Here is a 57,671-nt window from a genome sequence, read left to right as displayed (position 1 = left end):
GTTCCACTTCTCGTCCGTCATCCGGACCAGCAAGGCGTCCCGGGTGATACCGGCGTTGCTGACCAGAATGTCCAGCGAACCCGTCAAAATGATACTCCGCGCAACCAGGCTGTCGGCCTGAGCGACGTCCCCGACGTCTGCCTGGACTGCTTCGCAGACCCGACCCATCGCGGTGACGGCTGCGACGACTTCTTCTGCCGCCACGCGGTTCTGGCGAAAATCGATGACAATATTGGCTCCCTGCATAGCCAGCTCAAGAGCAATGCCTCTGCCGATGCCTCGCGACCCACCCGTGACCAGGGCCGTCCTTCCTTCCAGCGTCATTGCCATTTCTCCTCCTCCACGGCCCTGACGTTTCCTCCAGGAACCGCCTTCCGACCAAGCGCCGTGAGCACACCCTTCGGCCCGACTTCCAGGTACTCGCTCGCCCCCATTCTCTGGAGTGTCTCCATCGTGCGCACCCACTGCACCGGGCTCCTGAACTGCGCAACAAGGCACTCCCTGATTGCCTCGGGGTCATCTTCCGATAGTCCTGCCACATTGTTCACAACGGGAAAATGAGGCCGGAAAAACGCGACATCATGCAGGACCGCCCCAAACTCGGTCGCACCGTCAGCCATGATGGACGAATGAAAGGGGGCACTCACACGTAGTTTGATCGCGCGTCCTCTACCGATCGCCTTCACGGCCCCTATGACGCGGTCCACAGCAGCCATCTCGCCAGACACGACCGTCTGGTCGGAAGCATTGTAGTTGGCGGCTTCCACGATTCCGGACCGACGCCCTTCGGCAAGAACGCTCTGCAAATCGTTGTCGTCCAATCCTACGATGGCGGCCATCGTACCCGGTGAACAAGATGCAGCTCTTGCCATGATCTCTCCACGACGTCGCACGAGTCGAATGCCGTCCTCAAACGTGAAAACGCCCGCACAACACAGTGCACTGAACTCTCCCAGGCTGTGACCGGCAGCAACATCGCAGAGCATACCCCTGCTCGCGAGTGCCTCGACCCATGCCATCTCAGTCGCAAAGAGGGCAGGCTGGGTGTTCTCGGTGCGAGTCAGCGCCGCCTCGTCACCTGCCTCGACGAGGTCCCATAGGTCAAGACCGAGCACGTCGCTTGCCCGTTCAAACAGCCTGCGAGCCGACATCGGGTCGACTACGTGGCCTGCCATTCCTACGTATTGCGAACCTTGCCCGGGAAACAGAAATGCTGTCATGACTGCATCCTCCTGTTGCCAGCGTTCATTGTATCGCCACCGCAGCCCTCAGACCAGTGCCAAGAAACAATCATCAGCAACTTCTGATCCCCGGACTAGAAAAAAGGACGGGGCACAGTTGCCCACGCATCTCTGTGTGGTACTGCCACCCCGTCAATCTGAACCTATCTGGAAGTGTTCTTCTGGAGAAGCACGCCAACAGGCATGATTCGCCAGTTAGGCCTCTGCAGGCCCTTCTGTCTCTTCGTGCTGGACAACCTCTTCGGTCGACACGGGTTCGGCTGCAGCGCTCTCGACGTTCTCAACGGCGGGGGCTGCAGTCTCGACGACTTCGGGCTCGACATCCTCAACGGTTGGAGCTTCAGTCGCCACGACTGTGGACTCGACAACTTCAGGCTCGACGTTCTCAACGGCGGGGGTTGCAGTGTCGACAGCCCTGGGCTCGACGACTTCGAACTCGACAGAGGTGCTATCGGTTGCATCCGTATCCGAACCGGGCTCCACCTGCGGCGTCTCCTGTCCGGGCTCACGTCCGAACACGCTCTCGTTGCCTTCCACACCCTTCATGCTCAGCTTGACCTTGCGTTCTTCCTTCAGGACCTCGAGCACACGAACCTTGACAACATCTCCCACATTCAGCACATCCTCGACCTTACGAATCTTGTCGTTGGAGATCTGTGATATGTGCAGGAGACCGGTAACACCTTCCGAGAGCTCGATGATTGCTCCAAAGGTCAGGATGCGAATCACTGCCCCCTCGAGGGTCATGCCGATTGGATAGTCTTCCTCGATGGTTTCCCAAGGATGTGGCTTCGTCTGCTTGATGCTCAAGGAGACCTTTCCGGTCTCCGGGTCGACCTTGAGAACCTTGACCTTGACCTTGTCTTTCTTCTGGACGACCTCCTCGACAGGACGGCGGCGACCATAAGTCAGCTCTGAGAGATGGACCAGGCCTTCAACCCCATACCCGATGTCCACGAACGCCCCAAACTCGGCGATACCGTTGACAGTGCCTTCATAGATATCTCCCGGCTGGATCTTTGTGAAGAATTCTTTCTTCTGCTTCTGGCGGATAACCTGCATCGCTGCACGATGAGAAGCGATGATCCGGCGAAGTTTCTTGTCGAACTCAGTGACCTTGACAGGAATGTCCTGGCCAACCAGTGAAGGCAAGTTGTTGCGGTAGTCGCTGGCGACCTGTGATTGAGGCAGAAAACAGGGCACACCGATGTCAACAAGCAGACCGCCCTTGATGGCCTTGGTGACTTTGGCAGTGACGATCGTCTGCTCCTCGAAGTACTTCTCGACATCGGTCCAGACCTCTTCCTGATCAGCCTTCAGCTTGGAGAGGACTGCCGTACCTTGTTCATCCTCTTCCTTGACGACGGCTACTTTCATCGTTTCGCCAACATGCGCGATTTCGCCGACAGCTACATCGGTACGCATAGTCAAGCGGTTGAGCGGGATATAGTAGTCTCCCTTTCCGCCAGCATTGACCATGACTCCGTCACGCTCAAGCTTGACGACGGAGACGTCAATGACGTCCCCACGCCGCAGCAGGCGTGGCGCGTATCCGGCCTTGGGCGACAAGTCTGCGACAAGGGCTGCCTCGAGCTCGGACGCCTTGGTCTCGTCACCTGCAGCCTTGACCTGTTCGGTCTCGGTTTCGGCCTTCTCTGGTGCGGCCACATTTTCTGGAGTCTTTTCCTCTGCCGCATCGACAGCCGGAACTATCGGTTGTTCGACTGTTTCAAGCAGGTTCTTCATGTCAAAGAGTCCGTCCGTTTCACCTGTGGTTTCTGTTCCAACGTGTTTATCCATGTCCACCATGTTGACTCCTCTGCATTAAGGATGAATGTAAATCAGTCTTTGAGTATAAAGCTAAAACGAATGCTTGTCAAACCCCCGAAAACCGCGTCACTACCTGCTGACGTTGGCTTTGCCAGCAGAAACGGTCGTGCCCGCAAACCGGGCAGTTCCGCCGCGATCGTCCTCGATCTCCAGCAGTCGATTGTACTTCTCAATACACTTCAACCTCAATAATGAACCAGCCATGATCTGATCGATGTTGACACTGACGACCGGGTAAGCAACGAATATGTCTGGCGGCCAACCGAAACACCTGACGGAAGTTGCATCGGCGACTAGGAAAGCGATACAGTTGCTGGAAAATGGCGGACTGGGTGCTTTATGACGTTGGTCGATAGAAAAACAGGATTCCTGGTTGGAAAGAAGTTTGATGATCACCGAGCAGAAACCCTGAAGGAATCAATGTGCAACGACTTAAGGGGGTCGCCCTGTCATACGTTGACGGCAGACAACGGCAAAGAATTTGCGCCCCATAAGGCCATAACAGCTGGAGAAAGTACCGGTATCCTTCGCTCACCCGCATAGTCCGTGGCAAGGGCCTGCCAATGAAACCACGAATGGGCTGTTACGTCAGTTTTTTCCGAACTACATGAGTTTCCTGACGGTGACGCAGGAACATCTGGATCATGCAATCCACCTGCTCACTAACCGCCCGCGGAAATGTCTCAACTGGAAAACGCCTTATCAGACCTTGGCAGAAGAATTGTTGCACCTGGTTTGACAAACCGCCAATCATCGCTCTGTACTGAGAACCTTGCCCTGGAAAAGCAAACGCTTTCATCTGGACCACTCCATAATAATGGCACCGGAAGTCATTCCAGCGCCAAAAGAAACCATAAGCACGTTGTCGCCATTTTTCAGCTTTCCTTCTTGATAGATCTTGTCAAGCGCAACAGGGATAGAAGCAGCAGAGGAATTGCCATACTTATCAATAGTGACCACGACCTTTTCCATAGGTATGCCCAGTTCTTGAGCTCCAGACTGAATGATTCTGAGGTTTGCCTGGTGAGGTATGAACCAATCGACACGCTCAAGGGGGACCTTTGCCTTGTCGAGAACCTTCTTTGCGATACGCGAGATCTCACGGACAGAAAATCTAAATACTGCCTGACCATCCATCTTAGTGAAGTAACTTCGTTCTTTCAGTACTTCTTTGCTAAACGGTTTCCTCGAACCGCCAGCAGGTAACGTGAGGTACTGCGCAAGAGAGCCATCAGCAAACAGTTCAAATGAAATGAAACCACCATGTTCGACGGTGCTCAGTACAGTAGCGCCTGCTCCGTCACCAAACAGAACATACGTTCCTCTATCTGTATTATCCATCATCCTGGTGATAACGTCAGCTCCGACGACAAGAACATTTTTGTACATGCCTGATTGAATGAATTGAGCTCCAGCAGTAACTGCATATATCCAGCCTGGACAACCTGCCTGAAGGTCAAAAGCAGCTGCATTTTTTGCTCCAATCATCTCTTGCAGCAGGCAAGCTGTAGCAGGATAATGCATGTCAGGAGAATTTGTTCCAACAATGATCAAATCAACGTCATTGGGAGACAGATGTGCATCTTCCAGCGCCCTTTCAGCAGCAATTTGTGCGAGGTCACTCGTTGCCTGGTCTTTTCTCGCAAAACGTCTTTCCGTAATTCCTGACCTGCTCCTTATCCATCCATCAGTCGTGTCGAGAAGTTTCTCAAGATCAGCATTGGTAACAACCTGTTCAGGAACATAACTACCCAGACCAACGATTCCTACCATCAAAAAACTCCTACACTAAAGAGTCCCATTGTCAACAAAAACCGCAGCAATAACACCTTGTGCTACGAGAGAATCACCAGAATAGATCTTGCACTCACTTCTTGCAACGTTATGCCTAAAAGAAATGAGCCTTGATTTTACAATGAGAGTCTGTTCAGGAACCACCTTCTTAAAAAACCTGAACTTGTCCACTCCGGCAAAAAAGCCAAATAGGCTTCTATACTTTGGAACAGTAAGTATCATAAATGCAGATACCTGCGCAGCAAGTTCCACCACAATAACGCCAGGAAGAATTGGCATCTGCGGAAAATGTCCCTTGAAAAAATCCTCCTTTCCAGTAAAAGTTTTCTTGCCTGTCACGCTTTCTCCGGGCACAACGTCAGTTATCTCATCGACAAAGAGGAATGGCTCTCTTTGAGGGAGTATTCTCTCTATGTCCTCTTTGCATAGCTTGCGTTCATTCGTGTTCATCTTCAAACACAACCCCCTTGCTCAATTCCATTTTCTTGTTCTCTTCATCAACCACTTCCCTGGAATTCCAGAGAGCGTGTAATTGCGGGGAATATCGATCATAGAACATCAAGAGGATTCATAGAATTCATCGCACGATACATCTCTATATTCTTTCTGTAAAGCTTCGATAAGTGCCTTCACGGAAATTATCTTCTTTACACGATAGGCGTTTGCACCAGCAAAAGCAAAACCATTCTCAAAATATCCTCTCTTGGCGTTAGTTAATGCAAGTGCAATGCAATAAGGGGAATTGGCATAATCACACGGCTTCAAACATTTCCAGGGACACTTGATTGGTCTCCTGATTCCTTGGTTTACGTCATCTAAGAACTTATTCCTGATCGCTCGTCCTGGCATTCCAACAGGACTATCTATTATGATAATATCTTCCTTTTTGCTTCTTACGTAAGCCTCCTTAAACTCCATTGAAGCATCGCACTCGTAAGTTCCTACAAACCTTGTTGCCATCTGAACTCCACTTGCTCCTAACTGAAGAAACCTGTAAATGTCGGCTCCAGTAAATATGCCACCTGCAGCAATTACAGGAATGCTTTCCCCGTAACGTTGTTCGTAGATTCTCATTACGGAAATAACATCGGGAATTATCCTTTCTAAGGCATAATCGGGGTCATCAATTCCTTCCTTCTTGAATCCAAGGTGCCCACCAGCCATCGGGCCTTCAACAACTACTGCATCTGGTACTAACCCATACTGCTTCGCCCAATATCTGAAGATAAGTTCTGCAGCCCTTCCTGAGGAAACGATAGGAACAAATTTCGTACTATTCTTTCCAATCTTACCCTGCAAGATTTTCTCCGGCATTTTTAGAGGAAGCCCCGCTCCTGAAATAATGAGATCAGCACCCTCCTCCACTGAAATATCCACGTGATCATCATAATCTGAAAGGGCCACCATTATGTTTACACCGATGATGCCTTTCGTCATCTCTTTTGCTTTTCTTATTTCTTTTCTAAGGGCTCTTGCGTTTGCTTCTCTGAAGTTTTTGGCAAAGTCCGACTCTGACATACCGATTCCTGCAGAAGAAATAACTCCAATAGCTCCCTCATTTGCAACGGCTGAAGCTAAACCCGATAAAGAAACGCCTACACCCATACCCCCCTGAATAATCGGTACACGAGCCTCCAAATCACCTATCTTTAGTCGTGGCATTTCGCTCACATATTGCCTCCCGAAAATAGCTTTTTACCTTGCTTGTAATCGATAGTGAAACATATGTTCACTTTCAAGGTACTCCTCTATGTAGGTATCTTACTGATATTCGTTACTTAACCCAACCACCAAATCAAATCTATAAGAAGCTGCATGAGAAATAGATTTCTTTCATACTTTTCTTCTCAAGAACTCGATATACAATCAACGTGAGAGTTCAGGCTTGGACGTCCGTCCTTTTCTCGAGCGCCTGCGTCAGCGTGAATATGTCAGCAAACTCCAGGTCACTTCCCTTGGGAATACCCGTGGCAATGCGAGTAACGCGCACTTCCGATGCGGCCAGCAACTTCGCGATGTACATCGCAGTGATGTCACCGTTGAAGTTGGGATTTGTCGCAATGATGACCTCGCGCACATCGTCTAACCCTATGCGTTCGACAAGGCGGTCGAGCTGCAGTTCTCCAGGTCCCACACGGGCCAGCGGGTCGATCCGGCCGTGCAGAACATGATAGAGACCCCTGTAGGCCCCTGTCTTCTCAATGGCAGACAGGTCCCGTATCTCCTCGACAATACACAGGAGTTTTGCGTCTCGCGACGAATCCCGGCACACTTCACAGAGGTCGCCCTGCGCGAAATTGCCGCACCGTCTGCAGAAGGTGATCTCGCGCTTCGCTGCCATGAGAGCTTCAGCCAGGGCACGTATTTCGTCCTCGGGCTGATCGAGCAGATAAAACACAAGCCTGTCAGCAGCCTTCGGTCCAATGCCGGGCAAATTCCCCAGCCTGGCGGAAACCTCGATGAAACGCCTGGGCAGGAACACCGCTTACCCGAGCCCGGGAATATGGGGCATGCCGGCCGTGACCTTCTTCATGATCTCGTCGGCCTGACGGTCTGCCTCCGCCTGGGCTTCGCGCACGGCCGCAACGACAAGATCTGCTGCCATCTCCGCGTCACCAAGATCGAAGTCCGCCTGAATGCTGATACCGATGAGGTCTTTCTTGCCATTGACCACGGCAGTGACCGCGCCTCCGCCTGAAGTCGCAGATATCCTGCGATCCAGCAGCTCCCGGTCGGCGCGTGCTGCATCTTCCTGCATCTTCTGGGCCTGCTTCATGAGATTGCTAACGTTGTACATATGGCTCCTCCCGTATCACCTCAGGAGCCAAACAGCGACTCCGTCGCATCGAACGTCTTCTTGAGCAATTCCAGCTTGTCGTCCACCGGAACCTCTGCCACGGTTTCCTGCTCCGCAGGCTCCTGGGATCCCTCCTCGACCAGCCTGACTTGGTCGACTGCATAGGCGGACCGCGCCGCTGGGACAAGAACTTCCTCCTGCCTCTGCTCGAGCATTGTACGGAACAGTTTGGTCTTAGGTCCGAGGACAATCCGCAGGACGCCCTGGTCGACCCTGACTTCACGGACATCGAGCGCCTGCAGCATCACCCCGATGGGCTTGCTGGCGTCAGAGACAAGTGCCTTGAAGTGCGCCCACTGGTCTGCAGGCTCATCTGCGAACGTGCTGCTGGATTCTGGAACTGTCTCGTCAAGACTACCGCGGGACACCTCAACGGTGTTCTGTACAGCCTCCACCTGCCGGACAGCAGGCCTGGGCGCCTCCTGACTACTTGTGAACTGCACTCCACGGGAGAACTCTTCATGCGAACGATCGAGACCCATGGGCAGGTCGAGTGCGATTGCGAGCAAGAACGTCTGGACAAGGGGGTACGGATCCGACAGGTAAGCCGACTGCTGCTGGATTCGTGCAAAGATCGCTGCCAAGCTCACCAGAGCCGCGTCCGGAAATGCCTTGAGCCGATCGGTCGGGACACCGTCTGGAATCGGAGGCCGCAGCGTCACTTTGTCAAGAATGTATCTGCTGATAAGAGCAATTGTCCTTTCAAGCAAGTCGGCAGGCTCTATTCCACTTCGTTCCAACTGGTCCAGAACCGAGGTGACTACCCTCGGATCGCGAGAGAGCAGAGCCTCGACAAGCAAGGAAATGCTCTCTTCAGTCGGCAGTCCCAACAGGTCCAGCACCGTCGCGCCAGACACCGATTCGGTTCCAAACACGGAGAACTGGTCGACCAGGCCTATAGCGCCTCTCATCGACCCCCCACTCAGCGCAACGATCTGGTGAAGGGCTTCGTCGGTTATGTTTGGAGCCTCAATGTCCCGAAGGCCCTGAAGGTATCGGAACATGGCGGCTTCCGAAATCCGCTTGAAGTCGAACCGCTGACACCGGGACAGGATCGTCTCGGGCAGTTTCTGAGGTTCTGTCGTTGCCAGGATGAACACGAGGTAGGCGGGCGGCTCCTCGAGCGTCTTCAGAAGTGCGTTAAACGCAAAGACGGTGAGCATATGGGCTTCATCGATGATGAAGACCTTCTTGCGACTGCGAGCGGGAACGAACCTGCTGGACTCACGCAAGTCCCTGATGTCCTCGATGGTCCGGTTGCTCGCAGCATCGATCTCGATGACATCGATATCCGTGCCAGACGTGATCGCTCTGCAATGCTCGCACTCCATGCACGGATGGCTGTTCGGTCCCCGGTCACAGTTCAGGGCTTTGGCCAGAATGCGGGCAACGGTCGTCTTCCCGGTCCCCTTGGGACCGGCAAACAGGTATGCATGGGAGGTCCTGCCAGTATCGACAGACCCTTTCAGAATGCGTACAACTGTCTCCTGACCAATGACGCCGTCGAACGTGGTGGGACGGTACTTTCGGTATAGTGAAACGTAGCGCTCAGTGGATTCCATGGTGTCTGCAGTATACTGCCCACACACGTCATTGCAAGAAAACCTCGGACCACGACTTCTTGAGGCCTCGAGGTGCCAGCCTATACTGTTTGCGTGAAACGATTCCTCCGGATACTCGTCATACTCATGTGTACGGCAGGCGCCGTTCTCGCTCTGACCTACGCGGGCATCGACTTGTATGGGTACAAACAGCAGTCTGAGCGGGCTGACGTGATTTGTCTGTTCGGGGCTGCGGTCTGGGGAGACAGTCCATCACCCGAGCTCGAAGCGCGCATCATGTGGGCAGTTCAGCTGTATCGCGAAGGGCGCGCTCCGTTGCTGTTCCTGTCCGGAGGTCCCACGGGGTCGAATCTGAGTGAAACGGACGTCATGGGGGCTGTCGCTCTAAAGCGGGGGGTCCCTCGCAGCGCCCTGGTATTCGACAACGCAGGTACCACGACGGCTCGCACGCTCACGAACCTCAAGCGCTACATGCAGGGGAACGGCCTGACTTCTTGCCTGATGGTCTCATCACCCTTTCACATGGCACGAATCATGGTGTTGGCCCGTCTGGACGGTCTGCAAGCATTCACCAGCCCACCAGCCGAGACACCTGTTTCGCTCAGCATCCCACAGAGAACAAGGGCAACTGCCCGCGAGGAGCTTGCATTGTTCAAGGACCTCCTTGTCTTCGCGGTGTCGCCTGACTAGCGGGAACGCCTTCTCAAGGCGATACGGACAAAACCCGGATGGGCAACCCCGGCAAGCAATACGCCACGGCTGAACCTCAGTGCTCCTCGCAGCTCCCGCGCCAGTCGGGAGGCGACGGTGATGTCGAGGCCCTCAAGGCGTCCTGCATACCGTCGAATGTCCTCGGGTGACAGAGACAGCTCCCGACCCACGATGGTGTCGATGAGAGAGGAGAGAGCAACAACCCGCACGCCCCCGACTGCCGTTTGAACGCGAACCTTCGCTCTGGTAAAGACGACCAGAGGCCGAACGTGGCACGGAACCTGTAATTTCAGGCGTCCCTTCACGTACATCGCTTCCGCTGTAGCCTGGCGCACGAAATCGTGATATAGAGGTTCGCCGTTCCTGCATAGACACCCGTCCCTCAGACTGATGGTGCCGGAATGGTTCTTCGTCTCGACGACGAAGACCCCAGTTGGACCGACGACGATGTGGTCGACGTCGCCAGCATAGAAACCGACGCCGTTGAACAGGTGGAACTCCTGTGGCAGTCGTGAGAGAACAACGCCGACATCGTACTCGCCGCCCGCCCCACCATAGTACCGGTCGGCAGCAGCTTCCAGGCTAAATACGTCGCACACACACCAGAACCCCAGAGCCACGACAGCACACCCTGCTCCAGCACCAACGAAGCCGGTGGTCTGGACTCCTGACCGGAAAAGGAAATATGTCAGAATACCCATCATCAGCATGGGAACAAGAGCCCGGAACATGAGCCGATCGCCCTTACGATATGTCGCTGCTCCAGCCTTGCCGTGAACGTGTGCCATCCACTCTCCCGTGAAGAGACTGCATCGAGTCACCAGGACCACCCCGAAGACGCCTCAAGCCTTTTAGTGTACGCTCCTGCCGTCCGCGTGCAACCCAATGCTTTCCACCCCGCCGTGGTTCGTCATGAGTTGCAGTCGGCGGCCGCTTCGAGCTGCCATTGCACAAACATGTCGGTTTTCTTTTCGCTCCCACCAAGTATACTGACTGACATATACGTTTGGAGGACCGTCATGATCAAGTCAGTCAAGGGGACCAGCGACATAGCATCACCCGAAGTCCTTCTATGGCAGCATGTGGAGAGAACCATGGCCACAACTGCCAAAGCTTATGGCTACGAGGAGATCCGCACTCCAACGATCGAGATGGAGGAGCTCTTCTCCACGTCGGTTGGGCAAGGCACCGATATCGTCGAGAAGGAAATGTATGCCTTTCCGGACAAGAAGGGGCGCCACCTCGTCCTGCGCCCTGAAGGAACGGCTGCAGCATGCCGGGCATACATAGAACACCAGATGAATCTACAGCCTTCTCCAGCCAAGTTCTACTATATGGGGTCATTCTTCCGATATGAGCAGCCTCAGAGTGGGCGCAAACGCGAGTTCCACAGCTTCGGCGTCGAGGCTATCGGCGAACAATCGCCAGTTCAGGATGCCGAGGTCATCGACATGGTCATGACGATGCTGTCAAGACTCGGTCTGTCACACCTGTCCGTCGATATCAACAGTATCGGCGACGACAACTGTCGACCCGCCTACAAGGATGCCCTCCGGGCTGCGCTGGCGGCGCATGAGAGCGAGCTGTGTGAAGACTGCAAGAGACGCATGAGCGACAACCCTCTCCGCGTGCTCGACTGCAAACGCGAAGATCCGTCACTCCTGGAGTCGCTGCCAAAGTCCGCAGACTATCTGTGCGCAGAATGCGAGGACCATTTTCACCGCCTCCTGTCTACGCTCGACGCTCTGAAGATTCCTTATCGTCTCAACCACAGACTGGTCCGAGGCCTTGACTACTACACCAAGACCGTATTTGAGGTCGTCTCTGAGGATCTCGGTGCGCAGAACGCTCTCCTGGGAGGGGGCCGCTACGACTATCTCGTTCGTCACCTGGGAGGACCGGCTACTCCTGCGGTGGGCTGGGGTCTTGGACTTGAACGCCTTACTTCCGTGCTGACAGCGCGCTACCCCGAGCTCACTGCTTCACTGGCAATCCCGCGAGCATACATTGTCCACTCGAACACAGCCACGGCTGTCGCCTTCGAGTTGAGGCACACCTTGGCCGACACGGGCTGGGCCCTGGATCTGGACATGCGCCAGGACGGGTTTGGAAAACAACTGGCACGAGCATCCAAGAGGGGAGCGCGCATGGCACTCATCCTCGGTGAAGACGAGATTGCGGCAGGCACCTGCACGGTGAAAGACCTGACGTCAGGTTCCCAGTTGACGGTGGCACTGGAGGACGTGGCCGCCTGCCTTGCCAGTGCCGTCCAGAAGTAGAGCTGGCGGCATTCAGGCGTGCGTAGAGGGCTTGCGTTGGTTTTCCTGTGTTTTCAGGTATAATAATGGTGTGTCACCCTGCGATGCCCGTGAACCACTTGACGGGTTTGAGCCAACACAAATCACTCGGAAGCAGATGCCCTGTGGATACGAGCGCTTCGCAGTGTTCTTGAAGCAGGGAACTTTATGCTCCCACCTGCTTAGGCAGGTTCAAAAGCTTCGTCAAGGCACGACCTTGTGGGGTGGCCTTTTGGCATTTGAACGAGAGTGGGATTCTTATGCAGACTGATCGAGGATTGGTTATCGCGCGTCATGGAGACGTCGTCATGGTTCGACTGCAGCCCCAGAACGGATGTGTGTCGTGCGCTCTAGCCCAGTTCTGTGTGGGCAGCAAAGAGAGTAGCCCGACCGTCAGGGCGACTGCTCCTTCTGATATTGCCCAAGGAGACTTGGTTGAAGTGTCGCTCGACGATTCGCTCATTCTCAAGGCCTCCGCGATCATGTATGGGGTTCCGCTGGTTGCCTTTCTGGCAGGAGTGCTTGGCGGTTATGGATTCTCATCTCTGGCAGGACTGAGCGCGAGTCTATCGATGGCACTTCCTGTCGCGACCGGATTTGTCATGCTGATCCCCGGCGCTATCCTTTCACACAGGGCTGCAACGCGATTGAACCCCACAGCCACTGTTGTACGCAAACTCGATCAGGAGGTGACCAGATGCCAGTGAACATGACTGCAATCTGGGTACTGGACATTGTTATCGCTCTCGGCATGATCTCCGCAGCCATAGCCGTCCTCGCCCTTGGACGCAAGCTTGGGGAGTTCTCAAAGAGCATTTCTGCTACGATGGTCGACGTGCGGAAACAGGCTGACGATCTGAAGTCGGAGGCAGTCAGGCTGATGCAGTCGACCCAGGTCTCAGAGCAACACTTCGACCGGCTGGCAAGACAGCTGACGAAGCTCACCGCATCTGCCGATACTGCTGTGAGAGCATTGCCCGCGGCAGCTTCCGGCCGAGACGGCGGGCTGCTGCCAAGAATGATGAGCACGGTTGTACGTGTCGTGTCGGCATACAAGTTTTTCAAGTTCATCTTCCTGAGGAGGAAATCATGAGTGAGCGCAATGACTGTGGATCGTTCATAGGCGGACTGCTGATCGGTGGCATTGTCGGAGCGTTGGTGGCGTTGGTTCTCGCCCCCCAGAGTGGAGAAGAAACGCGCAAGCTTCTGAAAGACAAGGCTTTCGAACTGGGCAAGGAAATCAGCGATCAGACCGAGACTCTCAAGGAGAAAGGTCGTGAACTCCTGACGCAGGACGGGATCGAGATCGGAGAGTCCACAGACACCAATCCCTGAGCTCCTCCGGGCGATTTCACGCCCAGGCATCTTGATTCAGGGCAAGTTCTTGGTATACTCTCCGTTGTGTTGGGGAATCGTCCAACGGTAGGACAGTAGCCTCTGGAGCTACCGATGATGGTTCGAATCCATCTTCCTCAGCCAAGTATGGCGCTGTAGAACAGTGGTTAGTTCGGGGGGCTCTCAATCCCCAAACAGGAGTTCAATTCTCCTCGGCGCTACCATTGTGTTTTCGCTCATTGAGATAACCGCCTTCTACTGTATGCGGAAGGCGGTCTTGCAGGCTCCAAAACCCGTCTCGCCAAACGGAATTCCTTCCGGGAATAAGAACCTTTGAAGTTGTTGCTTAGTCGTCAGGCCAACCTTCTGCCAGAATGCCGCCATGTCTTGAAGCACTGCGAATCCCTTCTTGACCACTTCCTTAGGCACTATCTCTGAGCTTTCGGCCGCAGCTATCTGGCTCTGGAGGTTATCGCTCTCCTGCTCAGCCTCAGAGAGGAGCTTCTTGGTGTCTGAATCAGAAAACACTCCCGAAAGGGACTTGTCCAGTATTTGCCGATGGCGTGTGCTCAGCTCCACGAGTCTGGCCTTGAGTCGTGCCATCTGCTTCGCACCCACGGACCTCTGAGATGCCAGGTTGGCCTCGATTGCCACGCACAGAAGCTCCGTCAAGTTCGGCAGAGACTTAGGTCAGACAGGAGCTGGGTGATCGAACGAGCCACGCGAGTAGGAATGATGCTATAGACACCCCCCATGGTCAGTCCCAGATACGTAGATAAGAGGTTCGGGTTAGTTCTCGGGCAATGTCAAGAAATGTGGAATGTCACCGCATCCAGTGTCGGCCTTCCTGGATCGGCATGTCTTCCGAACCAAAGCTACTCTGTGAGAGAATCCTACCGCCGCTATGCGGAGATAGCCAATCATGATTCAAGACGGAGACCACTTCGGGCCCCTCGCCCGGAAAACACGTGGAGCCACCCTGCTTTCGCACAATCTACTAACGTACGCGGGGTTGGAACCAAGAGGCTTCCTCACAAGTGGCAATACGCCCGCATCGGCATACAATGAATTAGTAGCATAGCAGCGGGAGAGGCAATGAATAGCGACAATGCAGCCAACTGGAGGAACACTCTCTACTTTGGCGACAACCTGGATGTACTCAAGAAGTACGTCCCAAATGACGTTGCCGCCCCATCTCGTGACATCAATAGGAGGAGACAGTGTCTGATTTCTCGGTAAATGGAAAGGCTCGATGCCCCCATTGCGGAGTGGTGGTTCAGTTCCCGGTGGGGGATTTGGATCGACTCTACGATCGTCCTGCTGGGTCGCCCACAGGCTATGCCATACGTTGGGTCCAGTGTCCGAGCTGTGGCAATGTCGTCATTAGCCTGATTCATGAGGCACAGGGAATCTCAAGAGACACAGTTATCTACCCCTTGGGCTCACTAAGGGACCCTGTTCCTCCAGAAGTCCCGCCCGCGATCAAGGAAGACTACGACGAGGCGGCTCAGATCCTGTCTCTGAGTCCAAAGGGCAGTGCCGCTCTCTCCCGACGATGCCTACAGGCGGTACTCGTTGACGAAGGAGGAGCGAAGAAGAAGAACTTGGGTGACCAGATTGACGAGGTCACGCCAAGCATACCAGCCTATTTGGGGGAGGTGCTGGATCAAGTCCGCGTCATTGGCAACTTCTCGGCGCATCCGCTCAAGGACACGAACTCGGGAGCCATAATCGAGGTCGAGCCTGGTGAGGCCGAATGGAATCTTGATGTCTTGGACGGGCTCTTCGACTTCTACTATGTGAAGCCGGCGACATCCAAGCGCATGAGAGCTCAACTGGACAAGAAGCTGACAGCCGCAGGGAAGCCAACAATCTGAAGATGTCGTGAAGAAGGGACTTCGACTGTACGGAACCTGCAATCAGGGCAATCAGGGCAATTCTGGGGACGAGTGCGGACAGGGGCAGATCGTGGATTTGCTGCTTCGCCTGAGTGCTATTCTGCAGCAGGTGCTTGAAGCTATGGACTTCGTGACGGAAGGCTGGCAAGGGATGACTGCATGTTCTAAAAGGGGGTCAGCGGCATGGAAATCACTTGGACAGATGGCATAGCTCTTTATGGCGCCGTGATGGCTACTTGGGTAGCCGTCGACCAGTTCAGGAAATCAAGGTCGCACGTCCTCGTGACCGTCCAGCGGGTTTGGATCTCAGATTCCAACGGATGCTTCAGTGACGAAGAACTGAGTGTCCAGGCTGCGAACACGGGGACTCTGACCGTGTCTTTCGGGAGTCTTCCCTCATTGTGTCACAAAGAGACGGCAATGGTCTTCCCCGTATCCCATCAGAACAGTGACAGGTTTCCGCGCGACCTGCAGCCAGGAGGAAGCTGCAGGGTCTTCATGAATCCCGTCTACATCGCGCAACACCTCAAGGAATCGGGTGTGCATGGAATCGTCAGTCTTCGAGCCAAGTACGTGGATGAGACCGGAAGGGTGTATTGGAGTCATTACTTCAGCCTTGATGTGGACCACCCTCTTGTGAAGGAGAACGATGTCCAGGATGGTCCAACTTCGGAACGATCATCTGGAAAGAGCTGATAATCTCGCTTGCGTCCAGACTCTCGCCGTCGGCAGACCGCGAGTCTGTCCAGTGCCTAGGTCGCAGGGTTACCGCTTCGAGAAGCACCGACTGTGTACTCCACTGAGATGATAGTACTAACATAGTGCTGGTTCTAGAGACTTGGGTAGTACACATCGGGAGGATATCCCCCTGATCGTGGAAGGTGCTATCTTTCCCCCAGTTCCGGTACTGCTGTACTTGAGGACCCATGGTCCCTGTCGTTCGCGGATTGCTCAACAATCCTGCTGAGTATCGACTACTTCGTGGGCAAAGAGGCTCCAACCGAAATCAGAAATCACCTAGGTCCGCATACCGGCGAAACGTGACTTCTATGTCTGTACAATGCTTCATAATCCACCCAAGAGCAGTTCAGCTCAACCCGCCGGCGACGCAAGATGCCCAGTGCGAAAGCCTCGGCACTATTCACACTCGTCTCGTTGCCGCGTCGCACCGCCAGATCCATGCCCTCGTTGAGTGTGCTGACCTTGGTGTGCACCATGGTGCTGCGCGCAGACCATTTGTCCACGCTAGTACGATACGCCAAGTCCCTTCCACAGTCCCTTGTGCAGCTGAATCTCGCCCTTTGCCAGATTCAATGAGGAGGTTGGGTTCCGGTACTTGTAGCGAATGTCGAAATACCCTGGTTTGTCCTCCCGCGGGAAACTGTTTCCGATAGCGCTGCATTCAAACAGGGTCTGCATGATGGATGCAAGGTCGAGGCTGTCGAGTTGTTCTCGTATCGCAAGATCCTTCAGTTCGGAGTATGTGAAATGCCAGTTCCGCAGTGACGAGAAGAGCCTGAAAACAGACTCTATTTGGGCAGGCTGGACATACCCTGCGAGTTCGTCGCGAATCTCGGGCATGAAGTAGCTCCGTGAGTACTCCCGAACCCCTGCTATTACCACATCTTCAGGCAGAAGGCCCTCTCGGTTGCCCGATTTGCCCTGAATGCACGTCAACAATTGTATGAAGTCACGAGGAGTGCATCGAGTCAGATCCAAGAGCCACTGAAGCATTGGTTTGCCACCCAAGGACTTTGGAAGGAAGCTCCTGAAAACGTCATCAACGCGCGGATCTGACATCCTTGTTCTAAGGTTTACGAGATCACCGAGACGGCAGCGCTCTCCCCTGGCAGGGTTATCGTACCAGTCAAGCACAACTGCATCATCCATCCTCATCTTGTTCTTGTTGGCACTAGGCAGTCTGTCAAAAAGCTCTGTGCGACATAGAAGTATGATCTTCGCAGGTGTCTCGGCCGTACGGAACGCGTAGTTGAGGTCACCTACAGCATAGAGTAATCCAGCAAGCGCGTCATATCTCACTTCTGGTTGAGAAAGGACATCATCTAGTCCGTCGAGTATCAGAAGATGGCGCGACTCACTCCGGAATCCCTTCGTAGCATTCTTCAGCATAGCCAAACGGAGCGTCGGCAATTCCGCACCTGGCTCCAGTGCGAACTCCAGAGCTGCCCCAATGCCCAGTGCAACGGTGCCGGCCAGTTTCAGACGCAACCCCCTTGGGCTCCCTGACTTCCGCCCGTCACTATTCTCCGCAAAGAGGCCGGTGCGTGCGAGAGCCCCGGTGACTTCCTGGAAAAGACCGTCATCGCTGTTCTGGCCGCCAGCGTCACGCGCAAATGAGCTAAGCATTGTCCCCAGCAGCAGCCAAGACCAGCCACCCGGATAGCGCTCCTGGGCTACTTCGCTCCCCAACTTGCTCCGAAAGTCCGAATACGGGAAATCCCCGAGGTTGCAGAGCGTCACAAATGTCGACGATGGATCCGAGTCTGCCACCAACCGAAGGTGTTCTGCGACGGCGGTCTTTCCCGAGCCCTTGGGTCCAAGAACCAAGAACCTGTGCCCCTCCAGCAGTTCCTTCCCCAGACCGTGTGAGTCAAGATACCCGTCCAGCAAGAGTTGCGGAAACTGGGTGGCCTCATTTGTGGCATTGGCACAACCGAGAGTAATCTGGTCAAACCTTCTGATCTCTGGCACAAGTCCCTCCATCTATGACGAGGCCAATGTGATTCTAGCCTCGACAGGTTGTAACTGCTACTTACTATGTTACACGCTAGACTACTTCCTGCAAGCATAGACGGTACAAGGTACGGCACGTCACGAATCGAGGCTCAGATCCAGGGTGACGAGCAGGAGTCAGCGACTCAAGGAATCGCAGATTGGATCCGGTTCTTCTAGCAGCTAGATTCGAAGCATGCCATGAACTTTCCGGGGGGGGTCACAATGTCCAACGGACGCACTTCCGACGTCTCTTTCGGTCACTACCAAGGACCCGACGCAGGCTTCGCCGTCCATCCTTGGCTTCCCGGCCATCAGAACAATCCTCGCCGGAGCGGGCGAGGACTCGGAAGTCCTTCTTCGAGAAGCCTAGATCATATACTCCGATGAGATGACTGTAGTAATCGAGTATTGGTTCTAGAGACTTGGGTAGTGAACATCGGGAGGATATCCCCCTGATTGTGGGTGTGGTCATCTCTCCCCAGGTTCTGGTGCCGTAGTATCTGAGGACTCACGGTTGTTGTCGTTCGCGGATTGTTCAACAATCTTGCTGAGTCTGGACAATTCTGCGAGTAGAAGGTTCCAGCCAGGATCCGCCGGGTCTACCATGTGCTTGTTGAACTCAACGATAAGGCGGATGGCTCACAAGCCATCCGCCTCTTTTCGTTAGCGGTTCTTTCTTCGCAGACTTACCTTCAGTGCGAGAGCCGCTGGATGAATTTCCAGGCGCTGTCGACAACGCCATCCCTGTCATAGTCCATGGTCACGACATGGGCTGATCTCTCGAAAACGACCATCTCCTTGTCTGTGGAAGCGGTGTGCTCCAGGATAAACGGGGCACACTCGTGGGGAACGACATGATCATGCATCGAGCGCATGACAAGTAGCGGCTGGACAATGAGTCCCAGGTCCCTGCGGGTGACTCCGAGCAGCTTCACCATCTCATGAGCACCAGTGGTCGGCGTTCTGTCGTATGCGGGTTCGACGACACCGGGCTCCATGACGTCAGACGCAATGGCCGGCGTCGATGCTATCAGGTGCTTGATAACAGGCAGAAAAGGCACACGCTTGTCGGTCATGAAGACAGGCGCGTTGACGGGGATAAGGCCCGCAATCTCTGGATGGTGCTCCGCAAGATACAGAATGAGTGTTCCACCCATCGAGAATCCGGTGACGAAGATCTTCTTGCACCGACTGGCCAGCGACTGATACGCCTGTTCCGCGTCGCGAATCCAGTCTGTGTACCGAACCTTGTTGGCGTCCTGCCACCTCGTCCCATGACCGCTCAGGCGCGGAGCCTCAACGGAGAGCCCTTTCACTGCAAGCTGCTCAGCATAGTAGCGAATGCCCCCGACGGTCCCCGTGAATCCCTGCATGACGAGACAACCAACGCCGTTCGTTCCTTTCGCGCTGAATGGTTTCCCTTCTTCGCGAATGTCCATTTTCCGCCTCCGTTTCGAACGTATGTCGTGCACTCCAAGTCCATTGTCTGCAACCTAGTCCCTGGCGCAATTGCGTGGACGCTGTGGCATCCGGCCCGGTATGCCGCTGCCTTCCGTCAGGTGTTCAGCGAACTGTCCTCTATTCCCAGCGAGGAGCATGCATCAAGATCGATGGCGGCCCGTTCGCCCACCATGACCCGCCGTATCCCGGCGTAGGCAATCATAGCGCCATTGTCGGTGCAATACTTCATGGGTGGAAAGTAGACCCGGAGGTCCCCAGCCTTGGCGAAGCTGTCCCTCAACCGCCTGTTTGCGGCAACACCGCCTACGACGGTGAGGGTACGCGGAGAGAGCTCACGGGCCGCCCGCAGCGACTTGCCTGCAAGATCACCGACAACTGCAGACTCAAAACTTGCCACGACGTCGGGGAGATGCGCTTCGAGTTCCTCTGATGTCAGCGACTTCACGTAGTTGATACCGGCAGTCTTCAGGCCGCTGAAACTGAACTCATACCCTGCCCGGCTGAACATCACTCTCGGAAAGGAATGGTAGGAGGGGTCCCCGGTTGCACCAATCTTCTGGATCGCGGGGCCACCGGGGTACCCGAGTCCCAGATACTTGGCGAACTTGTCCAGCGTCTCCCCTGCCGCATCGTCGCGCGTGGCTCCTAGAACTCGATACTGGAGCCAGCGGTCGGCATAGACCAACTCCGTGTGGCCTCCCGACACAATCAGTGCGAGCAACGGAAAATCGTCGCCCGACAGCGGCTGCAGATCACTTCCCGGATCATGAAGGAACGACGCCATCACGTGGCCCTCCAGATGATTCACCGGGATCAGAGGTTTTCCACTCGCATATGCAAGGCCCTTTGCCGTTTCCACGCCTACGAGAAGAGAACCGATCAACCCAGGCCCGTAGGTGACGGCAATCGCGTCCACGTCCCTGATCCGCATGCCTGCCTGAACAAGAGCCTCATCGACGGACGCGATAATCGTCGCCGTATGTCTGCGAGAGGCAATTTCCGGAACAATGCCGTCATACTTCCGATGGAACGAATCCTGACTCGAGATGACCGACGACAGGACCAGCCCGGTATCGTCTACAACAGCTGCAGCCGTATCGTCGCAGGACGTCTCAATCCCCAGTATGCGCACTGCGCAGCTCCTTTGTCATGAGCAGACCATCTTCCATGTTGTCGGGATAGTACATCGGTCGCAGGCCCGTCACTCCAAAACCCAGTCCCTCATAGAGCTTCTCAGCTGCAACATTGGACCTCCGGACTTCAAGGAATACGCTCTCCATCTTGAGATCCCGTGCCAGGGCAAGCAGAAACAGAACAAGCTGCTTGGCCACACCGCATCCGCGAGAGGAAGGGTGCGTGGCGACATTGACGATGTGCAGCTTTCCTTCCTTGAACCAGCCGCCGATGAATCCGACGATGCGTTTGTCGACCATGGCGACAAAGTATTTCGCATCTGCATTGAACGTAATGTCAACGAAAAAGGTCTCTTTGGGCCACGGCGCCGCATAAGACGCTTCCTCGATCTCCCAGATAGCCTTGAGATCCCGGACACTCGCCGCCCGGACCACGATTGATCGTGCGGGCGTCACAACGCCGCCTTCGGGTGATCGAACAATTCCTCCGTGCTACGGAGGTACAGCGGCTCAAGGGTGAATGGGTCTTCACTGTGTGCGCCCGCCGAAGCCGCAAGGATGCCGGTGCAGGTCGGATGCACATCGAATGACCACACCACGTTCTCTCGTTCGTGCGGGCGCTGGATCTCCGGAACTGCCGTCTGCGAGAAAGCACAGGCGGCAAACCCACCCACCTCTCGAACAGCATCAAAGGCTCCTGGTCCCATGCACACTGCATCCGCTTGAGACACGACTGCTCCATCACGGACGGCAAACTCCTGCACGTAGAACTCGTGACGCCGAGCATCCAGAAGTGCCCACACGGGACCGCCAGTCACGTGTGCTGTGCTCGTCAGGAAGCCGCTCCAGGCTACCGCTTCCAGCGTAGTGACAGAGACGAGCGAGCAGGGAGTGGCATAGGCGATTGCCTTGGCAATGCTTGCGCCGACCCGCGACCCCGTAAAGGTTCCAGGACCCTTGACCAGCACGATGCCCCTCACGTCATCGAGCGTGCATCCTGCCTTCACAAGGACCCGGTCAACAGCAGCCAACACGGCATTGGACGCAGTCGCCAACTGCAGTGAGGCCTGCGCCAGTACTTCGTCTCCCCGCGCAATGCCAACAATGCCGGAAACAGTGGCCGTGTTAATGAGAAGAAGCGCCTGTCTCGACACCGAAACACCTCGCAATGATGGAAGGCTGGTAGAAATCGCGCAGAACAATGCGTCTGACCTCTTCGCCCAGGACTTCGAAGTGGACCTCAATACGCTCGTACATCTCGAGGAGTCTTCCCGACCGTTCAGCCCACTCGATGACCGTCACACCGCGCTTTTCCAGTTCTTCCTCGAAGCCCATTTCGACCAGTTGCCGAGGATCCTCGATGCGATAGAGGTCAAAATGCCTCACCGGTTCCTTGCCCAGATAGTTCCGCTCCAAGACGAAGGTGGGGCTGGCGACGCTTGTCCGATCGACGCCAAGCGCTGCCGAGAGAGCACATGTGAGAACCGTCTTGCCGGCGCCCAGGGGTCCCACGAGTCCAACGACCAGTGAGTCACGGTTCCCCTGTGCAATCGTCTCCAGAAGACAGCTCCCAAGCAGAATGCCAATGCCCTCAGTAGACTGGCGGCATCGGCTCAGGAATGGTACCTCTATGCAAGTTTCGTAGGTCATGTCCGGGTAGTCATCTTAGCAGGAACCCCGCTTTTGTACAACACTGATGTGGTATTCCGTTTGCTCTCTCCAACCCGAAGTTCGGAGGCACGGCGCCAGACCCTTCCGATACTTGACAGCACACCATGCCCTCCTATAATTGCTTGGCACTCATACAAAGAGAGTGCTAATCCATCCAGATCTTATAGTACAGGAGGTACGACAATATGGCAAAGCTGGTACCAATCGGTGATCACGTCGTCATTAAGGTGGAAAAGGTCGAAGAGACCATGAAGAGTGGCATCGTTCTGCCTGACAGCGCCAAGGAGAAACCTCAGCAGGGCACCATCGTGGCCGTTGGCTCCGGCGTCATGCTGGACAACGGCACCAGGATTCCCCTTGAGGTCAAGCAAGGCGACAAGGTTTTCTATTCCAAGTATAGCGGCAACGAAATCAAACTCGACGACGAAGAGTACGTTGTGCTGTCTCAGCATGACATCCTCGCCATCGTCAAGTAAGGAGGAATGACTATGGATGCAAAACAGATCATCTTCAATGAGGAAGCATACGAAAAGATTCGCACTGGCGTCGACAAGCTCGCCAATACGGTCAAGGTGACGCTAGGGCCAAAGGGCCGCCACGTTGCACTCGAGAAGAAGTTCGGTTCGCCGGTTCTGTCCGACGACGGCGTCAACATCGCCAAGGAAATCGAACTCCAGGACCCGAACGAGAACATCGGCGCGCAGCTCGTCAGGGAAATTGCCCAGAAGACTGAGGACCAGGCCGGTGACGGTACAACCACAGCTACTGTCCTTGCCCAGATCATGATTCAGGAAGGCATCAAGAACGTCACTGCCGGCGCAGACTCCGTCGCACTCAAGGCTGGTATGGACAAAGCGACGACCGCTGTTCTCGAAGAGCTCAAGAAGCTGTCTCGCCAGGTCAAGACACGTGAAGAGAAGGCACAGGTTGCCACTGTCTCATCGAAGCTGCCCGCCGTCGGTGAGGCAATTGCGGACGCCATGGAAAAGGTCGGCAAGGACGGCGTCATCAGCGTGGAAGAGTCTCAGGGTCTCGATATGAAGGTTGAGACCGTCGAGGGTATGCAGTTCGACCGCGGTTACATCTCGCCGTACCTCGTGACTGATCCCGAGCGAATGGAAGTCGTGCTGAAGACTCCTCTCATCTTCATCACTGACAAGAAAGTCACGTCCATCCAGGAGTTTCTGCCCGTACTGGAGAAGCTCTCCCAGAAAGGCCGTCCATTCCTGCTCGTCGCCGACGACATCACGGGTGAAGCGCTCGCGACCATCGTCCTCAACAAGGTGCGTGGCACGTTCTCATGCGTCGCCGTTAAGGCACCCGGCTTTGGCGACAGGCGCAAGGCCATGCTGGAGGACATCGCCATCCTCACCGGCGGCAAGGTCCTCAGCGAAGACCTCGGCCTCACCTTCGAGAAGGTCACCGAAGACATGTTTGGCTCTGCTGACGAAGTCAAGGTCGACAAGGACAACACGACCATCGTTGGCGGCAAGGGAGCCAAGGAAGAGATCAAGTCCCGCATCGGCCAGCTCCGCAAGCAGGTCGAGGAGACCAAGTCGGACTACGACAAGGAAAAGCTTCAGGAGCGCCTGGCAAAGCTTGCCGGTGGCGTCGCCATCATCAAAGTCGGCGCACCCACCGAGACAGCCATGAAGGAGCTCAAGCACAGAGTCGAGGACGCCGTCAATGCTACCAAGGCAGCCGTGGCAGAAGGCATCATCATCGGTGGCGGTGCAGCTCTGGTGAAGGCAGGAAGGGCCATCGACGGACTCAAGCTCACCGGTGACGAGAAGACCGGCGCCGAGATCATCCGCAGGTCACTTCGTGAGCCGCTCAGAATCATCGCAGACAACTCTGGCTATGAGGGCGTCATCGCAGTCCAGAAGGTTCTCGAAGGCGACGACAACCTCGGATTCAACTCCCTGGGCAACAAGTTCGAGGACCTCTTCAAGAGCGGCATCGTTGACCCGCTCAAGGTCACACGCCTCGCGCTGTTGAACGCAGAAAGCATCGCAAGCCTGCTCCTCTCGACGGCGGCCATGGTCACAACCGTGCCGAAGTCGGAGGGTTCGGCACCTGCTGCTCCGGCTTACCCCGACTACTAGAACTCTGCTTCACTGTTTGTCTTCCAACAGGACCCCGGCCACCAGGCCGGGGTCCTTGCATGCCTCAGGACGGATGTGCCTCGACTCAAGTGCCGATCGTCATTCCCAGAATATGTGAAGACACCTTGAAAATAGCGGCAACTGTGCTACAAATATGCTTAGGCTGAACAATGGCTAATTCTTTTTCGGGAGGAAGAGAGGATGAAGAAGCTGCTATTAGTATTGCTGTCGTTCATGTTCGTCGCAGTTGCATTCACGGGCTGCAAGAAGACCACGCCGCCCACGGACACTGGCGCCAAGTTTCACATCGGTGTCGTCACCGGTACGGTTTCCCAGTCTGAAGACGATCTGCGCGGAGCCGAACGCCTCGTGCAGGAGTACGGTGATGCGGCCGATGGCGGCATCATCACGACCCTGACCTATCCAGACAACTTCACGTCTGAACAGGAAACAACGATCGCTCAGATCGTCGGCCTTGCCGACGACCCACTTATGAAGGCTATCGTCGTCAACCAGGCAGTCCCGGGTACCGCTGAAGCGTTCAAGCGCGTACGCGAGAAGAGATCAGACATTCTCCTGTTTGCCGGCGAACCGCATGAGGACCCCAACGTCATCGAAGCAGCAGCCGATCAGTCTGTCAGCGCCGACAACGTCGCACGCGGCTACCTCATCATCTGGGCGGCCAAGCAGATGGGCGCCAAGACGTTCGTGCACGTCTCCTTCCCACGCCACATGAGCTACGAACTGCTGAGCCGCAGGCGCTACATCATGGAAGAGGCTTGCAAGGACCTCGGCCTCAAGTTCGTCTTCGAGACAGCCCCCGATCCTACCAGCGATGTCGGTATGGCGGGCGCCCAGCAGTTCATGCTCGAATGGACTCCCGCCTGGATACAGAAGTACGGCAAGGACACCGCGTTCTTCTGCACCAACGACGGAGAAACGGAACCGATGCTCAAGCAGATCATGAAGTACGGTGGCCTGTTTGTCGAAGCTGACCTTCCGTCGCCGCTTATGGGTTATCCGGGAGCACTCGGCATCGACCTCAAGGCTGAGCAGGGCGATTGGCCGGCCATCCTCAAGAAGGTCGGAGACGCTGTCATCGCTCAGGGCGGCTCGGGTCGCTTCGGCACGTGGGCTTTCTCCTATGGCTATACCACGACTGCCGGTCTCGGTGAGTACGCCAAGCGCTGCATCGAGGGCACAGCCAAATTGGGCAACAATGCAGACCTGTTCGCGTCCTATGCCAAGTACACGCCCGGCGTAGCCTGGAACGGGTCCAACTACAAGGACCTGAACAGCGGGACAACAGCGTCCAACCACGTCCTTGTGTATCAGGACACGTACGTCTTCGGCAAGGGGTATCTTGGAACGACGAAACAGGTCGTTCCGGAGAAGTACCTCACGTTCAAAGCTCCAGGAGCATAGGCTCGAAACGATCGTCAGGTGCCGGGGCACACAGCCCCGGCACTGTTTTTGGTTCAGAGCGCAGCAGTAACGGCCAACAGGAAACTCATGATTCGTTGCGGCAGTGCGCAGTTATGAAAAGAGTGAAACTGCGTGTCTGGAGCACTTGTTTGTCTGTCGCCGTGCCGTCCCGGATACGGCGCATCAGGTATCGTCAATCCCTGCCCGCCAATACCTGATGTGCGAAGCTCATCCGGGCTGGTCTCCAGCAAACGGCTGACGGCAATCCAGCACAGCATCTCACGGCGATCAATTTCTGAGAGGTGGTACAGGTGACCGAACAACAGCCGTTGCTGCACATGCAGGGCATTACCAAGGAGTATTTCGGAAACAGGGTTCTGACCGACGTCTGCCTCGACGTCAACCGCGGCGAGGTCCTCGGCCTTGTCGGGGAAAACGGAGCCGGCAAGTCGACCCTCATGAACATCCTGTTCGGTATGAGCGTCATCGGTCAGACTGGAGGCTATGCCGGCACGATCTGCATCGATGGAAAAGAGGTCATCTTTCAGAACCCCTTCGATGCTCTCAAGGCAGGCATTGGCATGGTTCACCAGGAGTTCTCGCTGATCCCGGGGTTCACCGCCACCGAGAATATCCTTCTCAACGGTGAGATTCTGCAGGACAACATCGTGACGAAGGTTTTTGGCCCGCGCCTGAAGACGCTGGACCTCCCGGAAATGCGTGCCATCGCGGAGAAATCCATCGAGCTTCTGGGCGTCGATATCAGCCCGGACACGCTGGTTTCCGAAATGCCCGTCGGTCACAAGCAGTTCACTGAACTCGCCCGCGAGATCCATCGCCCCGAGATGAAGCTGCTCGTGCTCGATGAGCCGACGGCAGTCCTGACGGAGTCCGAGGCACAGGTCCTTCTGACTTCACTCCGCAGACTGGCCGCTACTGGAATTGCCATCATCTTTATCACGCACCGCCTCCAGGAGATCCTCGACATATGCGACAGGATCGTTATCCTGCGGGACGGACAAGTCGTGAAAGAGGTGGCCACCGGCGACACCGACATCGGTCAGATCGCCGAACTCATGGTAGGACGCAGCGTTGGAGCGAAGTCGGCCTCGACGAGTGGCTACGACAAGGACACGGAAACGATTGTCTCCCTGGACCACCTGTGGGTCGACATGCCGGGCGAGACCGTGAGAGACGTGACGCTGGAAATCCACAAGGGCGAAATCTTCGGCATCGGCGGGCTGGCGGGACAGGGCAAGCTGGGCATCCCGAACGGCATCATGGGGTTGTACCCCGCGGGAGGGGCCGTCACTCTGCACAGCAAGCCAATTCGCCTCAATGACCCCGCGGCAGCCCTGGCTGCCGGAATGGCGTTTGTGTCCGAGGACCGTCGAGGCGTCGGCCTGCTGCTTGAGGAAGCGCTGGACTGGAACATCGCCTTCACCGCCATGCAGGCACAGAACAAGTTCCTGCGGCCTCTCCTGGGTGGACTCATCCAATGGCGCGACGACAAGGCCATCCAGAATGTTGCCCTGGAGTACATCAAGGCCCTGGACATCAAATGCACGGGAACGGACCAGCGAGCCGAGGAGCTGTCAGGCGGCAACCAGCAGAAGATCTGCCTCGCCAAGGCCTTTGCAGTGCAGCCCGACGTCCTGTTCGTTTCGGAGCCGACACGCGGCATCGACGTCGGTGCCAAGTCGCTCGTGCTGGAATCGCTTCGCACCTACAACCGAAAGAACGGCACAACCATTATCATGGTCTCGTCCGAGCTGGAGGAGCTGCGGTCCATCTGCGACCGCATCGCCATCGTCGATGAAGGCCGCATCGCCGGTATCCTGCCACCATCCGCAACGGCCAAGGAATTTGGTCTCCTGATGATCGGAAAACTCAAGAACGAAGAAAACACGGTGGAGAGCCATGAATAGGATCCGGGCATTCGTCGACAAAGCTGGCTGGCCCCGCATCATCATCGCCATGCTGCTCCTGTCATTGTTCATTGTGGCGCCGTCTGTGGGTGTCCGGGTCGATCAGTCGATGACCAACACCATCGTACGTTTTGGCATGAACGGCATCCTGGTCCTCGGGATGGTTCCCATGGTTCAGACTGGTTGTGGACTCAATTTTGGCCTTCCTCTCGGCATCATCGCCGGGTTGCTGGGAGCGACAATCAGCATCGAGCTCGGTCTCACCGGCCTTGCCGGATTTGCCGGCGCCATCGGCTTTGCAGCTCCGTTCGCCCTGCTCTTCGGTTGGAGCTATGGCAAGCTCCTCAATCGGGTCAAGGGCAATGAAATGATGATTGCAACTTACGTAGGCTTCTCGTCAGTCTCGTTCATGTGCATGATGTGGATGCTGCTCCCCTACCGGAGTCCAAAGATGATCTGGGGCTACGGTGGCAGTGGACTGCGCACGACGATCTCTCTCGAGGGTTTCTGGATCCACATCCTGGACAACTTCCTGACCATCAGGATAGGCCCTAACTTCATGTTCCCGACCGGCATGATCCTGTTCTTCGTCTTCATGGCCTGGATCATGTGGGCGTTCTTTCACACGAAGACCGGCACGGCGATGACCGCTGTCGGTTCAAACCCGGACTATGCACGTGCCGCAGGCATCAACGTCGACAAGATGAGGACCATCGCGGTCATCATGTCGACCGTCTACGGTGCCATTGGCATTCTGGTCTTTCAGCAGAGCTTTGGGTTCATCCAGCTCTACAACGGGCCGTTCTTCATGGCACTTCCCGCTGTCGCCGCGATTCTCATTGGGGGTGCCAGCGTCAACAAGGCCAACATCACGAATGTCGTCATCGGCACCATTCTCTTCCAGGGACTCCTGACCATGACTCCATCCGTCATCAACAGTGCCATTCAATCTGATCTGTCCGAGGTTGTGCGTATCATCATCTCAAACGGAATGATCGTCTACGCACTCACCCGAGTGACCAGAAAGTCCAGGTGATACCATGACAAAGAAAACCGGATTCAACGATGCCATATCGCGTGTCTTCATCGGCAACGTCGTTCCCATCATGTTCATCGTCCTGATTGCGTTCGCGACTCCGCTATCCGGATTCTCGACCGGCTACCTGGTCCAGGAGATGGTGACACGACTGGGACGAAACTCTTTCCTCGTCCTCTCACTGCTTCTCCCGATCATGGCAGGCATGGGGCTCAACTTCGGTATCGTGCTTGGAGCCATGTCCGGCCAGATCGGGATCATTCTCGTCACAAACTGGGGCATTTCCGGCGTCAGCGGCCTGTTCCTGGCCATGGCAATCGCCACTCCTCTGGCGGCACTCATGGGCTGGCTTGCCGGCATCGTGCTCAACCGCGCCAAGGGCCGAGAGATGGTCACGTCCCTGATCCTCGGATTCTTCATCAACGGCGTGTATCAGCTGGTCGTCCTGTACATTATGGGCAAGATCATCCCGATCAAGAATTCCGCCCTTGTTCTCTCGCGCGGATACGGAATCCGCAACGCCATCGATCTCAAGGGAATGCGCCAGAGTCTCGACAAGCTCATTCCGCTTAAGATTGGGGATATCTCGGTTCCGGTGGCCACCTTCATCCTCATCGGCCTGCTGTGTCTGTTCATCTGGTGGTTTGGCAAGACCAAGCTGGGACACGATATGCGTGCCGTAGGCCAGGACATGGCTGTCGCCGAGGATTCAGGCATCAAGGTCGAGAGAACACGCATCATCGCGATCATCCTCTCGACCATCCTCGCCTGCTACGGCCAGATCATCTTCCTCCAGAACATCGGCACGCTGAACACCTACAATAGCCACGATCAGACGGCCACCTTCGCCGTTGCGGCGCTGCTGATAGGTGGAGCCAGTGTGGCCCGCGCTTCCATCCCCAACGTGTTCGTCGGGGTCGTCCTGTTTCACCTGATGTTCGTGGTTGCTCCCATGGCAGGCAAGCAACTGATGGGGTCAGCGATGATAGGCGAGTATTTCAGGGTCTTTGTGTCATACGGCATCATCGCCCTGTCTATCGTCCTATACGCCTGGAGACACCTCAAGGAACGCGAGCGGGCAAGACGCTCTCTGCGCGGGGCAAAGGAATCGTAGCACACTCCCTCCAACCAGGCTCTTGAAGATGGCTGTCGGCAATCACCGGCAGCCATCGTGCTATCGAAGACGACAAGCGCTGAGACCAAACGACAGAAACCGTGAGCCCCACGTTGTTGCACCACCGTTGCAGACTCCTACAATGCTTGAGATGGATGGAGGTGTCAGAATGAGCGGACTGATACGACTGGATGACACATGGGCTCTTGATCACATCGATGCCGAGGCAATCGACGGAGGAATGAGAGAGGCGGCACTGCAGCTTCAGCTCCTCGTCGACAGGAAGGGTGCCGGATCCGAGTATACCGGATGGCTCGACCTGCCCGTCGACGCTCCTGACAGTGTCGTGGCCAGGATCGAGCATGTCGCCGCCGGGCTTCGCGAACAATCTGATACTGTCGTTGTCTGTGGTATCGGAGGCTCCTATCTGGGGGCTCGAGCGGGCCTGGAATTCCTTGCCGGCATGCCGTCCCGCTCGGCGACCGACAGGCTGCCCGACATCTTCTTCGCCGGCAACAGCCTCAGTTCATGGCAATTCCGTAAGCTGCTGGACAACCTTGCGGGCCGCCGCTTCTCCGTCGTCGTCATTTCGAAATCCGGCACGACGCTTGAGACTGCGGTTGCTTTCCACGTCCTGAAAACAGAACTGGCTCGACGGTTCGGCACAGCAGAGGCCCGCACGCGCATCGTGGCCGTAACGGACTCGGAGCATGGAGCCCTGCGCAGCCTTGCGGGGGACGAGGGCTTGGTCACATTCGACCTGCCTCGCGATGTCGGGGGACGCTATTCGGTACTCACTCCGGTCGGTCTCCTTCCGTTCGCGATCGCCGGCCTCGATATTCGCTCGATGTTGCAGGGCGCGGCAGAACAGCGCACTGCCAGCCTCGGTTCACCGGCAGCGACCAACGACGCTCTTCACTACGCTGTTGCCCGACGCCTTCTGAACACGAGGGGAAGGAGTATCGAACTGCTGGCAACGTTCGAGCCCTGCCTCCACTTCGTCGGCGAATGGTGGAAACAACTGTTCGGCGAGAGTGAGGGCAAGGACGGCAAAGGGATCTTCCCGGCGTCGGCGGAATTCACAACCGATCTTCACTCGCTTGGACAGTTTGTCCAGGAAGGAACTCGCTCCCTCTTCGAGACGGTCGTCGATGTACCCGCCCCAGCCGACGTTACGTTCCTCTGCGATCCGGACTCGCCAGACGGGCTCGCTTATCTCAACGGCCGGGGCCTGTCTGCCATGAATCACGATGCCAGGACCGGCACACTTCTTGCTCACCACGATGGCGGCGTTCCCGTGCTTCAGCTGACCATGCCCGATGTCTCAGAACGCAGCTTCGGCGCCGCTGTGTACTTCTTCGAGGTCGCCTGTGCAGTAGGAGGCTACATGCTTGGCATCAACCCCTTCGACCAGCCTGGCGTAGAAGCGTACAAACGCAACATGTTCGCCCTCCTGGCCAAGCCGGGCACAGAGCTCGAAGCCGCGGACATCCGTTTGCGTCTTGCCGGGCACAACTGACCAGGATCGAGCAGGACTCCCCCGCAGAAACGGTCGTGGAGGGACGCCTCCATCAGCGCCAGACGAGCTCACATCGAGTAGACAGTCTGTCCTTTGAGAAGCTGATCCGCGAGCAGAGCGGCTCCAACGGCAGCGGCGGCGTTCCTGTAGTGTGCCATCGCAAACTCGATACCCTCAAACAGGAGCGGTAGAGAACCCCGCTGAGCAGCGCTCTTCATTTCGTCCATCAGCAGCCCTGATTCGGCAACTCCGCCACCGAGCACGACCATGTCGGGGTCAAGTGTGTTGATCAGTGCCGCTGCCGCTCGGCCGAGGTAGCGGGCCGCTCGCTTGAAGGCCTGCTGCGCCAGGAGATCTCCATTGTGAGCAAAGTCGGCGATTGTCCGGGCCGAGTTTGTATCTTCCATCGTCATGAGGCTCTTCGACCCTCGAGCCAGCGCACTTCTGACATACCGCTCGATGCCGGTCCCGGAAGCGATGGTCTCCAGACAACCATGCCGGCCGCAGCCACACAGCAGGCCCCGGTCGACCATGGGAAGGTGTCCTATCTCGCCTGCAAAACCGTGGCGCCCAACATACAGATGCCCGTCCACGATGAGCGCTCCTCCAACACCGGTTCCGACAGAAAACATGACGACGTTCCGGCGGCCGACGGCGACCCCGCTGACCCACTCGGCGAAGAGCGCGCAATTGGCATCGTTTTCCAGGTACGCTGGGGCACCTGTGGCCCCACTGACGATATCCACAATTGCCACATCTCGTACGCCGGGCATATTGGGAGGGAACAGCAGCACGCCACGCTTCTGGTCGACCATGCCGGCACACCCGATACCAGTACCCATGATGGCAGTTCCTGCATCTGTCGCCCGGAGGCGGAGATCGCCCATTCCTTTCAGAATAAGCTCTGAAAACTCACGGCTTGACCGGGCAGCATACGGCCGTTCCACCCTGTATGCGATGGCAGCCCCCGACCAGAGGATGAACGTGACCTTCGTCCCACCTATGTCCACCCCGGCCACAGTGCGCGCCGCCACTTTTGATGTTTTCATATTGCCAACCTCTCAATCAATTTTGTACGCAACGTTACTATTCATGATATTGTACGATTGCAGCAGGAGCTGTCAAGCTGTCGAACAGGCTCCTCAGTGACGGCGTTCCTCTCGAACGGTCAGGAAATCATACGGGTTCTCGAGGAAGTCGTCCAGCACGACCGTCATGGCCCCAAGAAGAGTGCTGTTTTCGGACAGGGAGGACAATGTGATAGACACCTGATCGGCGACGTGGTAATAGCAACGCTCGGTGATGATGCGTTTCATGGGCTCCAGAATCGGGGCTCCCAGGGCCGCTACCTGACCCGTGACGACGATACGCTGAGGAGCAAGAAGATTCACCAGATTGACGATGGCGTATCCGATGAGCTCTCCCTTCTCTTTCAGAACTCCGAGCACCTTGGCGTCTCCCTCGGTGCCCAGCTGCTGAAGCTCCGCAAACGACAGCTGCCGACCGATCTGAGTGGAAGCGTCTTCGAGAATGCCGCGCAGTCCCGCATACAATTCAACACATCCACGGTTTCCACAGTCGCACCACTTTCCATGACGGCGGTCGACCGACGTATGGCCAATTTCGCCCGAGACTCCGAAGTTGCCCGTGTACAAGCGCCCCCCGGCAATGATGCCGGCGCCGATACCATACCCAAGATGTACCAGCACAAAATCAGAGGTATCACGACCTTGGCCGAAGAACTTCTCGGCAACGGCTTCAGCGTTTGCATCATTGATAACGAACGTTGGAAAACCGAAACGCGTCTGCAGCAGCTGCCGGACCTGGAGGTTGCGGATTGACGGAAAGTTCGGAACACTGATGACGACGCCCGCCTCAGAGTTGATGAGGCCTGGCGCGGAGAAGCCCACCCCGATAACCTTGACGCCCCGGTGACGGTTCAGCAGTTCCTGAACGGTCTCCAGCACTCTCTCGAACTCCGTCTTGATCGAGCCCTTGGGATCGATGGTCCGCTCGGTATGGTCGAGAATGCCACCACCCAAGTCCATGAGTGCAGTACGGACATGCGCCCACGAGAAATCGATGGCCACAATGTACCGCGACCTCCCGTTGAAATGCAGCACGACGGGTTTGCGCCCTACGCCCACGCTCACTCCCGGCGATTCGGTGACGACGCTCTGCTCGACAAGAAAGGAAACGATACGCGAGACCGTCGGAGCGGTCAGCCCCGTAAGTCGGACCAGATCCGCCCGCGAAATGTCGTTTGTCCCGTGAACGGTCCGGAGGATACTGGAGGTATTCTCCGCCTTGATACTGGTCTGATTCTTGCCGATGTGTTTGCCTGCCCTTGGTTTTGTGGCCATGACATCTCCTCGTTGCAGCAATATGCGCGGACCTTTACCAAGAGCCAGTATAGCAGCAATCACATGAGAGCCGTATCGGCGCCAGCCAGCCCTTCTTCGTCTGACGCAACACCCCTACGCTTGTCTCCAAGCGACTCGTGTGAACTGCACGCACGCTTGTAACCAAGGCGAATCAACGTACAATTCATATGATAATCGCCGGATTGACACTGAACGAGGAGCAGCACATGCCAAGCACGCTAGACGAAGTCCGTACGGCCCTGGAGAAGCGGCTGACTGCCGCTTGCGATGCTCAGGACGTTCGAAATGCACAGATTGAGTACCTGGGAAAGAAGGGCACGGTCACGGCGTTGCTCAAAGATATCTCGGGTCTGGCCGAGGACCAGCGCAGACAGTTCGGCGAGCAAGTCAACGCACTCAAGCAATGGGCGGTGCAAGCCTTTGAGCAGAGACTGTCCGATCTGTCTTCCGTGACGCGCAGGTACGACATCGACTTCTCTCTGCCGGGGCAGCTCATGCCTGCCGGCAAGAAGCATATCCTCACGCAAGTGGAGGAAGAGGTCGAATCCGTCTTCCTTTCCATGGGATTCGACATAGAAGAGGGTCCGGAAATCGAGCAGGAATACTACAATTTCGAGGCACTCAACATCCCCGCAGACCACCCCGCGCGCGACATGCAGGACACGTTCTACCTGGCGCCCGGCATGCTTCTGCGTACGCATACATCGCCCATTCAGGTCCGGACGATGAAACGCGAAAAACCGCCCATACGAATGATTGCCACCGGCAGATGTTATCGCCGCGACGCGGTGGATGCAAGCCACACCCCCGTGTTCACGCAGGTCGAGGGCCTGGTCATCGACAAGGGCATTACGTTCGCCGATTTGAAGGGAGTACTCCAGGAATTCGTGAGAGGAGTCTTCGGCTCCTCCACCAACGTCAAGCTCCTTCCCTCATTCTTCCCATTTGTCGAACCAGGCGCTGAGACCGCAATCTCCTGTCCCATCTGTGGCGGCAAGGGCTGCCCGACCTGCAAGGGCTCCGGATGGATCGAGATGGGCGGCTCAGGCATGGTCCACCAGAACGTGTTGCGGGAGGTTGGATACGATACCAGCATCTACCAGGGATTTGCGTTTGGGTGGGGCATCGAGCGGATAGCAATGATCAAGTACGGCATTCGTGACATTCGCATGTTCTACGACAACGACCTGGATTTCCTGGGTCAGTTCTGAGGTGACTGGATGAGAGTCAAGCTTTCTGCGCTGCACGCTGCGATCGATTTTGACTACAGTCCCGAGGAACTGGTCACAAAACTGGGCGACGTCGGCATCGAAATCGAATCGACCGAGAGAACCGATGTCACGTTCAAGGACGTCTTCGTTGCACGGGTCATGCGTACTGCACTCCACCCGACACACCACAGGCTTCAGCTCATCGACCTCGACCTCGGTCCGCGCGGCACGACCAGTGTATGCACGGCCGCCACCAACATACGTGAGGGCGACATTATCCCAGTGGCGATTCCAGGTGGAAAGACTGCCGACGGCACGGACATCGCGACGCGCATGTTCGGCACCGTAGAATCGTTTGGCATGCTCTGCTCCTGGAAGGAACTGGGGCTCGACGGTGACCTCCTGTCCTCTGAAGAGAAGGAAGGCATTCTGCATCTGGGGTCAGGAGCGATTGTCGGGAGCCCCTTCGAGGAAGCATGGCCCGTAGGAGACACTGCCTTCGAGGTAAGCGTCACGCCTGACCGAGGCGACGCCCTGTCGGTTCTCGGACTGGCCCGGTGGATCGAAGTACTCAAGGCAAGAGATGCGGATCAGCCGTTCGACATGGGTGACATCAAGCTGCCGCTGCCCTCTTCCCTTCCACGCGCCCGGAACGACGGAGACCTGGCTGTGACCATCGAAGACCAGTCCCTGTGCAGTTCCTACATCGGTGTCCTGGTGCAGGACGTTGCCTCTGGACCATCGAGTCACGCTTTCCGCACTCAGCTCTACCAGTTGTGCGTTCGCCCTGTCAGCAGGATCGTCGACATGACCAATCTCTGTCTGAAACAGTACGGACAGCCGACTCATGCGTTCGACTACGACCGCCTTCAGGAGCATCGTATCATCGTACGAACGTCTCTGCCCGGCGAGACCATTGTCACACTGGACGGCATGTTGCGCTCTCTCGAATCGGGAACGCTCGTCATCGCAGATGCTGCAGGTCCAGTGGCCGTCGCCGGCGTCATGGGCGGACTGGCATCCAGCGTCACGGCTGCGACGACACGCATCGTCTTCGAGATTGCACACTTCGATCCGAGAGCAGTCGCACGCGCGAGCAGGCACCTCGGCATCAAGACAGACGCAGCCTATCTCTATGAGCGTGGCACCGATCCGGGGCTCACTGTCAGGGCCGTCCCTTCCGTTCTGTCGGCACTTGTTCGCGAGCAGTGTCTCGGTTCCTACGTCTCACGTGTTGCTTCTGCTGGTATCCCAGTTCCTGCAATGCTCCCGCTGAGTCTCGATGTAGATCGGGTGAACGGATACCTGGGTTCCGACCTTGACGCAACAGACATGCGAAGACTCTTCGGCTATGAAGGAATCGCGTCGAGGGTCACGGGAACGACGCTGTCGGTGACACCGCCGTCGTTCCGTGGAGACCTCACATCATGGCCGGAATATGTCGAAGAGATCGTCAGAATGGAGGGTTATGACGAGTTCCCCTCACACGCGCCGAACCTTGTCCTGCGCCGCGGCTCGGAGTCTCCGCTCAAGGCCCTTTGCAAGCGACTGCGTCAGATGCTCGTCGGGATTGGGCTCGTCGAATCACGCACTGTCAGTTTCGTGCGGGAGAGCTCGGTAACCGCGATGGGCCTGCCTCCGGCACCACTCCTGCTCAACCCGCTCACCGTCGACTGGGATGCCCTGCGTCCCACCATGGCTGTTGGTCTTGCAGGAGCCGCGGTGCGGAACCTGTCGCGAGGCCGCGAGGGCTTCGCCTCGTTCGAGATTGGCAAGACGTTCAGCGTTCATGGCCAGTCGTTCGACGAGGAGACGAAGCTTGGCCTTCTTCTTGCAGGCAAGTGGCAAGACGCGAACTGGACGACGCCCACCGCCCCCGCAAGCATCTTTGTGCTGAAAGGCATCATCGAGTCAGTTCTTCGCGATCTGCATGTGCCCTTTAACGTTGTGTCATCGGATAGTCCTCTCTTGGAGAATGGTGCAAGCATCCTGGTTTCGTCCGAAACCACGCCACTGGGCACACTCGGCATTCTCAGGCACGACGTCGGTGCCCTGCTGGGTCTGGAACGGGACACATTCTACGCCGAGTTTTCCGTCGATGCCCTGCTGAAGAGCATCCAACCCATCAGTTTCAAGGAGTTTTCCAGGTTCCCGTCGATCCGGCGTGACATTGCCGTCCTCGTGGACAGTAGCATGACGGCCGGCCAATTGCAGGCAATCGTTGCTGAACATGGTGGCCCCCTGCTCAAGGCAATTGTCGTGTTCGACAATTTCCAGGGGGGCAGTCTACCAGCAGGCAAGAAGAGCGTGGGCTTCTCGATGGAGTTTGCCTCATCCGACCGAACACTGTTCGGCGAGGAGGTCGATGTCCTTGTCGACTCCGTCGAGGCCGCCCTCGCAACTCATGTAGGGGGCATACTACGAAGAACCCGGGTATAGAGGCTCAGCAGGCGATTCGCGAATACACGTACGGCAAGGTCGGCTTCGACCGTATCCAGGAGAACTTGGCATCACAGGCCGAGTCGGCGCTGGGTGCCGAAGAAGCACGCGGACTCGCTCCGCTCGACAGCATTGACGCCATCAGGGCAGCCCAGACCGAGACCGATGAAGCGTCTTCGTATCTGGAGCGGTTCGGCGATCTGACCCTCAGCAATCTCCTCGACGTGAGAGCGGAACTGGACAAGGCCAAAGTCCGTCTGCAACTCGCCGGACAGGAAGTGTGGAGGGTTTGCGTCGTCCTGAACGAGCTGTCACGTGTGCGAAAGGCGTTCGTGACGATCAAGGACCTCTATCCCGCACTGTTCAGCATTTCCCAGGACGTTAAGCCGTTTTCGTCTCTGGCACAAGAGATAGAGCGATGCGTCAATCAGGATGGAGACGTCCTGGATGATGCATCGATCAACATCGCAGCCATCCGTCGTGAAAAAATCGAGCTGCAGAAGACCATCAACAAGGTGCTCCAGGACATCCTCGGGAGCGAGACCTATGGCCGGGCCGTTCAAGACCGCATCGTTACTATGCGGAACGACAGGTACGTGATCCCAGTGAAGCGAGAGTTCAAGGACGCAATTCAGTCAGTCGTCCACGACCAGTCCGATAGTGGCATGACCCTGTTTGTCGAGCCCACACGGGTGATTGACCTCAACAACCGGCTGCAGATTCTGCAGTCCGATGAGAAGAAGGAGATATCGCGCATCCTTCTCTACCTGACAGACCTCATCGCAAAAGCCGCCCCAGATATCGAGAAATCGCTGAACGTGGCGGGTCACCTCGACTTCAGTCTGGCCAAGGGACGTCTGGCCAGGTCATGGAACGGCATCAAGCCGTCAATAAGCCCCAACCTGGAGACTACCCTGCGCAACGTCCGCAACCCATTCGTCGCAGACTGCGTCCCAGTCTCTTTCTCCATTGGCAAGGACTACTTCATGGTGGTCATCACCGGTCCGAACACGGGAGGCAAGACCGTCGCCCTGAAGACTCTCGGCCTTACCGTCCTCATCAGCAAAGCGGGCCTATTCATCCCCGCTTCGGACGGATCCACGGTTGGCCTGTATGACGAGGTTTTTGTCGACATCGGCGACGAACAGAGTATCGAACAGAGTCTTTCGACGTTCTCGGCGCATATGTCGAACATCGTTCGCATCCTCGGGCAGGCAACCCGATACTCACTTGTCCTGCTGGACGAACTCGGCGTCGGCACCGATCCCGAGGAGGGCTCGGCCATCGCAACCGGCATCGTCGACTTCCTGTACCAGAAACGAGTCACGACGGTCATCACGACGCACTACAGCAGCCTGAAGCTCCTCGCGTACCGCTATGACCAGGTACGAAACGCTTCCGTCGGATTCGACGTCGAAACGCTTCGGCCAACCTACGAGCTCATCCTTGGCTCCCCGGGCGAGAGTCATGCGTTCACCATCTGTGAGAGACTGGGACTCCCCGAAGCCGTGCTTGCGCTCGCCCACGATGAGCTGAGCATCGAGCACAAGGCAACCACCGAGTTGATGAGCCGTATCGTAACTGATTCCCAGGAGATCAGCCACACCAAGGAAAGCCTGAGCGTGAACCAGCAGGAACTCGAGAAGCTGCGGGACGACTACGAGGGAAAACTCGCTGTGCTTGAAGCAAACGAGAAGCAGGAGCTCAGAGCAGCCCACAGTGAGGCTCAACGCATCGTCGACGATGTGAGCAGGCGCATGGACGATCTGATGAGACAGTTTCAGGACAGCCTCAAGAACCAGCCGCAGGCCGCCCACGATGCCAAGCGGGAGGTCGAAGCGACACGCGAGGACCTTGTCCAGAAAGCGGAACCATATCAAGAGAAACCCCCGTTCACCCCCGTCGAAGAAATCGTGCCGGGCGATCTGGTCATCATTACCTCGGTCAACAAACAGGCCATCGTCATCGATGTCATGAAGGACAAGCGCAAGCTCGTTCTCCAGTCTGGTTCCATGCGTACGACGGTACCTGAAGCACAAGTGCGCAAACTGACCGAACCCGAGCTCAGCTCCTATCAGAACCGCGCCATGCAGTACAGCGGAGCACGTGAACCGACGCTGCCGTTCGTCCCCATGAAGATCGATTTGCACGGGAGCCGTGTCGACGAGGCGCTCGAGAAACTCGACAAGTACATCGACGTCGCTTACCTGTCAGGCCTGTCATTCGTCTACATCTGCCACGGCAAGGGTTCGGGTATCCTGCGAAAGCAGATCCATGAATTCCTCAAGACCCTGCCAAGTATTGATCACTTCAGCTTTTCGAGCCCCGAAGAGGGTGGCGATGGGGTGACAATTGCCTACTTCAAATAGAAAGGAACCATTTGAAAAACGAACAGGAACTCGTCTTCTTCGACCTCGAAACAACAGGCCTCGATCAGGCTTCCGATCAAATCATCGAGATTGGTGCCGTCAAGGTGCGTGGAGGCAAGGAGGTCGGACGATTTGAGCAGTTCTGCCGCCTGAAGGAAGGCGCCCGTCTGCCCGAATTCATCTCTGCCCTCACTGGGATAACTCCTCTCGACCTCGAACCGGCAGAATCCGTGGATCAGGTCGTCGACCAGTTCCTGCAGTTTGCGGGTGGCAGTCCATTGCTGGCGCACAACTCCAGCTTTGATGAAGGTTTCCTGCGCAGAGCGCTGCACGGTCAGCTCGCGAATGCCGTGTTTGACACGCTGGAACTCGCACGTATCTTCTTCCCGGACCTGCAGAGCCATAGCCTCGTCGCATTGGTCGACTCGCTCGAAATCAAGAAGGAAGAAGCTCACCGAGCTCTTGGAGACAGTCTCTCCCTGTTTCGCTTCTACCGCAAATTGAAGGACAAGATTGCGCAGTCTGCACTCCCTGATTCCATCGTGCAACGCATCCAGTTTCTCTATCCAGCCGTGGCAGACCTCGGGTTGCTGGACGCCGGCGATACCCGGTCGGTGGTTCTACCATCTGAAATGGCAGGCTTGGATGCTGATCTGACAGACCTCGACCATTCGCGTCTACCACACCTGAAGGCACTGAAGCCGGGCATCACCAGCGACATGACCTCTCCAGAGATGGCGTTGCTGGCTTCCGGCCGCGATGTCCTCCTCCAGTGCGAACCCCGGTCACTTCGAGCCCGGTACCTCGGGGATCTCCAGGCATCCACACGCCCCAGTGCTGTGCTGCTGCGCGCGCCTGCAGCCATCGAACCACTCCTCGAGGATGCGCAACCAGGAGATGCACGACCACTCTGGATATCGCAGGAGAGCCCCAACAACCTCGTCTGCCTCATGCTGCTCGATGGAGCGACCCGCAGCCCCACCATGCGTCGCGAATTCGGCTTTGAGCTCTCGGCTCTCATCGTCTATGAATGGGAGACACGCTCAGTCTTCATTCCCGGCATGCCGCTGTTCCTGAAGAAGTCCCGTCTTGTGAACCACATATCGGCAGCTCATTGCCAGCTCGAGTCGAGCTGTCCGTTTCATGATGTGTGTCCCGTCCGGGAATCGCTGGCTCGTGCGCACGTCGCCCACCTCCACGTGACCGACCTCGCTGAGGCGCCACACGTATTCCACGAACTCGGCGAGTCGACACTGGTCCTGGTCTCTTCCCCCGAGACTGAGAAACTCATGAGTGATGTGCTCGACGTGCCTGAGGTGCAGGTCACGTCGATCACGCTGCGCATCATCGCCGGTATTGCAGGCGAGCGCCGCGAAGTTCCGGGTCTCGCCATCGTGGCCGACCTTGCCGCACACGCTGGAACTCTTCTCGAGGAACTCTACCTGCGCGTGACCCATCAGGAGAATGCTGGGGTCCGAGGACGCATCGCAATCGGCGAAACGCTCTGGTCTGCCGGCGAGTTCGTGGCCCTCAGATCCGCGGCGGACACAATGGTAGAGGCCTTCGTAAACGCAGGGAAGGCACTGCCCCCAACGATGCGAATGGCATACCTGACGCAATGTCGAGACCTCGCTTCTGTTCTGGACAATGCAGACAACCCTGCCTATGCCGTATGGATGGAACGACAGGGTCAGGAGATCATGCTGGCGAGCACCAGGACCGTCCTTGCCTCACGCATCCGGGCGTGCAACACGTATGCCCAGTTCTTCCTCGCCGGGACGAGTGTATGCCCTGCTGGTGACCAGCGATTCCTGCCCGAGACATTCGGCCTCATGGGGCCCGAGCCTGCCGCCGTTGTCGTCGACCCTGAGCTGGACGGCCCTCGTGTCCCCACGTTTGTGACGCTGCACCTGCCGAAGCCAAACGAGTCCGGATTCGAAAAGGAGGGCGCCCGCCTCATCGCCGAAACGATGAGACGCTTCCCCGGAAAAGCGATGGTCGCCTCCAACTCTCTCGAGACGCTGCGCCGCCTGCAGTCGTTTCTTGCGCGCGAGCCTGGACTAGCCGAATACAGCCTGTTGCTTCCAAAGAACGGGCACACGCGCATGCAACTGCTGGAACAGTTTTCCGGTCAGAACAGGGCCATTCTGCTCATCCCGTTCGACTATCTGAGCTTCGGCGACATCGTCTCGGCGAAGTTTCTGTTTGTCACCAAGCTGCAGTTTCCGAACTCGTTCCTTCCAACGGTGACGCGCCTCAAACAAGCGCTCAAAGAGAGACGGGGCGATGCCTTCCGACAGTTCGACCTCCCCTATGCCCTGACCCTGCTGCAATACACACTGCACCAGATGGATCCACACACGCTGCGAAGCGTCTTCATGCTGGACAACCGGAGCTTCGGTTCGGCCTACGCAGATCGTATCCGGACTGTCCTGCCGACGCCATCGCTGTTCCTGCCGATGGAAAGTCAGGAAAGCCTGCTGCAGCATCTTGACCGGTGGATGCGCAACCAAACGCTATGAAGCGTTCGTGAGACCTCGCGGAAGAACCACGCCTCAGTGTCCGAAACCATAGCATTGAAGGAGGCACGTGATGTGTGATACGATTGCGGCTCTCGCACCAACCTCTACAGACTTCCACAGCTTCCTGGCAAAAAACAGCGACCGCGAGCCGAACGAGGCCCAGCTCCTGACGGCCATGCCACACAGGACCCACAGCGAGCTGAGACTCAGGACGACCTACATCGAAGTCGATCAGGTCCGGGAAACGAACGCCGTCCTGCTCTGCAGGCCGTTCTGGATGTGGGGTGCCGAGATGGGCATCAACGAACATGGTGTCGCCATCGGCAACGAGGCGGTCTTCACTCGTGGGGGGTACGGTGCAACGGGGCTGACCGGCATGGATTTGCTCAGGCTGGCTCTGGAACGCTGTAACAGTGCTCGCTCGGCTGTAGATGTGATCATCGCGCTGCTGGAACAACATGGCCAGGGTGGCAACTGTGGCTTCACCAAGCGGTTCTTCTACAACAACAGCTTCCTGGTCGCTGACAGAGCCGAGTCCTGGATCCTGGAGACGGTTGGAAAGCAGTGGGCTCGCAAGGAGGTCAGCGGAACCGGGGCAATCTCCAACCTGCTGACGATCGGCTCCGACTGGGATGAGCTATCGCCAGGCGCCGAAGCTTTCGCCAAACAGAAGCACTTGCGACGCGGCGAGGACAGGTTGGATTTCGCAGCCTCGTTCTCTGACCCTCTGTTCACGAAGTTCTCCAGAGCACGCGCACGCCGTGCCAGCAGTCTCAGCTCTCTCGGTTCAGCTGCGCCGGCTACCGTAGCGACGATGAAAGCAGCACTGCGTCAGCATAACGACCCGAGCTATGCTCTCAGGGCAGGCAGTGTTGGTTCGGTGTGCATGCATTTCGGCGGTCTCGTGGGTGACCAGACTGTCGGCAGCATGGTAGCAGACCTCGACAAGTCAGGTCCCGTCGCATGGGTTACGGGCGCATCGGCGCCGTGCATCGCTCTGTTCAAGCCGCTCGCGCTGGATGCCGAAGGCGCCGGCATGTTCGGTGAGGACCAGCAGGAAGAGGCGCTCAACTACTGGCTCGAGAACGAGCGCATCTCCCGGAACCTGCACAACAACTATGCCCAGAAGCATCAGGCCATTGAGAAGCTGCGAGTTCCGCTCGAGCAGCGCTTCGAGAAAGTAATGGCAGGTGCCGCACCGGAGTATCGCAAGCAAGCTGCGCGGGAGTGCTTCGAGCTGGAGAAAGAGTACCGAGTCGCCGTCTGGAACGCGATTGAGCCACTGGACCATCCGACGACACACTCCCCCGCGTTCTCCCTGCAATGGCGGCGGGAGAACAGGGAACTTGTGCGTCGGTGGCCGGCCTACTCGCAGTCCTCGGAGAACGCCAGGACGGTGTAGGTGAACACGCTCAGACCCGGCTGAGAGAGGCTCTCAGTGTGGAGCCCGGCCTTGTGGCAGAGAGCCTCGAGGAATCCGTGGACGTTGGGCAGCTGCTCCCAGACCTGTGGCAGGAACGTGGCCTGATGGGCTCCGCGCTTAAGAATGACACCGGGGCGTGTTGCCGCCAACTTTGATTGAAGGTCCGCCAGCGACGAGAACGCGAGCTCGGCCGGAACAGAAAGCAGGGAGATCTCGATGCACAGGTCCCCAAACTCCGCCTCTTCGACTGGCTCAAATCGTGGGTCGCTGAAGGCCGCCGCAAGCGCGTTGGATGCGACCGCCTGGACCAGAGGAGAGACAGGCATGATCGTTCCGATGCAGCCTCGAAGCTCTCCGTGCTCAGTCAGCGTGACAAACACCCCTTGGTCCTGCCAGAACTTGTCGTCAGGGAATTCTTCGCGCGTCGGTGCCAGTTCGTGTGCATCCAGCAGCCGCCTGCGAATCGATTCACGCGCCAGTAGAAGCAGCTGAAGGCGTTCACGTTCATTCATGTCCATGCCTGTCCTCCCAGAATCCAATCGAAGCATATCCGACGACGGCAGACTTGTCCCCTGCGGTGTCACCCGAATTCCTGTAGTCGAGGAGCTGTGGCTTCCAGCCGGAAACGCGAGCCATGGCAAGAATCGTCCTGATTGGCATGAACCCGCAGGCGTCCTCGCCGCCCAGCTTGTCACCCTCTCCCTTTAAGATGTGCCCGATTGTGGTACGGTCATGTTCCACTGCCATGTCGTATGGGTCGTAGTGACTGAGGTCGCTGGAGGCGACGACGAGCATGTGTGGAAGATGCAGCGCCAGGAGCTCCTGAGCCAGGACCGCCGTGTCCACCTCTCCCAGCACCAATGGAATGATGCTGAAGTCCTTGAGGACTACCTGCAGGAATGGCAGCTGCACCTCGACCGCGTGCTCCAGTGCATGGGCCTGACCGGACGTGAAAACCGAGGGACGCTTCGTCAGGAGCCTCGCTGCATCTGATACCTTGATATCTCCCAGCGGCGTCCCGAACACGTCTGCTTCCGGGAGTGCCACACCCTTGAACCACACGTGATGACTTGGGGCGAGGACGACCACAGTGATGTGCTCAGATTCGTCCAGGCCTGCCAGACAGGCATACCCGGCTCCCGCCACTGGACCCGAGTACACGTACCCGGCATGAGGAACGATCAACCCCATGCACGCGGCGCCGGCTGTGTTTGCCGGCAAACGTGCGCCTTTGATGTATCCCTCGACGACGACGCGCAGTTCACGAGCCTGCGCCGGGTAGAACTGCCCGGCAACGACGGCATTTCGTATCATCGCTCCACTCCCTTGACGCGCGTCCCGCACGTTGGACAGGTCAGTCCTGTCCTGGCTGTCACCGTGTAGCCCTGACGTTCTATCACTGTCGCCCCACATTGTGGACACACCGTGTCACCAGCTCCATCGTGACCTGGAAGGTTCCCCGAATAGACATGGAGCAGTCCTTCCTCCTGTCCGACCTGCACCGCCCTCTCGATCGAAGCAGCCGGCGTGATCGGCGTATCCAGCATGTGGTACATCGGGAAGAACCGCGAGACGTGCCACGGCATCGCGGGGTCGATGGACGCAACAAAGTGCGCCATGGCCCTCAGTTCGTTCTCGCTGTCGTTGAGACCAGGGATGATCAGCGACGTGATCTCCTCCCACGATCCTGCATCATGGATCGCCCGTATGGCATCGAGCACAGGCTGGAGACGCCCGCCGCACACGCGCCGGTAGAAGTCATCGGAAAACGACTTCAGGTCGATATTGTAGGCATCGATCAGGGGCAGTGCTTCATGCAGAAGCTCATGAGAGTAAAAGCCATTGGACACGAACACTGTGCGCAAGTCGGCCTGCCTTGCCACTGTGGCGATGTCCAGGGCATACTCCGCCCACACGGCGGGCTCATTGTAGGTACAGGCAATCGATGAGGCTCCCTGCCGCAGCGCCAGTTGAACGACAGCTTCCGGGTCCAGGAACGGCAGGCGCAACAGCGCGTCATCTGCATCTCGCGCCTGCGAGAGCTCGTAGTTCTGGCAGAAGGCGCAGGTGAAATTGCACCCGAATGTGCCCAGTGAGAGCGCGGTCGAGCCGGGAAGGAAGTGATACAGCGGCTTCTTCTCAATGGGATCGAGGGCAACCGATGCAGGGAGACCATAGACCAGAGATTGCAGTCCCCCCTTCACCGTGCGCCGGACACCGCACAGTCCCGTTCTCCCTTCAGCGACGATACACCCATGAGCACAGGCAAGACACTTGACGGCCCCGCCCACCTCCACGCGACTGAGGCTCACCGGTCTCATGTCGCCTCCTCCACCTCTGGCGGGGCTATTTCCAGGAGCCGGATGGCCAGCCGAAGAGCCGCACGTGTCAATTCGACACGAATGTGGCGTCGGTCCCCGTCGAGCAATAGTCGCTCCACTGTGCACGCCCGTGCCGTCGCGCAAGCCACGAACACGGTTCCGACAGGCGTCCCTCTGTCGTCCGATGCTGGTCCGGCTACGCCGGTCGTCGCGAGCCCTACCTGCACGTTCAGCTTCTCCCTGCAGCCCTGAGCCATAGCTTCCGCCACCTCGGCGCTCACAGCGCCACGCTGCTCCAGCAATTTGGTCGGCACCCCCAACAGCGCCGTCTTCTCACGGTCCGTGTAGCTGATCACGCCGCCCATATATGATACTGACGCTCCCGGCACAGCAGTGATGGTTGCTCCGACCATCCCCCCAGTGAGCGACTCAGCCGTTCCCAGGCACCAGCCCCGCAGGGCCAAGGCGTTCAATAGTGCTCCGGCAACCCCCAGGAGGTCGTCATCCGCGTCTTCGCTCATCCACTCGCCAAGCGGCGCGCCCTCCGTGCCACCTCGAATCGCACCTTGTCGAGATCAATACCCGACAACTGTCGGTGTTCCATGACCCAGGAACCGGCAACCATGACCGAGTCCACGGCCCGACTGTTTGCCGACCAGAGAAGATGGGAGGCCACGTTGTTCTTCGGACAGAACGATTCATCCTCAAGATCCCAGAAGACTAGGTCTGCTGCGGCCCCCTCACTCAGTGTTCCGACCCCCTCAAAACCAAGCGCCCCAGCCCCGTTGCTCGTGGCCATAGCCAGGAGACTGGCATTACTGATACCCGATGCGTCCATCGTCGAACCCTTCATGACCAGACCCAGCACCCGCAATTCCTCCAGCATGTCGACGTTGTCATTGCTGGCAGCCCCGTCCGTTCCGACGCAAAGGTTCACGCCGCTTCCCAGCAGGAGCCGATAGTCGGCGATACCCGAGCCGAGCTTGAGGTTGCTCCGGACGTTCAGGGCAATGCTTGCCCCCGCGTCACGCAGGATTTCCGCGTCATGAGCCGTCATATGGACACAGTGGGCAGCAAGGAGCCGCGGCGGATGCTCGAAGTATCCCTGGTCAGCGTAGTATGAGATGGGAGATGCCCCATACGCTGCAGTGAAGTCCTCGATTTCCTTACGTGTCTCGTGAAGGTGAAACTGCACGATGACGCCAAGATCACGAGCTCGCTCGAAGTTCTCGCGGACAAATGACGGCGTCGTGGTATACGGAGCGTGCGGCCCGAAACTGGCCTTGATCCGTCCGTCGGCCTTGTTGTTCCAGCGCATGACGAACTCCTCGGACTTCTCCAGCCTGCCCCGCTCGTTGTCGAGGGAGGCAGTACCTGTCGAGAGGTTGGCGCGTACGCCTGCCTCGTCCACCGCCCGGGCCACATCGTCTTCAAAGAAGTACATGTCGGCAAAGGTCGTCGTTCCGGACATGATGCCTTCGGCTAGCGCAAGCAAGGTACCATAGTAGATGTCGTCACCGTTCATAAGAGCTTCGCGTGGAAACATATACTTCTGCAGCCACACATCGAGAGGCACTTCGTCCGCAAACCCGCGCAGAAGCGTCATGGCAAGGTGCCCGTGGGCGTTGACAAACCCTGGAGTAACCAGGTACCTCGACGCGTCAACGACGCTCGCGCCCCCGGGCGGATCCACGTGGTCGGCGATGCGGCCAATCTGCATTCCGTCCACAAGGATATCCACGACCCGCGTGGCGTCATCGCTTCCCCGTCCAGTGTCAAGTATGCTGGCCGACGTGAACACTCGTACCATTGCGCACGCTCCTTTTCCTATATCATAGCAAATCTCAGTAAATCTCGCTAGCGAAAAGCCCGCCCTGACAAGGGCGGGCTGACGCATGCGTCGTAAAACCTGTAGCTCTAGATTCCCTTTGGGGTTATGCCGAACGACTTGCCATCTTCGAGAGGCTCGCCGGGCGCCGCCAGCATGCTCCGTATGTCCTTGGGCATGCGGAAGATGCGCTCATGCGTCACGCCGTCGTAGAACTTCAGTGCGTTGGTGTCCCCAACGCGATCAGCCAGAATCCTGTCGACCGTCGCGGCATCCATGTCCAGTGGGTCATTCTTCTTGGAAGCCAGGACATACGACCAGGGAACATCGTACGCGCCGACATAGGAATACAGCGAACGAGCGATCGGGAACACCGAACGGATAGTATCCAGAATCCTCTTGTGGACGGCAACATTCGTCGGCTTCAGGTATGACGAAGTGACACAGAGGGTACCGCCCTCATCCAGAACGCGGAACGCATGCTGATAGAACTCCTTCGTGAACAGGACAATAGACGGGCCACCCTCGAAGAGGTCAGTCAGGTCTTCGATGATCACGCTGTAAGAGTGGTCAGGTTGACGCTCGATGAATTTGCGGGCGTCCTCGAAGTGCATGCTGACCTTGGGGTCGTGAAACGCACCCTGATGATACTCCGGCAAGTACTGTTCATACAACTGATTGGCTTCCTCGTCGATGTCGCACATATCGATGTGCTCAACCGACTTGAAGCGCAATAGTTCGCGCAGAGACGCACCTTCACCGCCTCCGACGACAAGCACCCTGCGTGGGTCCGGATGACAGACCATGGCAGGCTCGTTCAAGCACTCGTGATAGATGTACTCGTCCTTGACTGAACTCTGGCAGTCGCCGTCGAGAATCAGCATCTTGCCGTAGTGCTCTGACTCGACGATTTCTACTGTCTGGTACTTGGTCTTCCTGGTGGTGATGACTCCCGTGAGCGCATGGAGGTGGACCTCCCCAGGCTCAAATGTGTCATGATACCACTGCCATGCCATCTCTGACAACCTCCGTCTCGACGACCGAGTGCCCATAAACGCCTGGGCGACCCTCGATCTCCTGTCCACGAGCAATCTCCGTCTTGACGATTGTCGTTGCCTCAAACTTCTCAGCTGCATACTCCATGGCCCGCCATGGATCGGTCTTTTCTCCACAGGTATAAACGTCTAGGGCAGCGTATCCGTACTCAGGCCATGTGTGAATGGACAGATGCGACTCGGAGATCACTACTACCCCACTAACCCCCTGAGGAGTAAAATGGTGAAACGCCAATTCCAGGATCTCTGCATTTGCTTGCAGAGCAGACTCGCGCAAGATCTCCTTAACTCTGTCCAGATCATTCAGAACATCCGGATTACACCCGGAGACCTCGACTACCATGTGTCTACCTTCGGTGCGCATTTCGACCACCACCCCCTTTCAAAGATTAGTAAAGTAAGGATGAGGATGTTACTTTAACGTGTAGCATCATACCAGCAATCGACAGGATTGCAATGACGATGAGCCTCACGCTTGGATGTCCGTGACAAGGCACTCGTTGACGTGAATGGTGTAGTCGCACCGATTGAACCGCGGTGCGTTCTCTACCGACAGGCAGTAGCTCAACAGGAGGCCGCTAGAAGCTCCTGATGTCCGAAGGGACGTAGGATCGATGGGGCGAGAAACGCTCAGTCAGCAGGGATGTCCGGCTTCTCGTCCAATTCGGCGGGCACGTCCTCGGCGTCCAGCACTGTCTGCGCAGCTGTCGCATTCTCTTCGTCCACCAGGATGTCAAAGGACCCAAAGGGGCCTTGGTAGACAGTGCCGTACCCGTCCTTGACCGAGCGCTTGGCCATGGCGGGAATCCCGGCAGCAGCAAACAGGCCGACAATCATGTTTGCTTCCATTTCATCCGAAGCTGTCGTGATGGCAATCAGTCTGGTATCCATGGCGTCAGTATAGCCGGAACGGCGACTTGTACCACAAGCGCGTTGTCTCATCTCACTCGGGTGAGGACAGCCTGCTGATTCGTCATGCCCCCGAGCACTCTCTTCCCATGCGAGGGGTGCTTCCCACGAGCATGTTGGTGCAATGGGAGTGGCGCTCTGCCGCGCAGGCGGGAGTTCATGCATGTGCTTCAGCCAAGCATCCAGATCGTCGCGTTTTGCGCTACAATGCTTTACATGGAAACGCCAGCAAGGTTCAGGGAGGAGTCATGACGTTCAGGGCATTGGTGGAAAGGTATCTGGGGGCGGTCGCGCAGCAGTATCGCCGCGGCGACGCGCGCGAGGAGTCGTACTATGACGTGCTCAAGCAGCTCTGGGAAGAGCTGGGGTCGCAGCTCAGCAGCGCGCACGCGACGCTGACCGTCCTCCCTCGTCAGACCGAGGCTGGCAACCCGGACATGCGTGTCTGGAGCGGTCAGCAACATGTCACGGGCTACATCGAGGCCAAGGAGCCGGGCGTCACCAACCTGGACCACGTCGAAGTCAGCGAGCAGCTCAAGCGCTACCGCACCGCCTTCCCCAACGTCATCCTCACCAACTTCCTGGAGTTTCGGCTCTACCGCTACGGACAGTCGATGGGCGAGCCCGTGACGATCGGGTCCCTGCAGGCGCTGCAGGCGGGCATGCGCGTGCCGCTTCAGCACGAGGACCAGTTCCGCGACTTAGTTGAACGCTTCTTCGACTTCCAGTTGCCCCGCGCCTATACAGCCCAGACACTGGCGCTTGCGCTGGCTGACCGCACGCGCTACCTGCAGCAGCAGGTGCTGGCGCAACTGGTAGACGATGAGGACCACGAGCGCAACAGCGAACTCGTCAACCTGCTGGCAGAATTCAAGCAGGTGCTGATGTCCGACCTGACCAGCGATACCTTTGCCGACCTCTACGCGCAGACCATCACGTATGGCCTGTTTGCGGCGCGCATGCGCGTGACCGGCACCTTTACCCGCGAGACTGCGATTGATGGCATCCCGGCGACCATCGGCATCCTGCGCAAGCTGTTCAAGTACATCTCCATCGGCGATACTCCCGAACGTCTGCGCGTCATCATCGATGACATCGCGGATGTCCTGGCGGTGGCCGATACGGATACGGTGTTTAAGGGCTACGACAAGGACGGCCGCGACCCGGTGGCCGACTTCTATGAAACCTTCCTTGGCGAATATGATCCGGCCAAGAAGAAACAGCATGGCGTCTACTATACGCCTCAGCCCGTTGTCAGCTACATCGTCCGCAGCGTAGACCAGCTCCTGCGAGACTCCTTTGGCAAACCCGACGGCCTGGCCGACCCCAGCGTCACCGTCCTCGATCCTGCGGCTGGCACCATGACCTTCCCCGCCACTGCCGTGCGCCTGGCTGCCGCAACCTACAAGGCCAAGTACGGTGACGGCAGTCTGGACAGCTGGATCAAAGGGCATGTGCTGCGTGACTTCTACGCCTTTGAGCTGATGATGGCCCCCTATGCCATCGGTCACCTGCGCATGGGAGCCCTGCTCACTGAGCTGGGCTACACCATGAGCACCGACGACCGCTTCAAGCTGTACCTCACCAATACGCTGGACGTCAGCACGGCCGAGCAGAACCCCATCCCTGGCCTGTCGCCCTTGGCGGACGAATCCCACATGGCCGAGGCCGTCAAGACGACCCAGCCTGTCCTGGTGATCATGGGCAATCCGCCGTATTCGGGCACCAGCAGCAACAAGGGCGCCTGGATTTCAGCTCTCATCGACGACTACAAGCAGGTAGACGGCAAGTCCCTGGGAGAAAGAAACTCCAAGATGCTACAGGATGACTATGTCAAGTTCATCCGCTTTGCACAGTGGAAGATTGATCAGGCAGGCGAAGGTGTCCTCGGTTTCATCACCAACCACAGCTACCTGGACAACCCGACCTTCCGCGGTATGCGTCAGTCACTGATGGCATCTTTTGATCAGCTGCACGTTCTCAATCTGCACGGCAGTTCGCTGAAGAGGGAAAAGTCTCCCGACGGCAGCAAGGACGAGAATGTGTTCGATATTCGGCAGGGCGTTGCGATCGTTCTCGCAGTCAAGCGCAACGGTGTCTCAAAGGGTATCTGGTATGGCGATCTGTGGGGAAGCCGTGACGCCAAGTACACGACACTTGGCAACGGACAGATGGCTCAGACTGAATGGCAGGAGCTCAGTCCACGCAGCGACACATATTTCCTGAGCCCACAGGACGTGACACTTGCTGGCCAATATGAACAGTGGCCGAGAGTACTAGACCTTTTCTTGGAGAAGTCTACGGGCATTAAGACACATCGAGACCACTTTGCGGTCGCGCTTGATCGGGCGCAGATCGTCAGACGGCTGACAGACATGGCAAATGTAGGCTTGTCTGATGAGGAATTGAGGGAGAGGTACGACCTCGCCGATAATCGCGATTGGCAACTACCCGCAGCGCGCCAGAGACTACGCAACGTTGGTGATCAATGGGGCTCCTTTATCCAACCATGTGCGTATCGGCCATTCGATGTCCGTTGGTGCTGCTTTGACGAGGTTGCTATGGACTATCCCCGTCGCGACATCATGCAGCACATGCTGAAGCCAAACGTTGCTTTGTGCATTGGTCGTGCTGGACAGGTGGTTGGCAATGCCACACCGTGGAACGTCTGCTGGTGTAGCGACAGCATTGAAGACTTCAACCTGTTCTACCGTGGAGGCAACGTCAACTTACCCCTGTACACATACGACAGTGGCGGAGCGACAGCCTCTGGTTCTCTGCTCATTGATGCGGCTGGCAGTGAGAAAGCAACGAGAAGAAGCAACCTCAGTCCTGAGGCTTGGAAGATCATCACCGATTTCACGGATGTCAGTGTCCTTCCTGAGCAGTTCTTCGCCTATGTCTATGCGATTCTATGTTCGCCGGCTTATCGGGAGCGCTACGCCGAATTCCTCAAGTCCGATTTCCCACGCATTCCCTTCACCAAGGACCGCGACACCTTCCTCAAGTTGGCTGACCTTGGTCAGCAACTCATCGACTTGCATCTCATGCGTTCGCCTGACCTCGACAACCCTATCAGCCGCTTCTGCGGCAAGGGTGACGGTGCTGTGGTCAAGGTCGAATACGACGCTGACCGTGGCCACGTCAGCATCAACCCAACTCAGTACTTCGACGGTGTCACTCCCGACCTCTGGAATTATCAGATCGGTGGCTATCAAGTCCTTTCCAAGTGGCTCAAAGACCGCAAAGATCGCTTCCTCACCAGCGCCGACACCATCCACTACTCCCGTGTCGTCACCGCTCTTGCAGAGACGTCTGTGATTCAGAGAGAGATCGATGGCTGCGCCTTGTTTCTTGGGAACGTGGATTGAACCGAGATGATCCCCAAAATGGATCTGTCCGGGGGACCCGCCGACGCATGGCTGCTCTTGAGGAGACACTAGCCTTGCGGCCAACTGCACCGAGCTGTCTGCTGCATGGTATTCAAGGTCCTCTCTGCGTATCCAAGGCAACAGACTAGCCATGTATGTGACATGTTGTGCCGGAACACGAGGGTTTCGCCTGATGCAACGACTGAGGCATCCTTCTCATCCGTGTGCCTGTCGGTTCAGGTAGGGTATCATGACAGTGTTACCTACCAGCTGGCTTGGCTGTTCGACTGTTTCAAGGTATGCTAACTTGGACTGGTATGCTCTTCTGAGACACGATCGTAGGATAGGGATTGGATTGGGGCAAAACTTGACGGGGTGAGGTGAGTCGGATGGGTATACAACGTGCCCTAATAAACAAAACCACACTGAAGCTTGTATGCGACAACATGAAAGTCAGTAGTGAGTACGTCAGTCGTGTAACCAAGTTCGAGGCGGCAAGGATAGATAGATGGAAGGATCCTCAGGATCCCTCTTTGCCTACGATCAGACAAGCGAAGGCGATTGCCAAATGCCTGAGAGTGCCTTTTGCCGGCTTGTATATGAGTCCGACCTTGGTCCCTACAGACAAGTTGCCCAAGATCATCAACAAGAGAACAATCCAGGGCGCTGTCACTGTCGTTGATGATAGTGCGCTGAACTTAGCTGTGCATGATCTGCTTCGGCTAAGAGACCAGGGCGCTGTCACTGTCGTTGATGATAGTGCGCTGAACTTAGCTGTGCATGATCTGCTTCGGCTAAGAGACATTGTGCTGGATACCAGATCGGAGCTGAAAGACCCTGTTACCCAGTTTGTCTTCTTGGGGGACTTGTCCAGCGTGCACAAACTAGCATTGCAGCTTCGCGAATACTTGGGAATCTCGTACGAAATGCAGAAGATGGCCCCCTCTACGAGGAAGTTCTTTCTTCTCGTTCGCAGTAGGGTTGAGAATAGGGGCGTCATGGTTGCGGCTTTTGATGGAGTCCCCACTAATGCAGCAAGAGGAATGGCACTCTACTTTGATGAGCTGCCAATCATTGGGGTCAACACCAATGACAGACCTCCTGCAAAGACATTTTCGATTCTTCATGAACTGGTGCATATTGTGAAACGTCAGTCTGCTTCGTGTAACGAAATCGGGCCGCTCCTCACACGGGATCCAGAAGAAGTGTTCTGCAATGCCGTCGCAGGGGAGGTACTTGTTCCTGCTGATCTTCTGAGGCAAGAGAAAGAAGTGCGCAACTCGGAAATCGACGGAGAAGCCATAAGGGCTCTTGCTGCTAGATACTCGGTCAGTCGGGAAGTAATCGCCCGGAGACTGCTGGACTTGGGCCAAATCCAGAGGAACGACTACGAGACACTGATCAGGAACATCCAAGCCGAGTACGAAGCAGAACAGCGCGAATCTAGGAGTTCCAGTCTCACGAAATACCGCCCGAATGTGGCGAGGGCAGCTTTTGACAGGAGTGGCGCAAGCGTCTGCAGAGCCCTTCAACACGGTGTTGATCGCGAAATCTACAGTCAACGGGACGTAAGCGACTTCCTGGGAATCAAGCTCAAGCACATTCCGTCGTTGTTTGCAGAGGCGAGCAGGTGGTGAGCGAGTTACTGTTCGACGATCCACCCCCGTATAAGTACCTTCTCGATACTTCTGCTGCTATCTCTCAGAGAGATGAGCGCGAGAAGTACCCTCGTGACGTGAATGTGACACTATGGCAGAACATAGATCAGTTGATACGAAGCAGAGTGATTGTATCGTGTTCAGAAGTATCCGAGGAAATCAACGAGAAGGATGACGTGATTAGCAGCTGGTTTAGGAGTGTGGGATGTGTGTGCCTTCCGATTGACGAGGCCGTGCAACTCAAGGCCACAGCAATATTGGAGAAGTTCCCCGGAATCGTCGACTTCAAGAAGAACAAGTCTTCTGGCGATGTCTTTGTCATAGCGACCGCGATAGAGTGGAACCTCACTGTCATTACACTGGAAGACGGCAGATGTCCGGAGAAGATACCCAAGGTATGCAGAGCTCTGGAGCGAGACTGCCTGGACATCCATGGTCTATGTGTACGTGAAGGATGGAAGTTCTAGCCGACGAAAGGCGCAATTCGTATAGATCGCCTCGACCTTCTCCATCCTCCTCCCACTCCTGAGTAGTCTTCCACGAAGAGTCCATGAATACCTAGCGTCGCTCTGGGCGGCGAATCGGTTAGTGAGAGCTGAACTCAGTCGGGCAAGCCGATTCTGGAGATGTAGAAGCTGAAGCGCTGCAGAACTTGCTCTCGGTACGGCGTACTCAGGGTTGCCAGACATTGCTCCGCCCGGTGGTCCATGAGATACGACGTCCGTAAGGCGAAGTAGTGCCTGAAGTCGATGACACAGTCAGGTAGTTCGCCTGGTGACGGAAAGCATATGAAATGATAGCGCGCATCCTGATTTGCCTTGACCAGACTGTCGCTCGAAGGGTGGTTCATCTCCAGCGAGGCACTTGTTGGCTCCGCAGACGTTCCGAGATAGACATCCTCAAAGATGCCAGAAAGGCAACTGTCCCGCCGGTCGAAGAACTGGCTCGCATTGTACAATGGCAGCACGAGCGTGGTCCACATGAAACCGTTGGCTTTCGGCGGTCGTTCTCTCCCTGTGGGGCGTGTGTTGGCCCTCAGAGCACTGTCAGTCAAGAGATCGCACTCTTGTCCCATTACCATGGCCAAGGGAAACACCAGAGTGGATGAGCGTATGGTGCGATGATCTTCACTCTCCTTGGTCCACTCCAGGAGCTCGACATCTCGATAGATGTCACCGAGATGCAGTCCATCACTCTCTCCGCGAGGGTCGAGCTGGACATGTTGGATTGGCACGTCGTTAGCCTTCTTGTTCACGCGCCAGACTACTGGCAGCATCTATCCTGCGCTCAACAATGACTCTGTGCACCTTGTTCAGGCCGCCAAGAACATTCTCGGTTCCAGCAAACGTGTGACTAGTGGTTTGAGCCACGCCCGTAGAAGGGACAGTAGTTGTCGCGTCTGGGACCACGGCAGCCGGTTCGCTCGAAGTCTGATTTGACGTTGCTGCATCACGGTTGATCGTGCCGCGAGGCATATTGGCCGAAGCGAACACGCGGCTACGTTTTGAGCCCCTGAAGGGTTGCGAGGTATCAGGCATTTTTCGCCATTACACTCCGAAGGTTTTTGAGGATGGAACTCTCGAAGGTGTCAATGATGCGAGAATGGAGGACATCAAGGGTGTCTGGCAACTGTTGATAGTCGACGACCCCGGTCACAAATGAATCGAGATCCAGCGTGAACTCCTTGCGTCGAATCGGAGCCGGGTAGTCCTGATTCTGCATGCCATAGTGCACGATGAAACGAGCATCGCTATCGTTGAACTCAAGGTATGTCATTCCACGGCAGAGCCCTGCCTGACTTTTGGCGGCATACAAGATCGGTGACAACAGCTCCGAACTAATATATCCATGCCAGTCAAAAGGGTCGTTGCCGGGAGCTGGTATCACATTTACATAGCGCAATCCTATCCGTTTGGTTGCGGGGTGTTCACTTGGCGAGGTAACCAGCTCGTTCATCGCAGACAGAAGACTGCTGCGGAGGGTCTCATAGTCACTGTACCTGATCTCCTCAATAAAGAGAAAGTCGGGGCCGATCCCCAAGTGTCTGGTTCGTGGTCCATTGTAGAAGTCAAGCGCCACCACGTTACGTGGTCCGCTATTTGGTGGCACGAACATTGGGCCTATTTGCATCTGGACTTCTCGTCGCTCAGGAACAGGGAAATTCTGGATGATGGCATTCTGCAGCTTTGGTGGCAGTGGTTTGTTCAAATCGATCACGGGCACAAGAAAATCGACCCGGACAACAACGCTTGCGAGGTAGTTCCTGTTGTATTTCATGTTTCCTCCTGTTTCGTATTAGCTGCCTATGATCTCATATCACTTGTACCCGAGAAGGCGCAGTCGAGACGGTTACCAGTATGTACGAGTCCACCTGAGTGTCTTTTGCGTTTGATCGGAAGAAGAGAGATGGCCTCAGATGGCCGCCCTGACCGTGGGCCATGCTCTAGAACTTCCCCGCAAACTCTCGTGCTGCCTTATCCAGGTCCTGGTCGTCGACCTCTTCGCCACGGGTGGCCCAGGCGGGAAGA

53 protein-coding genes, 2 tRNA genes and 1 other RNA gene (1 of these 56 running past the window's edge) are annotated in these 57,671 nt (G+C 56.8%); 25 read left to right on the top strand and 31 right to left on the bottom strand.

From position 1 onward, the window contains the following. The 11 genes from fabG to dnaX all read right to left on the bottom strand — a co-directional run. Positions 1-324, bottom strand: partial view of a 3-oxoacyl-[acyl-carrier-protein] reductase gene (gene fabG / locus C0398_04475; protein MBA4365246.1) — the 5' end (the start) only. It extends 420 nt beyond the left edge of the window; 324 of the gene's 744 nt are visible here — the first part of the coding sequence; the start codon lies at positions 322-324; its stop codon lies off the left edge, out of view. After that, positions 321-1,220: a [acyl-carrier-protein] S-malonyltransferase gene (fabD, locus tag C0398_04470; GenBank protein ID MBA4365245.1), complete on the bottom strand. Its 900-nt coding sequence runs from the start codon at positions 1,218-1,220 to the stop codon at positions 321-323. The genes fabG and fabD overlap by 4 nt, the downstream gene beginning before the upstream one ends. A 216-nt stretch (positions 1,221-1,436) precedes the next feature. Continuing rightward, positions 1,437-3,050: a hypothetical protein gene (locus C0398_04465; protein MBA4365244.1), complete on the bottom strand. Its 1,614-nt coding sequence runs from the start codon at positions 3,048-3,050 to the stop codon at positions 1,437-1,439. 90 nt (positions 3,051-3,140) lie between these two features. Then, positions 3,141-3,467: a hypothetical protein gene (locus tag C0398_04460; protein ID MBA4365243.1), complete on the bottom strand. Its 327-nt coding sequence runs from the start codon at positions 3,465-3,467 to the stop codon at positions 3,141-3,143. A gap of 187 nt (positions 3,468-3,654) precedes the next feature. Continuing rightward, positions 3,655-3,870: a hypothetical protein gene (locus C0398_04455; protein MBA4365242.1), complete on the bottom strand. Its 216-nt coding sequence runs from the start codon at positions 3,868-3,870 to the stop codon at positions 3,655-3,657. Next, the gene (locus C0398_04450) at positions 3,867-4,847 is read right to left on the bottom strand and encodes a 3-oxoacyl-ACP synthase (protein ID MBA4365241.1); all 981 of its coding nucleotides are present in this window, start codon (positions 4,845-4,847) and stop codon (positions 3,867-3,869) included. The genes C0398_04455 and C0398_04450 overlap by 4 nt, the downstream gene beginning before the upstream one ends. A gap of 12 nt (positions 4,848-4,859) precedes the next feature. Next, a complete protein-coding gene (locus C0398_04445; protein MBA4365240.1) occupies positions 4,860-5,315 on the bottom strand; it encodes a beta-hydroxyacyl-ACP dehydratase in 456 nt (151 codons plus the stop codon). Positions 5,316-5,423: 108 nt separating this feature from the next. Beyond that, positions 5,424-6,527: a nitronate monooxygenase gene (locus tag C0398_04440; protein ID MBA4365239.1), complete on the bottom strand. Its 1,104-nt coding sequence runs from the start codon at positions 6,525-6,527 to the stop codon at positions 5,424-5,426. 217 nt (positions 6,528-6,744) lie between these two features. Continuing rightward, positions 6,745-7,347: a recombination protein RecR gene (locus tag C0398_04435; GenBank protein ID MBA4365238.1), complete on the bottom strand. Its 603-nt coding sequence runs from the start codon at positions 7,345-7,347 to the stop codon at positions 6,745-6,747. A gap of 3 nt (positions 7,348-7,350) precedes the next feature. Next, positions 7,351-7,662, bottom strand: coding sequence for a YbaB/EbfC family nucleoid-associated protein (locus C0398_04430; GenBank protein ID MBA4365237.1), 312 nt, complete (start codon positions 7,660-7,662; stop codon positions 7,351-7,353). Positions 7,663-7,682: 20 nt separating this feature from the next. Next, positions 7,683-9,284 (bottom strand): DNA polymerase III, subunit gamma and tau, encoded by a 1,602-nt coding sequence (gene dnaX, locus C0398_04425; GenBank protein MBA4365236.1) that lies wholly within the window; start codon positions 9,282-9,284, stop codon positions 7,683-7,685. Positions 9,285-9,377: 93 nt separating this feature from the next. On the opposite strand from dnaX, the gene C0398_04420 reads away from it, so the two are divergent. Next, positions 9,378-9,974 carry a hypothetical protein gene (locus C0398_04420; protein ID MBA4365235.1) on the top strand — a complete coding sequence of 199 codons (597 nt, stop codon included), beginning with the start codon at positions 9,378-9,380 and terminating at the stop codon, positions 9,972-9,974. On the opposite strand, the gene C0398_04415 is transcribed toward C0398_04420, so the two are convergent. After that, on the bottom strand, positions 9,971-10,783 hold the full coding sequence (locus C0398_04415; protein MBA4365234.1) for a hypothetical protein: 813 nt from the start codon (positions 10,781-10,783) through the stop codon (positions 9,971-9,973). The genes C0398_04420 and C0398_04415 overlap by 4 nt on opposite strands. Positions 10,784-10,951: 168 nt before the next feature. Between C0398_04415 and C0398_04410 the strand changes: the two genes are divergently transcribed. From C0398_04410 to C0398_04380, 7 genes are all read left to right on the top strand, one after another. Continuing rightward, on the top strand, positions 10,952-12,274 hold the full coding sequence (locus C0398_04410) for a histidine--tRNA ligase (protein MBA4365233.1): 1,323 nt from the start codon (positions 10,952-10,954) through the stop codon (positions 12,272-12,274). Positions 12,275-12,346: 72 nt separating this feature from the next. After that, positions 12,347-12,522, top strand: a non-coding RNA gene (ssrS, locus tag C0398_04405) — 6S RNA. Positions 12,523-12,552: 30 nt separating this feature from the next. Then, positions 12,553-12,999: a hypothetical protein gene (locus C0398_04400; protein ID MBA4365232.1), complete on the top strand. Its 447-nt coding sequence runs from the start codon at positions 12,553-12,555 to the stop codon at positions 12,997-12,999. Further along, positions 12,990-13,385 (top strand): hypothetical protein, encoded by a 396-nt coding sequence (locus C0398_04395; GenBank protein ID MBA4365231.1) that lies wholly within the window; start codon positions 12,990-12,992, stop codon positions 13,383-13,385. The genes C0398_04400 and C0398_04395 overlap by 10 nt, the downstream gene beginning before the upstream one ends. Further along, the gene (locus C0398_04390) at positions 13,382-13,627 is read left to right on the top strand and encodes a hypothetical protein (GenBank protein ID MBA4365230.1); all 246 of its coding nucleotides are present in this window, start codon (positions 13,382-13,384) and stop codon (positions 13,625-13,627) included. The genes C0398_04395 and C0398_04390 overlap by 4 nt, the downstream gene beginning before the upstream one ends. Before the next feature lie 70 nt (positions 13,628-13,697). Continuing rightward, positions 13,698-13,771: transfer RNA gene (locus C0398_04385), tRNA-Gln, on the top strand. A 5-nt stretch (positions 13,772-13,776) separates the two neighbouring features. Beyond that, a tRNA-Glu gene (locus C0398_04380) sits at positions 13,777-13,851 on the top strand. Between the two features lie 31 nt (positions 13,852-13,882). Here C0398_04380 and C0398_04375 read toward each other — a convergent pair. Continuing rightward, positions 13,883-14,281, bottom strand: a complete 399-nt coding sequence (locus C0398_04375; GenBank protein MBA4365229.1) for a hypothetical protein — start codon at positions 14,279-14,281, stop codon at positions 13,883-13,885. A 773-nt stretch (positions 14,282-15,054) separates the two neighbouring features. Between C0398_04375 and C0398_04370 the strand changes: the two genes are divergently transcribed. Further along, the gene (locus tag C0398_04370) at positions 15,055-15,504 is read left to right on the top strand and encodes a hypothetical protein (protein MBA4365228.1); all 450 of its coding nucleotides are present in this window, start codon (positions 15,055-15,057) and stop codon (positions 15,502-15,504) included. A gap of 204 nt (positions 15,505-15,708) precedes the next feature. Further along, positions 15,709-16,221 carry a hypothetical protein gene (locus C0398_04365; GenBank protein ID MBA4365227.1) on the top strand — a complete coding sequence of 171 codons (513 nt, stop codon included), beginning with the start codon at positions 15,709-15,711 and terminating at the stop codon, positions 16,219-16,221. 549 nt (positions 16,222-16,770) lie between these two features. Here the strand turns inward: C0398_04365 and C0398_04360 are convergent. The 6 genes from C0398_04360 to C0398_04335 all read right to left on the bottom strand — a co-directional run bounded on the left by C0398_04360 (position 16,771) and on the right by C0398_04335 (position 22,505). Continuing rightward, entirely contained in the window at positions 16,771-18,237 is a 1,467-nt protein-coding gene (locus C0398_04360) for a hypothetical protein (protein ID MBA4365226.1), read from the bottom strand. A gap of 716 nt (positions 18,238-18,953) precedes the next feature. Beyond that, positions 18,954-19,700, bottom strand: coding sequence for an esterase (locus C0398_04355; protein ID MBA4365225.1), 747 nt, complete (start codon positions 19,698-19,700; stop codon positions 18,954-18,956). Positions 19,701-19,816: 116 nt separating this feature from the next. Next, on the bottom strand, positions 19,817-20,854 hold the full coding sequence (tsaD, locus tag C0398_04350) for a tRNA (adenosine(37)-N6)-threonylcarbamoyltransferase complex transferase subunit TsaD (protein ID MBA4365224.1): 1,038 nt from the start codon (positions 20,852-20,854) through the stop codon (positions 19,817-19,819). After that, positions 20,835-21,338, bottom strand: coding sequence for a ribosomal-protein-alanine N-acetyltransferase (gene rimI / locus C0398_04345; protein ID MBA4365223.1), 504 nt, complete (start codon positions 21,336-21,338; stop codon positions 20,835-20,837). Before rimI ends, tsaD begins: the two co-directional genes overlap by 20 nt. Continuing rightward, positions 21,308-22,138, bottom strand: coding sequence for a tRNA (adenosine(37)-N6)-threonylcarbamoyltransferase complex dimerization subunit type 1 TsaB (tsaB, locus tag C0398_04340; protein MBA4365222.1), 831 nt, complete (start codon positions 22,136-22,138; stop codon positions 21,308-21,310). The genes rimI and tsaB overlap by 31 nt, the downstream gene beginning before the upstream one ends. After that, positions 21,981-22,505: a tRNA (adenosine(37)-N6)-threonylcarbamoyltransferase complex ATPase subunit type 1 TsaE gene (locus C0398_04335; protein ID MBA4365221.1), complete on the bottom strand. Its 525-nt coding sequence runs from the start codon at positions 22,503-22,505 to the stop codon at positions 21,981-21,983. Before C0398_04335 ends, tsaB begins: the two co-directional genes overlap by 158 nt. 206 nt (positions 22,506-22,711) lie before the next feature. Between C0398_04335 and C0398_04330 the strand changes: the two genes are divergently transcribed. The 7 genes from C0398_04330 (at position 22,712) to C0398_04300 (ending at position 31,653) form a co-directional block, all read left to right on the top strand. Continuing rightward, a complete protein-coding gene (locus C0398_04330) occupies positions 22,712-23,002 on the top strand; it encodes a co-chaperone GroES (protein MBA4365220.1) in 291 nt (96 codons plus the stop codon). A gap of 12 nt (positions 23,003-23,014) precedes the next feature. Continuing rightward, complete coding sequence (groL, locus tag C0398_04325; GenBank protein ID MBA4365219.1) at positions 23,015-24,631, top strand: chaperonin GroEL; 1,617 nt, start codon at positions 23,015-23,017, stop codon at positions 24,629-24,631. Between the two features lie 201 nt (positions 24,632-24,832). Next, entirely contained in the window at positions 24,833-26,056 is a 1,224-nt protein-coding gene (locus C0398_04320) for a hypothetical protein (protein MBA4365218.1), read from the top strand. 311 nt (positions 26,057-26,367) lie between these two features. Next, positions 26,368-27,984: a sugar ABC transporter ATP-binding protein gene (locus tag C0398_04315; protein ID MBA4365217.1), complete on the top strand. Its 1,617-nt coding sequence runs from the start codon at positions 26,368-26,370 to the stop codon at positions 27,982-27,984. Next, positions 27,977-29,020, top strand: coding sequence for an ABC transporter (locus C0398_04310; protein ID MBA4365216.1), 1,044 nt, complete (start codon positions 27,977-27,979; stop codon positions 29,018-29,020). Before C0398_04315 ends, C0398_04310 begins: the two co-directional genes overlap by 8 nt. Before the next feature lie 4 nt (positions 29,021-29,024). Further along, positions 29,025-30,134 (top strand): ABC transporter permease, encoded by a 1,110-nt coding sequence (locus C0398_04305; protein ID MBA4365215.1) that lies wholly within the window; start codon positions 29,025-29,027, stop codon positions 30,132-30,134. Positions 30,135-30,303: 169 nt separating this feature from the next. Further along, positions 30,304-31,653 carry a glucose-6-phosphate isomerase gene (locus tag C0398_04300; GenBank protein MBA4365214.1) on the top strand — a complete coding sequence of 450 codons (1,350 nt, stop codon included), beginning with the start codon at positions 30,304-30,306 and terminating at the stop codon, positions 31,651-31,653. Between the two features lie 68 nt (positions 31,654-31,721). Here C0398_04300 and C0398_04295 read toward each other — a convergent pair whose 3' ends face one another. Then, positions 31,722-32,702 carry a hypothetical protein gene (locus C0398_04295; protein ID MBA4365213.1) on the bottom strand — a complete coding sequence of 327 codons (981 nt, stop codon included), beginning with the start codon at positions 32,700-32,702 and terminating at the stop codon, positions 31,722-31,724. Positions 32,703-32,795: 93 nt separating this feature from the next. After that, positions 32,796-34,016, bottom strand: coding sequence for a hypothetical protein (locus C0398_04290; GenBank protein ID MBA4365212.1), 1,221 nt, complete (start codon positions 34,014-34,016; stop codon positions 32,796-32,798). A gap of 227 nt (positions 34,017-34,243) precedes the next feature. Between C0398_04290 and C0398_04285 the strand changes: the two genes are divergently transcribed. The 5 genes from C0398_04285 to C0398_04265 all read left to right on the top strand — a co-directional run bounded on the left by C0398_04285 (position 34,244) and on the right by C0398_04265 (position 43,980). After that, positions 34,244-35,248, top strand: coding sequence for a phenylalanine--tRNA ligase subunit alpha (locus C0398_04285; protein ID MBA4365211.1), 1,005 nt, complete (start codon positions 34,244-34,246; stop codon positions 35,246-35,248). 9 nt (positions 35,249-35,257) lie between these two features. Beyond that, the gene (pheT, locus tag C0398_04280; protein MBA4365210.1) at positions 35,258-37,687 is read left to right on the top strand and encodes a phenylalanine--tRNA ligase subunit beta; all 2,430 of its coding nucleotides are present in this window, start codon (positions 35,258-35,260) and stop codon (positions 37,685-37,687) included. Further along, complete coding sequence (locus C0398_04275) at positions 37,582-40,056, top strand: hypothetical protein (GenBank protein MBA4365209.1); 2,475 nt, start codon at positions 37,582-37,584, stop codon at positions 40,054-40,056. Before pheT ends, C0398_04275 begins: the two co-directional genes overlap by 106 nt. Next, positions 40,053-42,578 carry a hypothetical protein gene (locus C0398_04270; GenBank protein ID MBA4365208.1) on the top strand — a complete coding sequence of 842 codons (2,526 nt, stop codon included), beginning with the start codon at positions 40,053-40,055 and terminating at the stop codon, positions 42,576-42,578. The genes C0398_04275 and C0398_04270 overlap by 4 nt, the downstream gene beginning before the upstream one ends. Before the next feature lie 70 nt (positions 42,579-42,648). Next, a complete protein-coding gene (locus C0398_04265) occupies positions 42,649-43,980 on the top strand; it encodes a peptidase U34 (protein MBA4365207.1) in 1,332 nt (443 codons plus the stop codon). On the opposite strand, the gene C0398_04260 is transcribed toward C0398_04265, so the two are convergent. The 8 genes from C0398_04260 to C0398_04225 all read right to left on the bottom strand — a co-directional run bounded on the left by C0398_04260 (position 43,944) and on the right by C0398_04225 (position 50,279). Beyond that, positions 43,944-44,549 (bottom strand): AmmeMemoRadiSam system protein A, encoded by a 606-nt coding sequence (locus C0398_04260; GenBank protein MBA4365206.1) that lies wholly within the window; start codon positions 44,547-44,549, stop codon positions 43,944-43,946. The two genes, C0398_04265 and C0398_04260, sit on opposite strands and share 37 nt — an antisense overlap. Next, on the bottom strand, positions 44,506-45,414 hold the full coding sequence (gene amrB, locus C0398_04255) for an AmmeMemoRadiSam system protein B (GenBank protein ID MBA4365205.1): 909 nt from the start codon (positions 45,412-45,414) through the stop codon (positions 44,506-44,508). Before amrB ends, C0398_04260 begins: the two co-directional genes overlap by 44 nt. After that, complete coding sequence (amrS, locus tag C0398_04250) at positions 45,312-46,322, bottom strand: AmmeMemoRadiSam system radical SAM enzyme (protein MBA4365204.1); 1,011 nt, start codon at positions 46,320-46,322, stop codon at positions 45,312-45,314. Before amrS ends, amrB begins: the two co-directional genes overlap by 103 nt. Then, positions 46,319-46,843, bottom strand: coding sequence for a competence protein (locus C0398_04245; GenBank protein MBA4365203.1), 525 nt, complete (start codon positions 46,841-46,843; stop codon positions 46,319-46,321). Before C0398_04245 ends, amrS begins: the two co-directional genes overlap by 4 nt. After that, a complete protein-coding gene (locus C0398_04240) occupies positions 46,840-48,219 on the bottom strand; it encodes an N-ethylammeline chlorohydrolase (GenBank protein MBA4365202.1) in 1,380 nt (459 codons plus the stop codon). The genes C0398_04245 and C0398_04240 overlap by 4 nt, the downstream gene beginning before the upstream one ends. A gap of 20 nt (positions 48,220-48,239) precedes the next feature. Continuing rightward, positions 48,240-49,202, bottom strand: a complete 963-nt coding sequence (locus C0398_04235; protein ID MBA4365201.1) for a spermidine synthase — start codon at positions 49,200-49,202, stop codon at positions 48,240-48,242. Continuing rightward, positions 49,144-49,569 (bottom strand): S-adenosylmethionine decarboxylase proenzyme, encoded by a 426-nt coding sequence (locus tag C0398_04230; protein ID MBA4365200.1) that lies wholly within the window; start codon positions 49,567-49,569, stop codon positions 49,144-49,146. Before C0398_04230 ends, C0398_04235 begins: the two co-directional genes overlap by 59 nt. Before the next feature lie 266 nt (positions 49,570-49,835). Next, the gene (locus C0398_04225; protein ID MBA4365199.1) at positions 49,836-50,279 is read right to left on the bottom strand and encodes a hypothetical protein; all 444 of its coding nucleotides are present in this window, start codon (positions 50,277-50,279) and stop codon (positions 49,836-49,838) included. Between C0398_04225 and C0398_04220 the strand changes: the two genes are divergently transcribed. From C0398_04220 to C0398_04210, 3 genes are all read left to right on the top strand, one after another. Beyond that, positions 50,123-53,485 (top strand): DNA methyltransferase, encoded by a 3,363-nt coding sequence (locus C0398_04220; GenBank protein MBA4365198.1) that lies wholly within the window; start codon positions 50,123-50,125, stop codon positions 53,483-53,485. The two genes, C0398_04225 and C0398_04220, sit on opposite strands and share 157 nt — an antisense overlap. Positions 53,486-53,874: 389 nt before the next feature. Beyond that, the gene (locus C0398_04215; protein ID MBA4365197.1) at positions 53,875-55,122 is read left to right on the top strand and encodes a hypothetical protein; all 1,248 of its coding nucleotides are present in this window, start codon (positions 53,875-53,877) and stop codon (positions 55,120-55,122) included. After that, positions 55,116-55,610, top strand: a complete 495-nt coding sequence (locus tag C0398_04210) for a hypothetical protein (protein ID MBA4365196.1) — start codon at positions 55,116-55,118, stop codon at positions 55,608-55,610. The genes C0398_04215 and C0398_04210 overlap by 7 nt, the downstream gene beginning before the upstream one ends. Positions 55,611-55,744: 134 nt before the next feature. Here C0398_04210 and C0398_04205 read toward each other — a convergent pair whose 3' ends face one another. Then, positions 55,745-56,419, bottom strand: coding sequence for a hypothetical protein (locus C0398_04205; GenBank protein MBA4365195.1), 675 nt, complete (start codon positions 56,417-56,419; stop codon positions 55,745-55,747). A gap of 254 nt (positions 56,420-56,673) precedes the next feature. Further along, positions 56,674-57,420: a hypothetical protein gene (locus tag C0398_04200; protein ID MBA4365194.1), complete on the bottom strand. Its 747-nt coding sequence runs from the start codon at positions 57,418-57,420 to the stop codon at positions 56,674-56,676. Between the last annotated feature and the right edge of the window lie 251 nt (positions 57,421-57,671).

The sequence above is a fragment of the Coprothermobacter sp. genome, assembly GCA_013824685.1.
GTDB lineage: Bacteria > Caldisericota > Caldisericia > Cryosericales > Cryosericaceae > Cryosericum.
The sequence above is the reverse complement of the archived record's forward strand: the minus strand, read 5'-3'. Positions and strand labels throughout refer to the sequence as shown.

Bases quoted from the DNA above. Each gene is read 5' to 3' on its own strand.
- fabD (MBA4365245.1), bottom strand. From the start codon at position 1,220: ATGACAGCATTTCTGTTTCCCGGGCAAGGTTCGCAATACGTAGGAATG.
- C0398_04465 (MBA4365244.1), bottom strand. From the start codon at position 3,050: ATGGTGGACATGGATAAACACGTTGGAACAGAAACCACAGGTGAAACG.
- C0398_04455 (MBA4365242.1), bottom strand. From the start codon at position 3,870: ATGAAAGCGTTTGCTTTTCCAGGGCAAGGTTCTCAGTACAGAGCGATG.
- C0398_04445 (MBA4365240.1), bottom strand. From the start codon at position 5,315: ATGAACACGAATGAACGCAAGCTATGCAAAGAGGACATAGAGAGAATA.
- C0398_04440 (MBA4365239.1), bottom strand. From the start codon at position 6,527: ATGCCACGACTAAAGATAGGTGATTTGGAGGCTCGTGTACCGATTATT.
- C0398_04430 (MBA4365237.1), bottom strand. From the start codon at position 7,662: ATGTACAACGTTAGCAATCTCATGAAGCAGGCCCAGAAGATGCAGGAA.
- dnaX (MBA4365236.1), bottom strand. From the start codon at position 9,284: ATGGAATCCACTGAGCGCTACGTTTCACTATACCGAAAGTACCGTCCC.
- C0398_04415 (MBA4365234.1), bottom strand. From the start codon at position 10,783: ATGGCACACGTTCACGGCAAGGCTGGAGCAGCGACATATCGTAAGGGC.
- C0398_04410 (MBA4365233.1), top strand. From the start codon at position 10,952: ATGTCGGTTTTCTTTTCGCTCCCACCAAGTATACTGACTGACATATAC.
- C0398_04400 (MBA4365232.1), top strand. From the start codon at position 12,553: ATGCAGACTGATCGAGGATTGGTTATCGCGCGTCATGGAGACGTCGTC.
- C0398_04395 (MBA4365231.1), top strand. From the start codon at position 12,990: ATGCCAGTGAACATGACTGCAATCTGGGTACTGGACATTGTTATCGCT.
- C0398_04390 (MBA4365230.1), top strand. From the start codon at position 13,382: ATGAGTGAGCGCAATGACTGTGGATCGTTCATAGGCGGACTGCTGATC.
- C0398_04365 (MBA4365227.1), top strand. From the start codon at position 15,709: ATGGAAATCACTTGGACAGATGGCATAGCTCTTTATGGCGCCGTGATG.
- C0398_04355 (MBA4365225.1), bottom strand. From the start codon at position 19,700: ATGGACATTCGCGAAGAAGGGAAACCATTCAGCGCGAAAGGAACGAAC.
- C0398_04335 (MBA4365221.1), bottom strand. From the start codon at position 22,505: ATGACCTACGAAACTTGCATAGAGGTACCATTCCTGAGCCGATGCCGC.
- C0398_04330 (MBA4365220.1), top strand. From the start codon at position 22,712: ATGGCAAAGCTGGTACCAATCGGTGATCACGTCGTCATTAAGGTGGAA.
- groL (MBA4365219.1), top strand. From the start codon at position 23,015: ATGGATGCAAAACAGATCATCTTCAATGAGGAAGCATACGAAAAGATT.
- C0398_04320 (MBA4365218.1), top strand. From the start codon at position 24,833: ATGAAGAAGCTGCTATTAGTATTGCTGTCGTTCATGTTCGTCGCAGTT.
- C0398_04310 (MBA4365216.1), top strand. From the start codon at position 27,977: ATGAATAGGATCCGGGCATTCGTCGACAAAGCTGGCTGGCCCCGCATC.
- C0398_04305 (MBA4365215.1), top strand. From the start codon at position 29,025: ATGACAAAGAAAACCGGATTCAACGATGCCATATCGCGTGTCTTCATC.
- C0398_04300 (MBA4365214.1), top strand. From the start codon at position 30,304: ATGAGCGGACTGATACGACTGGATGACACATGGGCTCTTGATCACATC.
- C0398_04295 (MBA4365213.1), bottom strand. From the start codon at position 32,702: ATGAAAACATCAAAAGTGGCGGCGCGCACTGTGGCCGGGGTGGACATA.
- C0398_04290 (MBA4365212.1), bottom strand. From the start codon at position 34,016: ATGGCCACAAAACCAAGGGCAGGCAAACACATCGGCAAGAATCAGACC.
- C0398_04285 (MBA4365211.1), top strand. From the start codon at position 34,244: ATGCCAAGCACGCTAGACGAAGTCCGTACGGCCCTGGAGAAGCGGCTG.
- pheT (MBA4365210.1), top strand. From the start codon at position 35,258: ATGAGAGTCAAGCTTTCTGCGCTGCACGCTGCGATCGATTTTGACTAC.
- C0398_04265 (MBA4365207.1), top strand. From the start codon at position 42,649: ATGTGTGATACGATTGCGGCTCTCGCACCAACCTCTACAGACTTCCAC.
- C0398_04260 (MBA4365206.1), bottom strand. From the start codon at position 44,549: ATGCTTCGATTGGATTCTGGGAGGACAGGCATGGACATGAATGAACGT.
- amrB (MBA4365205.1), bottom strand. From the start codon at position 45,414: ATGTGGGGCGACAGTGATAGAACGTCAGGGCTACACGGTGACAGCCAG.
- amrS (MBA4365204.1), bottom strand. From the start codon at position 46,322: ATGAGACCGGTGAGCCTCAGTCGCGTGGAGGTGGGCGGGGCCGTCAAG.
- C0398_04245 (MBA4365203.1), bottom strand. From the start codon at position 46,843: ATGAGCGAAGACGCGGATGACGACCTCCTGGGGGTTGCCGGAGCACTA.
- C0398_04240 (MBA4365202.1), bottom strand. From the start codon at position 48,219: ATGCGTCAGCCCGCCCTTGTCAGGGCGGGCTTTTCGCTAGCGAGATTT.
- C0398_04235 (MBA4365201.1), bottom strand. From the start codon at position 49,202: ATGGGCACTCGGTCGTCGAGACGGAGGTTGTCAGAGATGGCATGGCAG.
- C0398_04230 (MBA4365200.1), bottom strand. From the start codon at position 49,569: ATGCGCACCGAAGGTAGACACATGGTAGTCGAGGTCTCCGGGTGTAAT.
- C0398_04225 (MBA4365199.1), bottom strand. From the start codon at position 50,279: ATGCATGAACTCCCGCCTGCGCGGCAGAGCGCCACTCCCATTGCACCA.
- C0398_04215 (MBA4365197.1), top strand. From the start codon at position 53,875: ATGGGTATACAACGTGCCCTAATAAACAAAACCACACTGAAGCTTGTA.
- C0398_04205 (MBA4365195.1), bottom strand. From the start codon at position 56,419: ATGCTGCCAGTAGTCTGGCGCGTGAACAAGAAGGCTAACGACGTGCCA.
- C0398_04200 (MBA4365194.1), bottom strand. From the start codon at position 57,420: ATGAAATACAACAGGAACTACCTCGCAAGCGTTGTTGTCCGGGTCGAT.